This window comes from Parabacteroides sp. AF48-14 (assembly GCF_003477465.1).
GTDB classification, from domain to species: Bacteria; Bacteroidota; Bacteroidia; order Bacteroidales; family Tannerellaceae; genus Parabacteroides; species Parabacteroides acidifaciens.
Map to the genome: position 1 here is coordinate 1 of NZ_QUDI01000005.1, position 57,671 is coordinate 57,671.

Sequence of the window (57,671 nt, forward strand, 5' to 3'; positions counted from 1 at the left end):
AACCAATGCCGGCAATACGATTGTTACCAAGGTAAATGTATACTAATCCATATATAAGAGAGTTTTAGTATTGAATGAGAAAGGGCGTCCGAGAGGATGCCCTTTTTTTTAGTCTCAGTTTCTCATTCGAACGATAGATATGGCTTGAGCCGCTTCCTGTCCATATCTGTAAATTCTTCTATCAGTTGCAGGTTCTCCCATCCGGAGAGTCTGCTTTTTTGTTTGCGGAGCTGTTCGATGGCTTTTGCCTGCCGGTAGTCGAGGTAAGGATGACGGCGGAGGTCTGCGGCGGGCAGGGTGTTGACATTCAGTTTGCGGATGTACAGTGTGTCGGTGAAGAACCAGGGGGCGAGGGCAGTATAGCGCTCTTCGTCGATGCCATACACTTCCGACAATTGGCCGACGGTGTAGAATCCGCCCAACAGTTCCCTGTATTTTACAATCCGGCGGGCGAAGGTGCTGCCGATGCCGGGAACTTTCTTCAGGGTGGTCGTGTCGGCTGCATTCAGTTCGACAAGCGTCCCTTCCGGGAACTTCTCTGTCCGGACGTACGGCTTGTATTCTTTCCGTGTTTTCTTTGTTGGGAAAGGAGCGTTTTCTTTATGGGTATTTTTCTTCCCCTTCGGGTGTAATTCGGATTCCTTTCGGATGGATTCTTTTTCCCTTTCGGAAGTGTCTTTTCCGATGATGATCCGTTTTTCGTCCGATGCCAGTCGGTTTCCTGTCCGATGGGCATCCGTTTCCAAAGCGACAGGCATCGCTTTTTTGCCCGTCCAAAGCAATAAAATCCAAGAGATTGTAATCAGGCAAAGCAGCAAGGTCAATGCCCGCCTTTCGCCTTTGGAGAAATAGAGAAGGTCTCGCCAGTTCATAGTTTGATTTATTTATGGTTTGATGTTTCTTAATTGTTTGATATGGGAGATGCGTCAGGTTCTCGTACTTGATTGCTGTTTGTTCACCGAAGGTCATTTTTCCATAAGTAAAGATTTGGTCAACGGATGAATAAAAAAGCAATGAAGCGATTACCGGTTTTGCCTTTGTTCCCTCCATTGTTGTATCATTTGTTTACCTTCTTCAAGTGTATAGAACGGGCCTTCCTCCGCTTCCCTGATCATTTCGGTCAATTGTTCGGCGGAAAGTGTCCCGCATCCGGTAGCCGGGTCGAATCCATAACGGGAGTTCCTTGCATCTCTTTTCTGTTGCACTTCCTCCCATGACGGGAAGGATTTACATTTAACTTTACAGGAAGTTGCTACTTTCTTTTTTCTAATGGTTTTGATTTCCATAAGGCGATTGTTTATTAAATGAATACTGTCCCACAAAGGTAAGAGTTCCCTGCAGATACGCAAGGAACTTCCCCGAGTATTTAATAAGTAGCAGTTATAATTTTATTTGTCGTCTTTTCTGTATCTTTGAAATACTTTCCCGATAAGAAATTATATCGAGTACTTCAATACGAGTAGCCGTGATGCGGTATAAGATAAAATGGGCCGGTAGCATGATTGAACGGTACATTTTGCTCATTGTAGGTATATGCCTGCATTCCGGATGAACCAAATATCTGTGAGGAAGTAATTGTAGTTCTTCATAGATAAGGCATTCATATTTTAAGGCTTGTAGTTCTCCAAATTGTTCTATTCCGTAGTCGAATATTTGTTTAGTGCTTTCATAGAACAAATCAGAAATGTTTATAGGCCGTACTTTTGGGCTTTCCATTCCTGCATCTTTTGTTTGAACTCTTCTAAAGTATAGAACGGCCCTTCCTCTGCTTTGCGGACACGTGCCATTAATTCTTCCTGCGTCATGTCAAGACCGGGAAGTAGTTTTCTCTTTTTCTTGATGGTTTTGATTTCCATAAGGCGATTGTTTATTAAATGAATACTGTTTCACAAAGGTAAGAGTTCCCTGCAGATACGCAAGGAACTTCCCCGAGTATTTTAAAACAGTTTTATAATCCTGTTGACCAGTCCTAACTCGTTGAGGAAAATCAGGCCGATGGCGACCGGAGCGATGTACTTCATGAAGAAGGCGTAGGTGTTGAAGAAATGGAACGGGACGGTTCCTTCGTTCGTCAACTCGGCTTTCAGGATCTTGCGGTCGACACGTGTTCCGACAAAGATACAGATCAGCATACCACCTAAGGGGAGCATTATTTTTGCCGTCAGGTAATCCAGCGCATCAAAGAAAATCAAGCCGCCGATCGTGAACTCTTTCAGCACGCTGAATGAGAGCGAACTGAGAATCCCTAATGTCAGCACGCCGCCTGAAACGAACCAGGCCGCTTTTTTTCGGGAAATATGATATTCTTCGTGTACATAGGCTGTCGCTACCTCATGAAGCGAGATTGTCGAAGTCAAAGCCGCCAAGGCGAGCAGCACGAAAAAGACAGTGGACCAAATCCAGCCGAAGGGCAATTGTTCGAAAACGTTCGGCAACGTGATGAACACCAGTTCGGGACCTGCCGTCGGGGCAATGCCGAAACTGAATACTGCCGGGAATATCATCACTCCTGCCAATATGGCCACCAGCGTGTCCAGGACTGTGACCTGCAGGGCCGTTGTCTGGAGTTTCGTGTCTTTCTTGAAATAGGACGAGTAAGTAATCAGGCATCCCATTCCGATACTAAGCGAGAAGAAAGCTTGCCCCATTGCGCTGAGCACAACCGATGAGGAGATTTTGCTGAAGTCCGGATTGAACAGGAATGCCAACCCTTTCTCGGCATTCGGCAACGTGACCGAACGGATGCAGAGAGCAATCAGAATCAGGAATAACATGGGCATCATGATTTTGGATGCCCGTTCGATACCTTCTTTTACGCCGGAGATAATGATGATATGTGTCAAGGCGATGAAGGCAATTGTCCAGCCTATCGGCCGTACAATCCCGGATGAGAATTGCTCGAAGTCCAGTTTGAATTCGGCCGCTGTTTTGCCCGTTAGTGAACCGTCCAGTGCCTGCATGATATATTCGAGCGTCCAGCCTGCCACTACCGAGTAGAAGCCCAGGATCAGGAATGCCGCCAGCACACCGTTGTAGCCGATAAGAGACCATTTTGTTCCCGGTGCCATAACCTTGAAGGCGCCGGCTGCGTTTTTGCGGGAATGACGTCCGATGAAAAACTCTGTGATCATCACCGGAAGCCCTAATAAGATAATGCAAATGATGTAGATAAGGAGGAATGCTGCTCCTCCGTTGGAACCGACCATATAAGGAAACCGCCAGATATTACCCAGTCCGACGGCACAGCCTACTGTTGCCAGGATTACACCTATTTTACTACCAAATGTTGCTCTGTTATGATGATGGGACATATAGTTGAATTATGAATTGTGAATTATGAATTATGAATTACGCCGTCTTTGATGTGGATTACGCGGTCCGTGTCGTTTGCCAGTTGTTCGTCGTGCGTGACGATGACGAAGGTCTGGTGCATCTGGTCGCGCAGGTCGAAGAATAGCTTGTGCAATTCCTCTTTGTTGCGGGTGTCCAGGCTACCCGAGGGTTCGTCGGCGAGGATGACGGACGGATTGTTGATCAGGGCGCGGGCTACGGCTACGCGCTGTTTCTCGCCGCCTGACAGCTCGTTCGGTTTATGTGACATCCGGTCGGCCAGGCTCATGAAGTCCAGTATCTCTTTAGCTCTTTTCTCTGCCACAGCCGGCTTTTCGCGGGCGATAAGGGCAGGGATCATCACGTTTTCTAAAGCTGTGAATTCCGGCAGAAGCTGGTGGAACTGGAAGACAAAGCCGATGTTCTTGTTCCGGAAAGCTGCCAGCTTTTCTTCCGAAAGACGTACGGTTTCCGTCCCGTTGATATATAGTTTGCCGCTATCGGGCGCATCCAATGTCCCGACAATCTGCAGCAAGGTTGTTTTGCCTGCTCCGCTCGGGCCGACAATAGCGACAACCTCGCCTTCGCCTATCGTCAGGTCGATGCCTTTCAGTACTTGCAGGGAGCCGAAGCTCTTGGTTATTCCTTCTGTCTTTATCATACCTTTATTAATTGACAATTGATAATTGACAATTGACAATTGGACGGAATGACAAATAATTGTCAATTGTTCATTGTCAATTGTCCATTATCCTCATTCGTTATTTGCCAGTTGGCGGATGACAAATGAGGATAGATAGCAGCCGAATATCGCCGGCATATACGAGACAGTTCCGGTGGTCGTGCGTTTGCACTGTTCGCCTTCGACCTCTACGACAGCATCCGGATTCGCAATCTCTGTGGAGAAAACAACCGGAATCCCCTTGTTCAGGCCCAGTCCGCGTAACCGTTTGCGTACGGCTTTTGCCAGGGCGCAGTTGCAGGTTTTCGATATGTCTGCAATCCGGACTTGCGACGGGTCTGTCTTGGCTCCCGCCCCCATGGAAGAGACGACCGGAATCCCTTTCCTGTGAGCATGATACAGGAGGAATACTTTCGGACTGAGGGAATCGATCGCGTCGACAATGAAATCGTATCGGGTGGCGGAAAGCACCTCTTCCGTCCTTTCGTCACGCAGGAATTCGTTGATAACGGTCAGCTTCAGACGCGGGTTGATATCCAACAAACGACGGGCCATGACTTCGGCTTTCGGCATCCCTAATGTGGAATGCAAGGCCGGAAGTTGCCGGTTGATGTTGCTCTCGTTCACGGTGTCGGCATCGACAATCGTCATGTGTCCGATTCCTGCCCGGCATATCTGTTCGGCAGCATAAGCGCCGACGCCCCCTAATCCGACGACCAATACATGGCTATGTGCAAGCTGTTCCATCCGGTCGGCGCCTAACAAAAGTTCTGTCCGCGTGTTCCAATTGTAACTCATTAGAAAGATTTTGGTTGCAAAAGTAATAAATCAATCAGAAACGTCCGTTCTTTTATATATCTTTGTCACATTTTAATTCAAATACCTATGAAGATACAACTTTATTGGCTGCTCTCTGCAGCCTTGTTATTATTGCCCGGAAAGGCAGACGCCGCTAACAACAAAAAACCGTTCGTTATCCCTGAACTTCAGGAGTGGAGGGGGAGCCAGGGAATGTTTACCCCGGCGGCAACCTCCCGTATTGTCTACACCGGTAAAGACCCGGCTGTAGCCCGTGTTGCCACGCAGTTTGCCGAAGACTACGAGCTGATGTTCGGCCGGCAGATGAAGGTCGTGCAGGGCGGTGCGTCGGCGGGCGACTTCGTCTTCTCCCTCTCTTCCGACAGCCGCTTGGGTGAAGAAGGCTATAACCTGAAGATCACCGATCGTGTCACCGTGACCGCTCCCAAGAGCAAAGGGCTTTACTGGGCTACCCGCACCTTGCTCCAGATGTCCGAACAAGAGGCCGGCCAGGCGTTGCCCAAAGGTACGGCACGCGATTATCCCGACTATGCCATCCGCGGCTTTATGATGGATTGCGGCCGTAAGTTCATCCCGATGAGTATGTTGCGCGATTATGTGAAGATGATGGCTTACTACAAGATGAATACTTTCCAGATCCACCTGAACGATAATGCCTTCAAGCAATACTACAATCACGACTGGAATAAGACCTATTCCGCTTTCCGCCTGGAATGCGAAACCTTCCCCGGCCTGACCGCCCGCGATGGCTTCTATACGAAGAAGGAGTTTATCGCCCTGCAGCAACTGGCCGACAGCTTAGGTGTGGAGATTATTCCGGAGATAGACGTTCCGGCTCATTCCCTTGCCCTGACGCAGTATAAGCCGGAGATTGGTAGTGAAGAGTACGGCATGGACCACCTCGACCTGTTCAAGCCGGAAACATACGAGTTCGTCGACGCCCTCTTCCGCGAATACTTAGAAGGACGCAATCCCGTCTTTGCCGGTAAACGCGTGCATATCGGCACGGACGAATATTCGAATAAGAAGAAAGATGTGGTCGAGAAGTTCCGTGCCTTCACCGACCATTATATCCGCTTTGTTGAAAGCTTCGGCAAGCAGGCCTGTGTCTGGGGAGCTTTGACACATGCAAAAGGCGATACGCCTGTCAAATCCCAAAACGTACTGATGAGCGCCTGGTATAACGGCTATGCCGACCCGAAGGAGATGATCAAGCAAGGCTACGACCTGATCAGTATCCCCGACGGCTATCTGTATATCGTCCCGGCAGCCGGTTATTATTATGATTACCTGAACACCGAAATGTTGTATAAGGAATGGACGCCCGCGCACATCGGGAAAGAGGTGTTCCCCGAAAAACATAAGCAGATCAAAGGCGGTATGTTTGCCGTCTGGAACGACCATGCCGGCAACGGGATCAGCACGAAGGATATCCACTATCGCGTCTTTCCTGCTATGCAAACGTTAGCGGTTAAGATGTGGACCGGAAAAGATTGCACGACTCCTTATGAAGACTTCAACAGCGCCCGCCGGTCAATCAGTGAAGCTCCGGGTGTGAACGTAGCCGGCCGTATCGGTACCGAACCGCGTGCCGTCTATAACCTCGAAACACTGACTCCGGGAATGGCGACAGGGTTGAAGGAGATTGGTTACCATTACACCGTTTCTTTTGACATCAAAGCAGCTCCCGAGGAAAAAGGAACAGAGCTGTTCCGCTCGCCGGACGCAGTCTTTTATCTCTCCGATCCGGCTTCCGGCAAATTGGGCTTTGCCCGTGACGGCTATCTGAATACATTCAACTACCAGTTCTATCCCGAAGAGACTGCAACCGTCACGATCACCGGCGACGAAAAGTCCACCCGCCTTTATATCGACGGCAAGCTGAAGGAGGATCTGAATATCCAAAAGCGTTACTTCAATGCCGGCAAGGACTCGATGAATTACGTCCGTACGCTGGTCTTCCCATTGGAGAAAGCGGGAAGTTTCAAGAGTTCGATCCGTAATGTGGAAGTGCTGAACTATTGCAAGCCGGAGATGTAAGCTCATCGGGTGGCAATTGTGGAATAATATACAGGACGTGTGGAAATTTTCTACACGTCCTGTTTGTTTGTGGGATGGCACTGCGCTTTTCAAGGATATTGGTGCGTCTGGCATGGCATTTGTATGTATTGTGTCGAGATAAAGTTTAGGTATAAGAAGATTTTAGATTTAGGTATTAAAGTTTTTAGGTTATGAAAAAGATTGTTTTAGCGTTAGTCGTTACGGTTGTTGCATGTGTGGTTGTCTTTGCTTCTCAGGATGTGAAATGCAGACAGACAACGGCATTCTCTTCCTTTGAACAGACAACTTCTGACGGATTCAGGAAAATAGATATGCAGAGCCTCCCGCACGCAGTATTGCGGACTATGGGAACCTCAGCCTCCTATGAAGGCTGTACCTTCGAAGGTGCTTATATGAGCGGCAAATCCGGCTGTGAAACGTATAAGATCAAAGTCGAGAACCCAGACCGGACAGAGCGGTTTGTGCTGATGAACGGACGGGGAGAGGTGATAGGCTAAAACCGGATCTCAATAAAAAGGGGTTGTATCAATAGTCATTACAGAACTATTGATACAACCCCTTGACGAATATCGTTGCTTTTACTTAATCTCCCGGTAGATGTTTTCCAGGACAGTGAGTCTTGTCGTCTTGCCGGCTTCGAAGCCTGTCAGGTCGAGACCGCTCAATCGCTTCCAGGCGGTTAGTGTGGCTGCATCGATCGGCTCCTGCAAGCGGGCGTTCCATTCGGGAAGGTAACCGCGGAGGCCCAGGTATTGAACCATGCGGAAGTGGGGATCGGTATAATCCACATCTTTGAAATACATCAGCGTCGCTTTCTGGTTGACCAGGTTGTCCTGGAGGGTGGAAAGATCGATGTTCTGCACCTTCACCTTTTCGTCTATCGACAGGGCGGAAGCGATGCCTGCAGCCTGACCCATTGCCATCCAACAAGGCTCCATGCGCAGGGTGGAGAATCCGATATGCGAACCTGAAACGGGAACGGGCAACAGCAGGTTGTCCACCTCTTTAGGCACCATCACGCCATAAGGAACAGTATAAACGGCCGACGGGTAGCTGATGAAACCGTCCAGATGGATACGTCCCGTCTCTCTTTTCCGTACCGCGTGCGAATCGAGTGCATAGTGGCTGGCTGTTATGCTGCTTTCGTGTATGGGCGGACGGCTGCCGATCGTCACCGGGACGGCATCGTTGGCGGTGAAGAAATACATCCCTTCGAAGCGGCGGCCTTCACGCACGTAGACCTGACGCGGGAAATGCCCGTTGTCTGTATATTCATCCTTTGAAAGTCCCCATTCTTTAGCGGCTTTGCGGAAGTGGGCGGGCAGTTCGGGATCGTTCTGGGCAAACCAGAAGAGCCCTTCCGTATATTCGCGCAGACGCTGTGCAAACTTATCGCGCCATTCCCAGGAAGAGGTCGGCCAGGGCCAGTTTTCTTCCGGCAGGTCGGTGGAGACGAAGACGCCGTGCTGGTTGTTGGCGTCTGTCTTCATGTTCGGGACGTGGACGATATTGGTGATTTTGGCAATGCCCCATTTGTCGCCCGGAAGTTGGGACGGGTTACCGGCTTTGATATGTCGGCGGTTCGCTTCCATCATCTCGTCGGTGACGCGCTGCATGGCTGCATCGGTGTTACGTCCGGTCCAGACGTCTTCCACGATGGAGGCATAGTCTTCCCGGTTGTAACGGGTGGGCTTGGCAAAGGCAATGCGATTCGACGGGTTGTTAGTCAGACAGAGGCGGTAGTTGTAGGACTGGACGGCATTGTCCCGTTGGAACGTGCTGCCGTCGCCTTCCGGTCCGCCCCAATATTTGTAGACGCGTCCGGCACCCGGCTCGCCAAACTCGTCTTGTCCTTCGCGGCCTGTACGGAAGGGCACTCCGGCGGCGGCTCCGAGATCACCTTCGTAGGTGGCATCGAGGAAGACGTCTCCGCTGTATTCTTCCATCTTCCCGGTTTCGCGGTTCAGGATACGAATCCGTTCGATGCGGTTGTCGTGCATGATGATGTTTTCATCTTCCGCATCGAACTGGCGCATGGTAAGGACGGTGATTTTGTCTTTCTGCCCGTCCAGCATCTTTTGGAAGATACGGGCGCCGACAGAGGGTTCGAAGTGGTATCCGTCGCTGCACATCTTCACCTGTTCGGAGTTTGGGCCGTAGGTGTCGACGTAGTATTGCCGGACTCCGTCGACAAACTCCCGGAACAGTCCGGTCGTCGCGTCGCGGGTTGCAATGTCTGTCGCCCCCAGTCCGTTGGCGGGAAGCCCTCCGACATAGCGGGTCCGTTCGAGGATCACAGACTTTTTACCCATACGGGCGGCCGAAATGGCAGCCATGATTCCCCCCGGATTCCCGCCTACGATGACGAGGTCGTAGGAGGATTGGGCAAACAGGCTCGTACAACCTAACAGGAAGGAGAGTAGGATCGCTTTCTTTTTCATAAATCGTTTATTTACTGTTTAATACTTCGTATGCATAACGGGCGTAATGACCTTGCAGGCCGTTGGCATATTGTTCCAATATCGTTTTACCGATATCGTTTTCGTCTCCGCATAAGTAAAGGGCTCTTGCCAGATGCAGTTCCTTTAGTGCACGGTTACGGGTGGAGGTGTCGATATCTCCCGGAACAACACTGCTTTGCGCCTCTTTATAAGACTGTATGGCATGGAAACGGACGCCGGGAGCGGTCAGCATCTTTGCCAATACGGGAACGGCGTCCCGGTTACCGATAGACTCCGTGGCCATAGCAATGGCACGGAAGTGTGAGAAACAGTCTTCCGGGGTCAACTGCCCAGCTTTATTCAAGAGGGTTGGTAAAGCGGATGCCTCTCCTGTTTTTCCAAGCGCCGTGATCAGGCGTCGAGATGGCTGAGGCTCATGCCGAACTGGTGCATACCGGTGTAATGCCAGCCTTGATCCCAGTTCTTGTACTGGCGGATCGCTTCTTCCAGGGCTGGTGCGGCTTTCTTGTCTCCCAGCATGCACAGGATGCTGGCGAGGATTGCTTTTTCGTCCGGCAGGCTTGTCTGGCTGAATTGTTTGTCAATTAGCTTCCGGCAACGTTCCGGGTCGGAGAAGAGAACTTCCAGCCCTTTGTAGTTGTCTGAAACCGATTGGGCGGCCTTTTGCATGTCGGAGTTACTGAAGCCCTTGAACTCCTTGTCGGTCAGGACACGTTCCGGCAGGTTGCCGATCCGGACCAGGTGTTTTTGTATTTTCCTGATGTCTATTTTGCGGAGTGCTTTATTCTCTTTTACACATTGTGCGGACAGGTAACCTACTGCATAGCCCTGGTTTTGCAGGCAGGGTTGCATCCGGATAACCGGCATCGCGTCACGGTGTGCACTGGCTCCCAACCCTGTTGTCAGAATACCTTCCAGTCCTTTGGGCAGAAGGCTGCGAAGCGGGACATCGGCATCGTAGATCATGTGCCGCTTCATAGGCGGGGAGAGAAGGAAGTAAGGATCTACAATCATTCCGTGCGTATCGAAAGAACTTTGGTGGAATGAGATGGTGTCCGGATAACGGCGGTGATTCAGCACGTCGTAGACCGAGATGATATGTTCGCCCACTACTCGCCGGCGTTCGCGTGTCTGCGGAACCTTGACGATATCGTAGTGGCCTTTCATCTTCACTTTGGCTTGGATGAAGGTGCGTGATACGTCCAAGATGTCTGTATCGTCGATAAACAACCAGTCGTTGTTATTGTAGGAGTCGCCCGGATCGCGTTTACCGGCTCCGGCTCCCTGGACAGCAAGTGTCTTTTTGCCGGTGTAGTCGAACGGCGCTCCGGCCGCAATGGCGATATCTGCACTTCCGGTACTGTCGATCAATACTTTTGACCGGATAACGCCCCGGCCGAAAGGAGTTGCCACGACAAGCCCTTTTACCTGATTGTTTTCGACTAATGCGCCGCATCCGAGTACGCCGAACCAGAGTTGCCCGTTTGCTTTCAGGAGCTCTTTCCGGTACCATTCCATTTTCCAGTCGGACACCGCCCGGTTCTTCCAGTCTTTTTGCTGGCGCGGATGGTTTTCCGGTGCCATTTCGTGTACACCGTTATCGATGGTTGCCGTGAAACCTTCCCTGAAGCCGTCCCAGTAACAGCCGATCAGCCCCATTGTCCCCATTCCGCCTAACCCATGCAGATATTCAAGTACCAGTGTACTGACCCCTTGCCGGGCAGCTGAGATACCTGCGGCAGCTCCTGCCGTTCCCCCTCCGAGGACGACAACGTCATATTCTCCCAATACGGGTAATGCTCCGGCAGGCGAGTTGACGGTATTCTTATGAAGAAGGGGGCGGAGAGGCTGGAGGACTTCTCCGATTTGTCCATAGTCGGAGGCGTTTACTTTCTTTTGATATACGATTGTCTGGGCGGGCATGGAAAGAAGTTGGGTCCGGAATCCGATTTCTTCTCCCAAGAGTTCGCCTAAAAATACGGCATTGATAGGACGCATAACGGTTTTCATGCTTTCTCTCGGAAGCTCGGCACAAGGACCTAATATCCAAAGGTTCGAATACTTTTCGGCTTGGAATGCCTCGATCGGGAGTTGCCTGATGCTTCCCGATACTTCGTTACATGCTTTTTGGCAGGTAATAACCTGCTGGGGAATATACCATAGCAAATCTGAGCTGTCTACCTGGTCCGGGTCCCAAGTCTGGGTTCTCACCGTTTGTTCGATCTCCATTAAAGCGGCGTAGGAGTCGTTCTTCAATGGCATCAGGAAGGTGTATCGTGTCACCGGATATTCTTTCCCGCCGGACAGGACCGGCAGCGGCAAGACTTCTGCATGGGTGATGTTTGCCGATTCTTTTTTTCCGTTACCTACGACTGTATAGTTAAATTCGACAGCCCCTTGCCCTGCGTTTTTAACCTGGATATCCGACATTCGGGCAACGGAAGCATTATGGGTCGCGTCGATAATCCCTTTGCAACGGATTGCCTGTCGGCCGGAGCGATTGGCGATGACGACGCCTGCCGGTTTCCCTTTTTCGTCTACCAGCAGGTTGGTAACGTAACTGCTGTACAGGAAATCAACATTGTTATCGATTAGTTCGTTCTCCAGCACTGTCTTGTAATGCAAAGGCCTGAATGATTTGACTTCTTCAAAAAGTTTGCGGGCAAGAGCGGTCTGGGGTGTTTCGTCTTTTTGACGGTCATAAAGGAATGAGCCGCATATATCATCGCCCAAATAAGGCATATAGCCGATCAGATAGACCTTGCAACCGGTTTTAGCTGCTGCGACTGCTGCTGCGACTGCGCGGGAACTTCCTCCGGCCACGACCAAGTCGACATCGGCAATGACAGGAATCTCCCGTTGCGTTTCATGGCAGAATCCGTCATCAGGAACCACTGCCTGCATCGTCGCTTTCGCTTCCGTCACGCTACCTAACGAAGCTAATGCTCCTCCGGCTGCCGTTACTTTTAAAAAATCACGTCGTGTAATCATGGTATTTTCTTTTTATAAAGGTCTTTATGAGAAGCCATAAAGATAAGGATTTTATTTTTTAGGAACTAATATAATTGCATCGGCAAATAATGCACCTTTTGAGCGATGGCCGTCGATTGTGACAGAAGATAACCTGTCACCCTTGTCAAAAGCGTATGCACCTAAGCTCACCCATGAGCCTTTATAGGATTTGGGAGATATTTCCACCTGCTTGATCCCTTCTTTGCATGCTATATCGAAGGCCATGACCTCCGGCATTTCCTGGTCGGCAAGAGCCGTGCAGTAGAAGAAAACTTCGTATGTGCCTGCTTTTTTAATGACGGGCATAAAGGTAAAGGAGCAATTGTTCTTTGAGTTTGCGGACCAGAAGTAACTGTTTTTATAATGGGGGCCGAAGCTCTTTCGCCAACCGCCTGCGCTGCTTACTTTATCAATTTCGCTGTCATCGACCTGTATTTCCGGTGTGGAACCGTCCAGATATGGATTCTCTTTCAATATCCGGCGCAATTTGGTTACATCGACTGTTTGCACATCCGTATTGTCGTCGATGGCTAATGCGGATGCAACGGCTGCCGACTGCCCCAATACCATAAATACCGGCTCCATCCGGATCGAACCGAAAGCAATATGGGTGGAAGATACACATACGGGAACCAGTAGATTGGTGCATTCCTCACGTTTAGGCGTAATGCTTTTATACGAGATGGGATAAGGCGGAAAACCGTGATATTCCACATCTCCTTCATTTTTTACCATGCCGTTTGTAACGATACGCTGGCAGTTGTGCGAGTCCATTCCGTAGCTGCCATCCCGATCGCATCGCCTACTGTTTCCTCTCCCTGGCAGTTCTTTTGCGTCATGATATATTCCCCGTTCAGACGGCGCGCTTCACGCACATACAGCTGGGTCGGGAAGTTGTCATTATCGACAAATTCATCTTTCGCCCATCCGAAGCGGGAGACTTGGTCGCGAAGTTCAAGCGGAACCCGCTCGTCATGTGTGAGGAAATAAAGAAGTCCTTTTGTATAGTCAACATGTTCTTGCCAGATCCTTTCCCGGGTTGCGTAATCACCGTCCGGATAATCATAGTTCATTCCGATCATATCTGTTGACAAGGGTCCCCGGTTGTTTACATCGTATTTATTCTCCGGCATGACTCCCCAGTTAAATAACAGGTAGTTGTCTATATGCAGGTCCATTTTACGGATAGCGCGTGCCAATAACTCATATTTAGCAGGATTGTAATTTTCCGGCTTTTCAAACGGCCGTTGGTTCTCTTTGTTGTCAGTCAGGCATAAACGGAAGTTGTAAGCTTGTATAAGTTTATCTCCGCTGCCCCGTTCTTGCAATGTGTTAGGTTGGATTCCCCAACAAAGGCCACTGTTCGGATCTCCTTCTTTCAGGTAAGGATCCACCCCGTCCGGGAACTGGTGCCAGACAGACATTTGAACGCCATTGAGTGTTTCATCATATTCATCATTTCCTTCGCGTCCCGTAAAGTAAGAAACGCCGGCTTTTGCCATGAGGTCACCTTCATATGAGCAATCGATAAATTGTTTGGCCCGGATTTTAATGCGTGTTTTCTCATCCGGTTGTTGCGAATCTTCCAGTGTAATAGCCTCTATTCTTTTGTTTTGTACGGATGCCCCTGTGATACGGCGATAATATAGCACATCTAAATCCGCATCTTTCACAAAGCGCATCATAGTGGCAGTAGCTACACTGGGAGGGAATGTCCATTGTTCAAACTTGTTGTAATGTTCTCCGATGCGGCGATAGAACAGGCGTGCCAATCCCGTAACGGCATATTTGTTTCCAATATCGGTAGCACCTAATCCACCAGTAGTCATTCCACCCAGATATTTGCCAGGTTCTATCAAGATAACGGATTTTCCCATCTTTTTAGCGGAATAGGCGGCTACAACGCCTGCCGAGGTTCCACCATAAATACAAATGTCAACTTCCTTGATAGAAGATATGTTTTCTTGTTTTTCCGAATGGCAGGAGAACAAGGATATACATAGAATAAGAGAAATAATAGTGTATTTCATATATAGTTAATTCTAAGTTAGAATAGGATAAATGATATAGATGAGGGATAATTACCCCGGATGTAACTTGATATGCATTCCGGGAAAACAGATGTTACATCCGGGGTAAATATAGGAGAGAGATACGAGTTTATTCGTAATTCGGATTTTGTGTCAAACTCGGATTTGTTTGTCTTTCAATATATGGAATCGGCCACAGGTAATCCCTGTTTTTGTCGAATTTGCGAATATCAACGATACGCATCTTAAAGTCAGCCGATTCACCACTTTCGGCAATAGGTATGCTTCATAGAAAGCGGTTCCCCATTCGTCCATGCGCGGCGCTTTGTCCGGATATGACTTTTTCATTCGTCCTAAAAGAGGCTGATTCATTACAACTTCAGCAATTTTCCAGCGACGGATGTCGAACAATCGCAAGCCTTCACCGGCAAACTCATATTTGCGTTCGCGGGCAACAGCATAAAACAGTTCGTTGGGATCGGTTGTCGTAATAGGAGGCATGTTGACAGAAGGACGGCGGCGCACCTTATTGATGGCATCCAATACGGATGCATCGATTTCCCCGGCTTTGATTTTTGCTTCGGCATAGGTCAGCAATACTTCCGGATAGCGGATCAGGATCGTATTCATGTCACAATCGTTCAGTGCATCTTTGTCTTCAATGTTGGCATATTTACGCCAGCAGATACCGGTAAATGTGGCATACGCATGAGTTGCCTCCAAGTTGTCTACCCGTTGGTTTGTCATATAATTCCAACAGAGCAGCTATCGCCGTGAGTCTCAAACTGGAATCCCAGGAATTCTGAACCGGAAACTGCTAATGTGAACTCTAAGCGCGGGTCTCTGTTTTTGTACGGGTGTTTCGGATCGAACAGCGGAGACTTATCTATTTGCTTCCCGTCCGTGCATTCCCATGCGTCGGCCAATTGATACGCCGGTTTCTTGTTCGTATGAGCCAATGCGTTACGGGAACCGAACAGACGGTAGAGCGCATGAACCTGTGTCCCTAACAAATATTGAACGGAGAAAATCACCTCTTTGGATGTTTGTCCCTCATATTTGAATAGTTTGGAGTAATCGTCTTCGATGATATACTCCGTTCCTTCCATCGCCATAACGGCCTGTGATGCTGAAATAGCATCCTGCCAGCGTTCGTTGTATAGTGCGGTTCTTGCTTTTAAAGCTAAGGCAGCACCCTTTGTCGCATGGCCAGAGGTCGGGTTATTGGCCGAAGGGAGGTTTTCAGCAGCTTCCGTATATTCCTTTAAGATGAAATCGACGACTTCGCTTTTCGGATTTCTCGGCTGCTGCCCCGTTTCCAGTGTCAGCACTTCCGTAACCAAAGGTACGTCTCCGTATAGTTCGATTAAATAGGAATAATAAAGTGCGCGGAGGAATTGGGCCTCTGCCTTGATTTGGGCATAGGTCGCAGGAGCTACATTTTCTTCTCCTCTTGACATGTTTTCTAAAAGATAATTACATTTGGCAATACCGGCATAGAAGGATTTCCAATAGTCTCTGGCAAGATCGCTGTTCGCATCCGCAGCGCCTTGTGCGATCGTTTGCATGGCATTAGTGTTACGGTCATATCCTATGTCGGATGCTGCATCCAAAGCCAAAAAGAATGTCATGGTTTCCCAGTTGGTCCATAAGGCGGAATAGCAGGAAGCCAGTGCCATTTGCATTTCAGTCTCAGTCGCCAGGAAAGTCTGGTCCGAAGGAGAGTTCAACGGATTCTTGTCCAGGTAGTCGCTACACGAATTCATGCATAACGCAGAACATACGGCAGTTATATATAATATTACTTTTTTCATTTTCCGAATTAATTTAAAGGTGAACATTAAAACTTAAGATCTATACCGAAGCTGATCGTCTTCAATTGCGGATAATAGCCTCCGTTTCCGACAGGAGCCTCAACATCGAATCCATCCCAGAAACTGTCGATCGTCAACAAGTTATCGCCACTGACATAGAACCTCAGGTAAGAGATCGGTGTTTTTCTTAAGATATTCTTTGATAATGAGTAGCCCAATTGTATGTTTTTCATACGGACATATGCTGCATTCTTCATCCAGAAAGATGAGTTTTGCATATTGTTTGTTTCATTAAATGCCAAACGAGGGAACTTAGCATTCCTGTTTTCCGGGGTCCAATAGTCCTTGTGTTGTTCTTGAACGGTTCCTCCCTCGACAAAAGTCTGGATTCCCTGACCATTGATGTAGCCGTCTGCTTTGCCGACTCCTTGGAACAACATACTCAGATCAAATCCCTTATATTCACCATAAAGAGATAAACCGAACGTGTAACGCGGAATTGTTCCGCCAATGATAACCCGGTCACTTGTGTTGATCACGCCGTCACCATTCTGGTCTTTGTACTTGATATCGCCGGGGCCGAAGTTTCCGTATTGTGTCGCTCCCAGATAGTTCCCGTCTGCATCGTAGTCTTCCGGCTGGATATAGCCGATAGCTTCCAAACCATAAAGTGAATACATTTCATGTCCTTCGCGACTAACGGTCAGTCCGGTTTCGTTTACTCCTTTCATATCCAAAATCTTATTACGGACATCAGAAATATTAAAAGATGCACGATAGTTAAAATCGCCGACGTTGTCAGCGTAGCTCAGAGAGAGTTCCCAACCTCTGTTCTCCATTTTACCGGCATTCTGTGAAGGTGCGTTCATACCGATGATAAGAGGCACGTTCAGTTTCATCAGGATATCGTCGGTTACTTTGTAGAAGTAATCGGCCGTGATATTTAGTTTACCGAATAAGGTCGCGTCAATACCGATATCCGTGGAAGTTGTCGTTTCCCATGTGATCTTTCTGTTTGCCATATTCGTGATAGCAGCGCCGGATGCGATGGTTTTGTCGAATACATATTTTGTATCCAGGCTTACATTGGAAGAGAATGGATACGGATCGATTGCCGAGTTATTCGCATTCATTACATTCTGGTTTCCTAATTGTCCCCATGATCCTCTGAATTTAAGGTTATCTACGACCTCTTTTAGCGGTTCCCAGAAGGCTTCTTCCGATATACGCCATCCTACGGATACGGATGGGAAAACACCCCATTTGTTTCCTTCTGCAAACCGGGAAGAACCGTCGTAACGTATATTGGCTTCGAATAGGTATTTACCTTGATAATCGTAGTTGATACGTCCGAAGATAGAGCGTAAAGACCATTCGAAAGAATTACCGTACGCTTTCTGGTTATCTTCACCACCGGCATCCAATACGGGATAGTCGGGGAATGCATAGTTCTCGCGATACCCTCTGTGCATATCATACCGGTGGTCTTCCTGCTGATAACCGACCATTGCTTTGATACCGTGATCATTGAATTGTTTTTCAAATGTGGCGGAAGCCGTTAACAGATTCCTTAGGTTTCTCTGCGTTTCATCATTTAACGTACTTTTCTGTGGCGCACGGTAATAAGGAGAACCGTCATATTTGTAAGTCTGGACCATCTTTGTGAAGTTGGTAATATGATTTTCCCAATAATTGGCAGCATAGTCGCCTTGGAGTGTCAACCATTCTACCGGTTTGTAAGTTAAGCCCAGATGGACGACAGCGGTCGGCTTTCTCTGTTTCTTCAAGCCTCCGTCATTTGTGAAGGCAATCGGGTTATCGCCATTCCAACCTTCACCCCATTGTCCGGTACTAAGGACACCTGCTTGAATAGCAGGAATACGACTCATCCAATGGAATGCATCATTTCTGGAAGGTTCTTTCTGGTCTACCATCGTAAGGTGTGCATCAATGCGGGCAGAAAGCGTTGAAGATACATCCATGTCCGTATTCATACGGAATGTGTAGCGTTTGTAGTTCGTGTTTTCAATAATACCTTCTTGATCCATGTAGCCAACACTGGCATTTGTACGGATACGTTTCGAACCGCCGCTTAATGTCACGAAGTGGTTCTGCATCAATCCGCTGTTTGTCAAACATTCATCATACCAGTCTGTATCCGGATAACGATCCGGATTTGTCAACATTCCCTGTCGGTATTCCTGGATATATTCATCAGAATACAAGGGGGATTTACCGATATTGGTATAAGCAGTATTTGTCATTAACATATGGTCGATCGCACCTACTTTGTTTGGTAGGTCGATTGCGCTCTGCCAACCAACGTAACCATTATATGAAACTGTAAATTTATCCGCTTCTGCACGTTTTGTGGTAATCAGGATTACACCGTTTGCAGCACGTGAACCGTAGATTGCAGAAGAGGCAGCATCTTTTAGCACGGATATCGATTCGATCAGAGACGGGTCAATATCATTGATTCCCATTTCGACTCCGTCTACCAAAATTAATGCATCATTGTTGTTCAAAGTCGTTTTACCGCGGATACTGATATTTCCACCGTCGGCACCTGGCTGTCCGCTTCGTTGCGTAATAGCAACACCCGGGATGAGGCCCTGCAGGGCCATTGAGGTTTGACCAACCTGACGTTTGGTCATATCTTTAATAGACACTGATGCGACGGAACCGGTCAGGTTGGCCTTTTTCTGTGTACCATAACCTACGACTACAACTTCTTCGATTCCCTGCAGGTCTTCTGCTAATTTGATATCAAATAAGTTTTTGTTGCCTACCTGAATTTCCTGCGTGAGATATCCTATGTAAGATATCTGGAGTACGGAAGATGTTGCGACGTTGAGACTGAAACTTCCTTCTGTATCGGTGATAATACCGTTGGTCGTTCCTTTCTCGATTACATTTGCCCCGATGATAGGTTCACCGTTCACATCCGTTACTTTACCGCTAATATGCTTGGTCTGTCTTTGCTGGGCGGCATATACTTTCCGGGTGATGTTGATATTGCGGTCGCTGATTGTGTAAGTCAGATCAGTATTAGCTAATGCCTGTGAAAGGACTTCATCGATTTGTTTGTTTTTTGCCTGGATGCTGACTTGAACATTCTTAACTTCTTCGTCTACGTAGAAGAACAGAAATTCGCTCTGTTTTTCTATTTGGGAGAACAGATCGATAAGGGACATCCGCTCTGCTTTTACTGATACGGTTGTAGTTTGGGAATAAGATGATTCCACGGCTACCACCTGGAACAGAGCTACGAATAATAAGATAATCGTGATTCTCATAATTGTGAAGAGTTTTTTTAAGCCTTTGGGTAAGAAAGACTTGTAATACGAAACATTTTCCATATTTTTGTACTGATTTAAAGATTGATAATTCGCTTCATCCACAATGTTTGGTCGCGGAGCGGAAGAAGCGGGATATTAAATTTAAAGACTTAAAACCGGTTGTGCTTTCAAGTATGACCGGTTTTTTTAGGTTAACGCTGGTGTTATTCCATAGGCATTATCTTTTTTTAAGTGTTACATATTGGATATAATAGACTCCGTTGCTGTTGCTCCACCGAATAGGCAGACTGCGGGAAATTACTTTCAATATCTGTTCGATACTCTGTTCTTTGCTGAATGTGCCGGAAACTGTTACGGTCGGCTTCTTCAACTCTTCGTTGTCGATTTCGATATCTACCTTGTATGTGTTTTTCAGTTCTTCAATCAGCTCGATAAATGGGATCGATTTATATTTTAGCAGCCCGTCTTTCCAAGAGGTAAAGGTGTCTGTGTCAACATGCTTGATACCAACTTTGTTAGTCGATCGACTGAAAGTCAATTGTTGGTTCGGTGTCATGACGATGTTCTGTTTGGCTCCTTCGAAACGGATGGAACCTTCTACTAAAGTAGCCGTGATATCGTCAGAGTCCGAATCTGCTTTGACATTGAAATGCGTACCTAATACGATGATAGAGGCGCCGTTCATCTCTACTTGGAAAGGTTTCTCCGGATTTTTTGCAACCTCGAAATAAGCTTCCCCTTCCAATTTGACATCACGTTTGTTTTTCCCATATTTATCGGAATAGCTCAAGCGGCTGTTTTTGTTCAAAGTGATGACTGTACCGTCTTCTAATGTGAAGTTGGATTTATGTTCGTCTGTCAGCAGTGTGTAATATTCCGACACATGATTATTAGTATAATAAAAGAGGAATGCGGTGGAGAAAATGAACAGTAAGGTGACGGCTGCAATAAGAGGAACATAACTTTCCCATGACTGTCTTTTTCTGTTGTGCCTGTCCTGAACCTTGATTTGTTGGAGCAGCTTTTCAGCTGAGAAAGCAGGGGTAATGGATTGTTTGAATGCGACATCCGCATCCCAATAATTTTTGAGCCGACGAAATTCTTCCCGATTATTTTCGTTATCGTTCAGCATTCGCTTAACGAAAGGATGTCCTCCGAAGTGCTTTCTCCGCTCAGGACACGTGCAATTATATGGTTTATTTTGTTTTCCATTTTATGTGTTTCTATAAATATAGTCGCATCAACAAAAAAAAACCCTTAGTCGTCTTGGAAAAAATATGTAGGGATGCCGGAGGTATAAGCCGGTTCGGGTTGCTGTTTATGTCCATGTAGGAATGGATGGACTGGCATGTAGAGGTTGTCCCGCGCCATCTGCTATTCATGTTACAGCCGTGAAACAAAAGAAAGATAACTGTAACATAGAAGGAAGACAGTTGTGACATGAAAGGAATACAGTTGTAACATGCAATAGGGGACGGATCAAAAATGTTAAATTGAAGTATCTTCAGCCAATGCTTCCCGTAGTTTCCGGACAGCGTTGGCCAGGTGTGCTTCCAGGGTTTTGACGGAGATGTCGAGGATGTCGGCGGCTTCCTTGTATTTGAGCTTGTCTTCGCGGATGAGCTTGAATGCGACCTTGCATTTTGCGGGCAGGGATTCGATTGCCATATTCAGGCGTTTAATCCCTTCCTGGCTGATGAAGTCTTCTTCGGGAGTCGTTTCGGTAGAGGTGAACAAGTCGATGGATACTTCATCAAGAGATATCTTTTCCATGTTCTGTTTGCGATAGTAGCTGATCGCTTTGTGGCGGGCAATGGTATAAATATAGGAATCGAAGTTTGCTACGCCGGGGAGTTGCTGGCGGCTGTTCCAAAGGGCCAGGAATGTATCGGAGACGATCTCTTCGGATTCTGTCGGCGATGAGACATACAGGCTTACGAACCGCATTAACCGTCCGAAATAGGACATGTAAAGCGATTTAAGAGCCGTTTGCGAGTCAGACAGAGCCATCTCGCAAACCCATTGCATGATATTGTCTCGATTCTCTCCCAAATATGAGTAAGATTAACAATGTTCTATATAAGTAGTCGCGAATGTAGAGAAAAACCCTTAGCCTGGATAACATTATTTTCGGATTAACTGTTTTCAAATGCAAGTAGTCATGATTGTAACAGGTTTGTAACATCTATGTCATTTGTGCGTAATATTTGTTTCAGACCTTTGCAACCAAATAAGATAACAAGCAATTATGGAGACATTCTATCTCTTTCTGATTATTTTCCTCTTTATACTGGCAATATTCGATTTGTCTGTCGGAGTTAGTAATGATGCGGTGAATTTTTTGAATTCAGCAATAGGATCGAAGGCTGCATCGTTTAAAGTTATTATGGTGATTGCTGCTGTCGGCGTATTCGTCGGCGCTTCACTTTCCAACGGCATGATGGATATTGCCAGGCACGGAATTTACCAGCCGCAACATTTCTTCTTCTCGGAGATTATGTGCATTTTGCTGGCTGTCATGTTGACCGATGTGGTGTTATTGGATATTTTTAATTCCTTAGGGATGCCGACGTCGACAACCGTCTCATTGGTTTTCGAGCTATTAGGCGGTACGGTTGCGATTTCATTAGTCAAGATAGCCAATTCGAACGGTATGCTGCAACTGGGCGATTTATTGAATACGGATAAGGCGTTTACGGTGATATTGGGTATTTTCCTTTCCGTGGCAATCGCTTTCTTCTTCGGGACAGTTGTGCAATATATTTCGCGTCTGATTTTTACGTTTAACTATAAGAAGCACGCTAAATATTTCGTGGGCCTGTTTGCCGGTCTGGCTGCCACGTCCATTCTTTATTTTATGCTGATAAAGGGATTGAAGTCGAGCTCTTTTATGGAAGGCGACCTGAAGGATCTGATTTATGGAAATACGGATAAGGTGGTATGGGGAGCTTTCATCTTCTTTACGATCCTGATGCAGGTGTTGTATTGGTTGAAAGTAAATGTATTCAAGGTTGTGATCCTGATGGGTACGTTTGCGCTCGCACTTGCTTTTGCCGGGAATGACCTGGTGAACTTCATCGGTGTTCCCCTGGCCGGTTATTCTTCTTATATGGATCTGATGGCACAGGGTGGGACGACCACGACGAATACATTTCTGATGGAATCTTTGCTCGAACCGGCTAAGACGCCCTGGTATTTCCTGTTTGGTTCCGGTATTGTGATGGTCATCGCGCTTGCAACTTCAAAGAAGGCGCATAATGTGATGAAAACATCCCTCGATCTTTCCCGCCAGTCGGAGGGAAACGAAAACTTCGGGACATCTCCGGTTGCACGTACGCTGGTCCGTACCTGCAACAATATATCCAATACGATTCTGAGCGTTGTCCCTCCACGTATGAAGGACTGGATAGACAGCCGTTTTGACAACAGCGAAATGATTCTTGAGGATAAGGCCAGCTTCGACCTGGTCCGTGCTTCCGTCAATGTGGTGCTTTCCGGTTTGCTGATTGCTGTCGGTACTTCGTTGAAGTTGCCGCTGTCTACGACTTATGTGGCTTTCATGGTGGCGATGGGTAGTTCGTTAGCTGACCGTGCCTGGGGACGTGAGAGTGCTGTCTACCGTATTACCGGTGTGCTTTCCGTGATCGGCGGTTGGTTCATTACGGCGGGAGCGGCTTTCACAATCTGTTTTATCGTTGCTTTGCTGATCCATGTCGGAGGTATTGCGGCTATGGCTGCAATGGTCGGATTGGCTGTTTATATGCTGATTCGCAGTCATCTTACCTATCGCAAAAAGATGAAGAAAGAAGCGATGCAGCAAGAGGTCGATTCTACGATTTCCAAACTGCGTGAGACGACGGATAAGCGCGAGGCTCTTTCCCTGTTCCGCGAACATAGCCGCGAAGAACTCTGCAATGTCCTGAACTTTGCATCGGATGCTTTCAACCGTTCCGTTCATGGCTTTATGGATGAGAACCTGCGTGAGCTTCGTAAGGTGATGGGTGCGGTCGAGGAGAAGAAGAGCTACCTGAAGCAGGTGAAACGTGTCGGAACGCTGGGCGTGACTCAGTTGGAACATGATATTGCGATCGATAAAGGATTGTACTATTATCAGGGAAATGACTTTGCGAGCGAGATCATATTCAGTATCCGCCGTCTGACGGAACCGGGCAAAGAGCATGTCGATAACCATTTCAGTCCGTTGAGCGAGGTGCAGAAAGAGGATTTCGGAAAGATGACCGACAATATTGTGTCTTTCCTCAAACGTGGCGCCGCCATGATTGAAAGCAACGATTACCACCGCCTGGATGACCTCGTTGCCGAATCGACTGAACTGAATGCAGGGCTCACGCTCCTGAAGAAAGAGGAACTGAAGCGTATCCAGGGACAGAGCGGAAGCACGAAAGTGAGCATGGTGTACCTGAATATGGTGCAGGAGGCGCAGAATGTGGTTGCATTTACGACGAATCTGTTGAAGGTTAGCCGCAAGTTCCAGAAAGAATAATGGATGTTATAATGATAACATTTTCTTCTCTTTAATCAAATCGGTTTCGTTCATTTGGAGGGACGGTACGGTACACATTTTGATGTAATCGCCTGTCTGGCAGGTGTAGTCGTAATAGGCTTGCTGTTCGGGCGTGAAGTCCTCCTTTTGAACCAGACCACTTTCCATAGTTAGGAATTCTTCTGTATCCGTGCTGTCGGACTCCTTGATTAGCAGGATACGGCGGGCAACCGGGTTTCGGTTGTAGTCAAGGCCGATATACAGGCCGCGCAGTTGCCGGGGATTCCGGAAGAAGGGGATCTGCAGGTAGACTGTAACTAATGTAAATTGCGGGGACGGGTTTTCGCTGAACATGCAATAGAAATTCTGCGGGTCGCCGATGACGCCCATTCCCCATTGTGCTTCCCCATAGGCGTTCAGCCGCCCGATACGGATATGCTCTTTGTTCTCCGACAGGTTGATGATGAAAGGTTCTACTTTCAGGCAGTCCGACGAGGATGAAAGGCTGTAACTGGTGTAAAGCCCGCATATATTGTCGACCCGGTGAATCGATAGTTGCACCTCTTCTTGTAAATGTTCAAGGAAAGGGTTTGCTTTCCGGGTGTCGTTTACGGCAGGTTCCAGTTTATCTAATCGCTCCAATAAATCCGGGAGGATGGAAAGCAATCTGCGTTTGGAAATATTGTTGACCAGAACGAGTGCATGTTCCAAAGCTTCTTCCTGCGGACAATTTTTCAGCCCCTCAAAATAGGCCGGGAGCACTGTCGTATATAAAGAAGACAGGATACTGGGAGCCATTTCGGCGCAGTCGGCTATCTCTTTCATTTTTACCCCGTTGTTTCGCAAATATTCTATTCGTTGATAGAGTTCCAGGAAGTCGTCCATATTGTTTTTTGTTTACTGTTTTTGTATTGCAAAATAAGTACAGGCATATTGCATTTGCGTTACATGAATATTACATAAATATTGCTTTATAAATCATTGATTTATAGTGGGTATTAATAATAAACATTCATGTTTTCAGTAATATTGTTGTAATATGCCGCCTGTACTTTTGCTGCCGTAAACAAAATGACAGCATGTTATGAACAGACGGTTTTCCGATTTTCTTTTTATCCTTTGGGCAGGCGGTGCCGCTCTTCTTTCTTACTCATTGGTCTATGCCTTGCGCAAACCGTACACGGCAGCAGCTTTTGTGGATGTCGATTTCTTCGGAATGGATTATAAGGTAGTCGTGACGATTTCCCAGATATTGGGGTATGTGATTTCCAAGTTTATGGGGATTAAGCTCATCTCCGAATTGAAACGGGAAGAACGTCTGAAATTTATCTTGATGTCTATTGTCATGGCGGAACTTTCGTTAGTGTTTTTCGGGTTGCTTTCCGCTCCTTATAATATTGCGGCGATGTTCCTGAACGGCCTTTCGTTAGGTTGTATGTGGGGTGTAATCTTCAGCTTTATCGAGGGACGGCGGATGACGGATATCCTGGCAAGCCTCTTAGGTGTCAGCATGGTGATCAGTTCGGGTACGGTCAAGTCGGCGGGGCTTTTCGTGATGAATAACCTGCATGTGAATGAGTTCTGGATGCCTGCATTGATCGGTGCGGTGGCATTGCCGATTCTGGCACTGTTAGGATATGTACTGAACTGTTTGCCGCAGCCTACCGAAGAAGATATTGCGATGAAGTCGGAGCGGGCTACGCTGAACGGGAAACAACGCTGGGAATTGTTCAGGAACTTCATGCCCTTTCTTCTGATGTTGTTTGTTGCCAATATCGCGATTGTGGTGTTGCGCGATATAAAAGAGGATTTCCTTGTGAATATCATAGATGTCTCCAACTATTCTCCTTGGCTTTTTGCCCAGATCGACAGTGTGGTGACGCTCATTATCCTGGGGATATTCGGGTTGATGGTCTTTGTAAAGGACAATCTGAAAGCCTTTCCATTCTCTTTTGTCTGATTATTACGGGGATGATCGTGATGTCTGTCGTCTCTTTCGGGCAGGAGCGGTTCCGGCTGTCTCCCGTTGTCTGGCTCTTTATCCAGAGTCTTTGCCTGTATATTGCTTATCTTACTTTCCAGACGATTTTCTTCGACCGGTTCATTGCCTGTTTCAAGATTCACGGGAATGTGGGATTTTTTATTGTGACGACGGACTTCTTAGGATACACCGGGACGGTGCTTGTGCTCGTACTGAAGGAGTTTTGTAATCCCCATATCGATTGGGCTGTGTTTTACAACCAGTTTGCGGGGTATGTCGGTATTTTCTGCTGCATCACCTTCATCTGTTCCTTTGTATATTTGCACCAGCGTTTCCGGAAGGAAAACGGCTTGACAGTCAAAAGCGACGAGGTGTTTGATGCGACTCCACAGAATGCCATCACTATGGCTTGATGAATGAATAAGTATAATATTGAAATAAGTAAGTTATGAAAAAGATTTCGTGTGTGATTATGGACTGGGCCGGAACGGCTGTCGATTTCGGCTGTTTTGCTCCTCTGAATGCCTTCCTGAAAGTTTTCTCCGAAGAAAAAGGAGTTGATATAACCTACCGCCAGGCGCGTGAGCCGATGGGGCTGTTGAAAATAGACCATATCAAGGCGATCCTGAATATGCCAGAAGTGACAGACAAATTCCGGGCGCGTTATAACCGCGATTGGAACATGGATGACGTGAACGAGATGTACCGGAGTTTTGAAAAGCACCTCTTTGCCTCTCTCCGCAACTTTACGGATCCGATCCCCGGCGTGTTGGAAACGATGGAAGTGTTGCGCGGACAAGGCATCCGGATCGGTTCGACCACTGGCTATACGCAGGCGATGATGGATGTGGTTCGTCCTGACGCTGCCGCCAAAGGATATGTGGTGGATAATCTGGTTACTCCGGATGATGTCCCTGCCGGGCGTCCTGCTCCGTATATGATCTATAAGAATATGATCGACCTGGCTATCCCTTCCGTTGACAATGTGGTGAAAGTGGGCGATACGATTGCCGATATCAAGGAAGGGCTGAATGCAAAAGTCTGGAGTATAGGCATCGTTACCGGCAGCAACGAAATGGGCTTGACAGAAAAGGAATACAATCATCGTTCCGCCGACGAACTGGCAGAATTGAAACGGGAAGTTCGCCAACGGATGCTGAACGCCGGTGCCCATTTCGTCCTCGACAACATCACGGAACTCCCGGCTTGCATCGAAAGAATTAATCGGTAAATCATCATTTAGTTATCACAATAACATCACAAAAACATAATAAAAACATCATGAATACAAAACGAAACTATCTATTGCTTACCCCCGGCCCTTTGAGTACGTCCGAAACGGTTCGTGAAGCCATGTTGCAGGACTGGTGCACGTGGGATAAAGATTATAACGAAGGAATAATCACTCCGATTCGTAAAGGCTTGTTGCTATTGCCGGTCTGGATGAGGATGAATATACAGACGTCTTGTTGCAAGGAAGCGGCACGTATTGTGTGGAAGCGACTATCGGTGCTGCCGTAAAACCGACCGATAAACTGTTGATCCTGGCAAACGGCGCTTATGGGAAACGGATGGCTCAGATTGCCGGATATTATCATATCGACCATGTACTGGTTTCTTTGCACGAAACCGAATTGATCACCGGTGAAGTGGCCCGTCAGGTACTCGAAGCCAATCCGGGCGTCACTCATCTGTCGATGGTGCATAGCGAAACAACCACCGGCTTGCTGAATCCGATCGAGGAGGTGGCAGAGGTGCTGAAAGGCCGTGACATCACCTTTATTGTCGATGCGATGAGCAGCTTCGGCGGTGTGCCTATCGATATGAAAGGGCTGGGCATCGACTTCCTGGTCAGCAGTGCCAACAAATGCATCCAAGGCGTTCCCGGTTTCGGCTTTATCATCGCAAAGAAGGATAAATTGGTCGCAACGAAAGGCAATGCCCGTTCCCTCTCGCTCGATATCTATGCACAATGGGAAGCGATGGAGAAAGGCAGCGGCAAATGGCGCTTCACTTCTCCCACACATGTGGTACACGCGTTCTATCAGGCCATGAAGGAACTGAACGAAGAAGGCGGCATCGCAGCCCGCTCGGAACGTTACAAAAAGAACCACCGCACGTTGGTCGACGGCATGCGCGCCTTAGGCTTCGAGACCTTGCTGCCCGATGCCTCGCAGGGCCCGATCATCACCTCTTTCCGTTATCCTTCGGCCGGCTTTGATTTCGCCTCTTTCTACGAACAGTTGAAGGCAAAAGGGTTCGTTATTTATCCGGGTAAGATTTCCGACGCCGACACTTTCCGTATCGGAAACATCGGCGATCTGTTCCCTGACGATATGAAAGCCCTTTTGCAGGCGATTCAATCGATAAGTTATTAAAATAGTAAATGTATGGTTGTGAGCTAAGGAGAATTTCGTTTCTTTGCAACCGAAAATCAATACACAGTTTCGTGAAATATTTCGTTTGCATTTTACTGTTCTTATTTCAGTTCACAATAGAAAAGGCAGCCGCTGTCTCTGTCCCCGCGCTTGACGCGGGGCCGCAAGATGAGCGGCTTTATCAATTAAAGCCCGATACGGCAGGCTTTGATGCGATCCCGCGTCAGGCGCGGGAACAGGTCGCGGCTTCCGATACCCTTCGGCAGCGCATGCGGGTCGTGCAGTATAAGTTCAATCCGAAAAGCCTGATTCTTCCGGCATCCCTGATTACAGTCGGAGCTGTCGGCACGGCGATAGACGGGATGAACGATTTCCATCTTTTCTCGCGCAAAGATTCCGTGAAGCAAATCCGCATAGATGATTATATGGAATGGGGAATGTTAGGTTGGGTGTTTATCTGCGACCTGATGGGGAAGGAGAAACACAATTGGGTGGACCAGCTTTGCTTGGTTGTCATCGCCGAAGGATTTAATGCCGCCATGACACGGACAGTTAAATATGCGGTCAACGAAATCCGTCCCGATGGCGGACCGCATTCTTTTCCCTCCGGACATACCGCCAATGTTTTTTTAGGTGCACATGTTGCCTGGAAAGAGTTTAAAGACAGCAGTCCGGTGTTGGCTTATTCAGGTTATGGCTTGGCCACGCTTGTCGCCTGTTCCCGCCTGTATAACAACCGTCACTGGGTGGCGGATGTGGTTGCCGGAGCCGGTTTCGGCATCCTTTCCGTCGAGCTTGCCTATCTGACCTATTTCCCGATCCGCAACGCGATTGCCCGCCGGATCAACCTGAAAGCCAGCGACCGCCTGGTTATAGCCCCGACGCTGTCTCCCGAGGGCGGTGGTCTTTATCTTTCCTGGAAATTTTAGGATATCTTATTCCGTTTCGCTGATGCGGATCAGTTCTTCGATGAATGTCCGCTCGTTGCTAAGGCGGGGAATCTTGTGCTGGCCGCCTAATTTCCCTTTCATGCGGAGCCACTCGTAGAACGTGCCCTCGCGTGCAACTATAATTTCCAATGGCTGAAGCGAAATCTCCTTGTAGCGTTTGGCCTCATAGTCGGAGTTGAGCTGTTGCAGCGTCTTGTCTAACAAAGCGGCAAAATCATCTAACGAAGGCGGCATCTTCTCGAATTCGACCATCCATTGATGGCGGCCTTTTGCCTTGTCGAGCATAAAGAGGGGAGCGGCGGTGTATTCTTTCACTTTTGCTCCGGTCAGGCGCGAGACAGTACTGATCGCTTTGTCGGCATTGTCCACCATCAACTCTTCGCCGAAGGCATTGATATAGTTCTTGGTACGTCCCGAAATCACGAACTTGTGCGGATGAAGGGAGGTGAAACGGACGGTGTCACCGATCTGGTATCGCCAAAGACCGCCGGATGTGGTAATCACCATCGCATAGTTCTTGCCGACCTCGACGGCTTCCAACGGAAGGACAGTCGGGTTGTCGCTGCCCACCTCATTGATCGGGATAAATTCATAGAACACGCCGTAGTCGATCATCATCAACAGGCTGTGCTCATCCGGATCGTCCTGCAAGCCGAAGAATCCCTCCGAAGCGTTGTAGGTTTCCATGTAATGCATCCGGTCCGAAGGGATCAGCGCCTTGTATTGGTCGCGATAGGGCTCGAAGCTGATGCCGCCGTGGAAGAATACCTCCATATTCGGCCAGACATCGGTCAGGTATTCCCGTCCGGTCTTTTTCAGCATCGCCTTGATCAGGACCAGCATCCAGGAAGGGACGCCGGAAAGGCTGTTCACATCGGCCCGGCAGGTGCTTTCGACGATCGCCTTGATCTTGCTTTCCCATTCGTCCATAAGGATGATTTTCTTGGCAGGGACGCGGATCAGGTTCACCAACGGATTCAGATTCTGCAACAAGACGGCCGAAAGGTCCCCGCAGTGTGCATTCCGGTTCAGGGGCGACGGACTGTGGCTGCCGCCTAAGATCAGGCCTTTGCTGGCGAAGAAATGGCTGTCGGGAGTGTTTCGTAGATAAACGGAGACGGTGTCGAAGCCGCCTTTATAATGGCACCCTTTCAGGATTTCAGGGGTGACGGGGAGGAATTTGCTTTTATCGTTCGTGGTGCCGCTGCTTTTCGCGTACCACCGGACGACCGAAGGCCAGAGTATATTCCTTTCTCCGTTTATCATACGGGTGACGTATGGTTTTATATCGTCGTAAGTCTGCAAGGGGATGCGCCGGCAAAAGTCGGCATATCCCTGAATGCGTTTATAGTCGTATTTCAAGCCCCACTCAGTGTTGCGGGCGGTAGATAGAAGGGATTGCAACTGGTTACGCTGGATAACGTCGGTTTCCTGCGCGAATCTTGCGATCTCTTTTTGCCGGGGGCGGAAGAGTAGTGATATCGTATTCGTTAGAATATCCATGCTCCTTTTATTTGTATTGCGTACAAATGTAGGCATTCTCTTTCTATTAATATCTTAAGATATGCATATTTTCCTATCTTTGTGCTACATACTTAATCCTGTATAACGATGAGAATAGGAATCCTTTCTTCCGGAGGCGATTGTCCCGGTATAAACGCAACGATTCGCGGTGTCGGCAAGACGGCCATCATGCATTACGGCATGGAAGTGGTCGGCATCCACAGCGGTTTCGTGGGCTTATTGAATAAAGATGTACAGACGTTCGACGAACGCAGCCTCTCCGGTATCCTGAATCTGGGTGGAACAATTTTAGGTACTTCCCGCGAAAAACCTTTCCGTAAACTGTTGGCTTCCGGCGAGAGCGAGAAGCCGCAGGTCATTATGCAGAATTATGAAGAGTTAGGCCTGGATTGCCTGGTCTGCATCGGCGGCAACGGGACACAGAAGACTGCCGGCATGCTTTCCGCCTTGGGGCTGAATGTGATCGGCGTACCGAAAACAATCGATAACGATGTCTGGGGAACGGATATTACGTTCGGCTTCGACACGGCCGTGAATATTGCAACCGAAGCGATCGACCGCCTGCATTCGACCGCCAGTTCCCACAAGCGTGTGATGGTGGTCGAAGTGATGGGCCATCATGCCGGATGGATCGCCCTTTATGCCGGAATGGCGGGAGGCGCCGATGTGATCCTGATTCCCGAATTAGGCTATGACCTGGAGAAGGTAAACGAGACGATCCTGGAACGTGCCCGTAAGGGCAAACCCTATTCGATCGTTGTCGTGGCCGAAGGCGTCGAGACGCCGAACAAAGAGCGTCCTTCCGTTTATGTGACGCGTGCCATTGAGGAGGCAACCGGCATCGAATGTCGTGATACGGTGTTGGGATATATCCAGCGCGGAGGCAATCCTTCGCCGTTCGACCGCAATCTGGCAACCCGCTTGGGCGGACATGCTACGGAATTGATTGCCGAGAGACGCTTCGGGCGCATGGTTTGCATGAAAGGAGATTGTGTCGAGTCAATTGCCCTGTCGGAAGTGGCCGGTAAACTGAAGCTGGTGACTCCGGACCATGATCTGATTGTGCAGGGGCAACGGATGGGAATCTCCTTTGGGAGTTGAAAATTGAAAGTTGAAAGTTAATTTTCGGCGGGGACGGCTTCTTGGGCGGTTTCCGCTTTTGTTTCTTCTGCACTTGCGGTCTCTGCGGATATTTCTTCCTGGCCGTTGTTTTCCATTGCCTCTTCGGGGAGTTCCTCAAATTCGTGCTCGGCCGTGTTCTCGCCGGTCTTCTTTTTCTTCAGTTCCGAGATGAATTGCTGGAAAGTCTTATCCGTACGCAGTTTCTTGATCGCCATCTTGGCGGCTGATTGCTGGGATTCTTTTTTCGAGTATCCGATGCCTACGCCGATCTGTGTGTCGGAAAGGGTTACACCCGTCTGGAATACCGGATTCCCGTCGTTGTCGGTAAACGATTCGATCAGGTCGAACGAGATTTCCAGTTTGTTCTTCTGGCTCCATTCAATCAGGCTCGATTTGAAGTTCACCTCTTTGCGGGCGATTGTATCGATGTCGATATATTTCTTGATCATCACATCCTGGATGAAATGATAGCACACTTTGTAACCCTGATCCAGATAGATGGCTCCGATCAATGCTTCAAGGGCGTTTCCATACATGTGATTGTTGTGGGAGCTTAGTTTGGCTGAGTAAACAACCATTTTGTCGAGTCCTAATTCGACGGCAATGCGGTTCAGTGTCTCGCGTTGTACGATTTTGGAGCGGGTATTGGTCAGGAATCCTTCCCGCTTGTTTTGGAAATGTTTATAAACGATATCAGCTACGATTGCATCCAATACGGCATCACCCAAAAACTCCAACCGTTCGTTATTCAGCCATCTGCCGTCACCGCTCTCAACCGAAGATGACTTGTGGAGGAAGGCCTGTTCATACAAGTGGATGTTTTCAGGGCAAAACCCAAGTATTTTATATAAAGAAGAATAAGGCTCCTTACCGATATTCTTGAGGAGCCTTATTCTTTTGTATAGCTTTGTAAACACGTTACTTCACAAATTTTTTAACAATCGCGCAGGCATTGTGACCGCCGAACCCGAAGGTGTTTGACAGTGCAGCCCGTACTTCTCTTTTTTGAGCTTTATTGAATGTGAAATTCAGTTTATAATCTATTTCCGGATCATCATCGCCATCGACGTGGTTGATCGTAGGAGGAACGATACCGTTCTGTATAGCCATAATGCAAAGCATTACTTCTATAGCTCCGGCAGCGCCTAACAGGTGACCTGTCATTGACTTGGTGGAGCTGATATTCAAGTTATAAGCATGATCTCCGAAGACTTCCTTGATCGCTTTTACTTCTGAAATATCACCTACCGGAGTCGATGTCCCGTGAACATTAATATAATCGATGTCTTCCGGTGTCATTTCCGCATCTTCCAATGCATTGCGCATAACCAACTTGGCACCTAATCCTTCAGGATGGGAAGCAGTCAGATGGTAAGCATCGGCAGACATACCGGTTCCGGCAATTTCGCAATATATTTTAGCTCCACGCGCCAAAGCGTGTTCCATTTCTTCCAATATCAGACAAGCACCGCCTTCACCCATTACAAAACCATCGCGGCTGGCACTGAACGGACGGGAGGCAGTCTCCGGAGAATCGTTGCGTGTGGACAGTGCATTCATCGAATTGAATCCACCTACGCCTGATTCCGAAATTGCGGCTTCCGCGCCACCTGTCACGATGACATTCGCTTTGCCCAAACGGATATAGTTGTATGCGTCACTGATCGCATTGGTAGAAGAGGCACAAGCCGAGACTGTCGCAAAGTTCGGGCCATGAAATCCATAAAGCATGGAGATATGTCCGGCTGCGATATCCGAAATCATCTTCGGAATGAAGAACGGATTGAACTTCGGACCGATCGTGTCTTTGGTCTTTGCATATCCTAATACTTCTTCATCGAATGTCTTGATACCACCGATACCAGAGGCGAAAATAACGCCGATACGGTTCTTGTCTTCCTTGTCCAAGTCCATTGCTGCGTCTTCGATCGCCTGCTTGGCTGCCTGTATTGCGAACAAGCTGTAGCGGTCGCACTTGCGGGCTTCCTTACGATCCATCACTGTCAACGGATCGAAGCCTTTAACTTCGCATGCAAATTGTGTCTTGAATTTGGATGCATCAAACTGAGTAATAGGCCCGGCTCCACTCTTCCCGTTGATAATACCTTCCCATGTTTCCGGGAGGGTATTACCAAGTGGAGTAATAGCTCCAAGACCTGTTACCACAACTCTTTTTAATTCCATACCTTTAATTAAAAGGATTGATTACTTCGCATTAGCTTCGATGTAAGCAATGGCGTCGCCTACAGTTGTAATCTTTTCTGCTTGATCATCGGGAATAGAAATACCGAATTCTTTTTCGAATTCCATAATCAGTTCTACAGTGTCAAGAGAGTCTGCTCCTAAATCGTTAGTAAAGCTTGCTTCGTTTGTAACTTCTGTTTCTTCAACACTTAATTTGTCAACGATGATAGCTTTTACTCTTTCAGCAACTTCAGACATAACTTTTTCAATTTAGATTAATAAATACGAATATACTTTTTAAATTTGCAGTGCAAAGAAAAGAATTTTTTATGTTACAAAACAAATTTAATGAGCTAAAAATGCGGAAAACTGCACATTTTTTCTTTTCTTGTGCACTAAAACAGGTAAAAACATGAAGAACATAGCCATTTTTGCTTCCGGTTCGGGTACAAACGCGGAAAATATAGCCCGATATTTCTCTAAAAGTGAAACTATTAAAGTGGCGGTTGTTTTGTCTAACAACCGGAATGTCGGCGTCCATGGGCGCGTAAACAAATTGGGAATCCCCTCTTTTGTTTTTTCGCGCGACGAGTTTGCCGAAGGGAGCGCCGTTTTGGCTAAACTGGCGGAGTACGATACGGACCTGATCGTCCTTGCCGGCTTTATGAATAAAATCTCCGACACCCTGTTGAATGCCTATCCGGGCAAGATTATCAACATCCATCCGGCCCTCCTGCCCAAATACGGCGGAAAAGGGATGTACGGGATGCATGTGCACGAGGCGGTAGTCGCCGCCGGCGAGAAGGAAACAGGCATCACCATACATTATATAGACGAACATTACGACGAAGGGACGACCATTTTCCAGGCAAAATGCCCCGTCCTTCCTTCCGACACCCCGGAAGAGGTCGCAACGAAGGTGCACGCCCTCGAATATGCCCATTATCCGCGCGTCATAGAAGATCTGTTGAGATAGAGGGGCGCATGGAAAATTCGCATCCGCAATATTGCTGGTTGTAGAAGCCGTTTTCGGCTAAGAGGATGCGTCGGCGTTCGCTTAGCCCGCCTTTGCGCCAGTTCTTTTCCCAAAATTCGACATCGGCAAATTCGGCCGCTGCTGCATGGCCGGCCTCTGCGATTTGTTCGAGGCTTTTCCAGCGCGAAGAGGCCAAGGTGGTGGCAAAGGTGTCGAAACCTCTTTCGTGCGCCATGCGTGCCGTCGCCCGTAGCCGCATCCTGAAGCACTGCCGGCAGCGTCCTCCCCGTTCCGGCTCATTCTCCAGGCCGCGGATCTCCTGCAACCAGCTCTCGTGGTCGTAATCTCCGTCGATGATTTCCAGCCCTAAGGATCGGGCGTAGCGGGTGCATTCGGATTTCCGGATATTGTATTCTTCCAGCGGGTAAATGTTCGGATTGAAATAGAATAACACCGGACGTATCCCGTTTTCCAGCAACCACTCTATAATGGCTGCCGAACAGGGCGCACAGCAGGTATGAAGTAATAAATGCATATCGGGACTGGGTTTGTTACGGGGTACGAATATAAGCAATTTTATTGGATTTTGGGAGTTGTGTCGCAAAATCGCCTAATGTATCCTGAACCGTAAATGCTGATTTATCGGTGCGTTTGCTCGTATTTACCGGACACAGACGGGCGCAGATTACGCAGAGGAACGCAGACTTATTTTCTTTTAAAACAATAAATGATCTGCGTTCGTCTGCGTTATCTGCGAAATCTGCGTCCGGTAATACAAACGTAGCGTCTTACCGATAAATCATCATTTATAAAGTCATAATCCTGCAAACTCTTTGCTGAATAAGAAAACTTTACTACTTTTGTTTATCCAAAAAACAGAAAACAAAAATATACAATCACTTATGGCAGATATAAAAGAGTATGTAAAGGCGGCAGAAGAGAAGATGACGTTTGCAATCGAGTATCTCGACGAGCAGTTGTCTCATATCCGTGCCGGTAAGGCAAATCCGAAGATTTTGGATTGCGTGAGAGTTATGTATTACGGTGCTCCTGTTCCTCTGACAAATGTAGCTACCGTAACGATTCCGGATGCAAGGACGATCATGATCACTCCTTGGGAGAAGAAGATCATCAAAGACATTGAAAAAGGAATCATGGATTCTGATGTCGGCATCACGCCTGAAAACAATGGCGAAGTGATTCGTTTAGGTATTCCTCCTCTGACGGAAGAACGTCGTCGCCAGCTGGCTAAACAGTCCAAGCAGGAAGCCGAAGCTGCCAAGATCAGCGTCCGTAACGCCCGTCGCGATGCAATCGAACAGCTGAAGAAGAGCATCAAGACCGATGGTACTCCCGAAGATGTGGAAAAAGATGCAGAAGCGGAAGTGCAGAAGATCCATGACAAATATATCAAGAAAGTAGATGAACTCTACGCAGCTAAAGAAAAAGAAATAATGACCGTATAGTAATAGCATGAGAGGATTGGTTGTTAAGAATACCGGTAGCTGGTATACCGTTCGCACCGATGACGGCCGCGATGTTGAAAGTAAGATCAAGGGGAATTTCCGTCTCAAAGATATTCGAACAACCAATCCTGTCGCGGTCGGAGACCGGGTCGATATCGACATTAATCCGGAAGGGACCGCTTTCATTACCGAGATCGAGGACCGGAAGAATTACATCATCCGCCGTGCCTCCAACCTTTCCAAGCAGTCGCATATCATTGCCGCCAATGTGGATCAGGCCATGCTGATCGTGACTGTCAACTATCCGATTACCACCACTGTCTTCATCGACCGCTTTCTGGCGACCGCCGAAGCTTACCGTGTCCCTGTAAAACTGGTGTTCAACAAGATAGACCGCTATAATGCCGAGGATATGGAGTTGCTGGCTGCGCTGACCAATCTTTATACGACGATCGGTTATCCCTGCTCCAATCTCTGTGCCCGTTCGGAAGAAGGACTGGATGCGCTGAAAGCCGATCTGCAAGGCAAGATAACCCTTCTGTCCGGCCATTCCGGCGTAGGGAAATCAACGATTATCAACAAATTAGTGCCGGGCGTCAACCTTCGTACCGGCGATATTTCCGAATATCATAACAAGGGAATGCATACGACGACTTTCTCCGAAATGATCCCGTTGCCCGATGGTGGTTATCTGATCGACACGCCGGGTATTAAAGGCTTTGGGACGATCGAGATGGAAGGTGCTGAAATCGCCCATTACTTTCCCGAGATATTCAAGTTCTCCGCCGACTGTAAATTCAATAACTGTTCCCACCGCCACGAACCGGGTTGTGCCGTGTTGCGTGCCGTGGAAGACCATTATATCAGCGAATCGCGCTACAAGAGTTACCTGAGCATCCTGGATGATAAACAGGAAAGCAAATACAGGGAAGAATATTGATCGGCTTTATACCGCCGGCAAGCTCATACCTGTGATCTTCCTATACAAGTCGAGGGCGTAAACGTCCGTCATACCTGAAATATAATCGAGTACGCATTGCACTTTGCCGTAGACGGTGGGTGCGTTCGTGTTGTATTGTTCCGGGATGCGCTGCAACAGGAGTTTACTGTAGGCGTGGTCCTGGTTCATGACGGCTTCCGTCAGGGTGTCGATCAGGTGGCTGAAGATGTGGTAACCGGCCAGTTCGATGTCTAACACTTCTTTGGCGCGGTATATCTTTTTATAGGCGGTGTCCGAACAGGTCTGATAGGCTTTCTTCGCCTGGTCGCAGATGTTGTCGATAAGTGGCGTGTTATAGGTCCCGTTTAGGATATCCTCTTCGTTTTCCAGGAAGATACGGGAACACTCGTCAACCAGCAGTCCGATGATGCAGGAGCGTAGATAGGCGATTTGCTCATTTGTATCGTCCACCATCTTCATGACGCGGGTGATATGATCGAGCCGCTCGCTTTCGAAGAAGTTCAGGAGCAGGTTGATGGCCTCTTCCGTTGTCAGGATATGCAGTTTGCAGGCATCCTCGATGTCCATGATCTGGTAGCAGATATCGTCGGCCGCTTCCACCAGGTAGACAAGCGGGTAGCGGACGAATTTGTCGGCGTCTTCCGGGTTCCGGCAAATGCCCAACTCGGCGGCAATGCGCAGATAAGCGTCTTCCTCCGACTGGAAGAAACCGAACTTGCCTTTCTTTCCGGCATAAACAGAAGAATAGGGATATTTGATGATGGAAGCAAGCGTGCTGTAGGTAAGGGCGAAACCACCCTTGCGGCGTCCGATGAACTGGTGGGTGAGCAGGCGCATGGCATTGGCGTTGCCTTCGAAGTGGAGGAAGTCGTCGTAACGCCCGTCCTCTTCAAGTATCTGTTCCTTTAATTTCCGTCCGTTTCCCTCGGAGAAGTAAGCCGAGATCGCCCGTTCGCCGGAGTGTCCGAACGGCGGATTACCCATATCGTGCGCCAGGCAGGCGGCGGAAACGATGGAGCCTATTTCCGGGAAGTTGACGCTTCCATCGGGGTATTTCTGCATCAGTCCTTTGGCTACATTGTTGCCTAAAGAACGTCCTACGCAGGACACCTCGAGACTATGTGTCAGACGGTTGTGCACGAAGATACTGCCCGGTAGCGGGAAGACTTGCGTCTTGTTCTGCAAGCGGCGGAAAGGGGAGGAGAAGATCAGGCGGTCGTAATCCCGCTGAAAGTCGGTACGTTCGTGTTTGCGTTCGTGATATTCCTCCATGCCGAAGCGTTTGCCGGAGAGTAATTGGTTCCAGTTCATCTTGTTTTGTTGCTTAATAGATTAATTCCCCTTTTCCCTGGCGGATGATTTCGAAGTCGTCGGTCGTGCAGTCCACAACGGTCGAGGCTTCTGTCCCTCCGTAACCGCCGTCGATCACGACATCCACCTGGTTCTCATATTTCTCTTCGATCAGTTCCGGGTCGGTACTGTATTCGATGATGTCGTCTTCATCGTGCACGGACATGGTCAGGATCGGATTGCCCAGTTCTCCCACTAACGTACGGATGATGTTGTTGTCCGGCACACGGATTCCGACTTCTTTCCTGTTCTTGTAAATCTTCGGCAGCTCGCTACTGGTAGGCAGGATGAAGGTGAAAGCGCCCGGCAGGTTTTTCTTCATCAGCTTGAACGCTGCATTGCTCACCTTGGCATATTCGCTGAGGTTGGACAGGTCGTAACAGATAATGGAGAGGTTGCTTTTCTGCGGATTGACGCCTTTCATCTGGCAGATCTTTTCGACTGCACGTACATTCAACGCATCACAACCGATGGCATAGACCGTATCGGTCGGATAAATCACAAGACCGCCGTCGCGCAGGATGCCGACTACCTTGTCTATTTCCCTGAGGTTGGGGTTTTCGGGATATATTTTTACAAGCATGGCTTTATAATTGAAAATTGACAATTGACAATTGACAATGGACAATTTGATTTGTTGACAGCAATGTATTGTGCTTTAATTGTCAATTGTCCATTGTTAATTGTCAATTTATTTACGGTTTACCCGTAAATAATGTGTCCGTTTTCGTCGGTATATTCTTCTAAACCTTTGCTGTATTGGTTCATGGCGCGAAGGCTCATGCCCATGCTCGAGAAGCCACCGTCGTGGTAGAGGTTCTGCATCGTTACCTTGCGGGTGAGGTCGGAGAACATCATGACGCAATAGTCCGCACATTCGTCGGCCGTGGCATTACCCAACGGACTCATCTTTTCGGCAAAGTCCAGCAGGTGATCCATGCCCTTCACACCGCTACCGGCTGTTGTCAGCGTCGGAGACTGTGAGATGGTGTTGATACGTACGTTCTTTTCACGGCCGTAGATGTAACCGAAGCTGCGGGCGATAGATTCTAACAGGCTCTTTGCATCCGCCATGTCGTTGTATCCGAAGAAGGTACGCTGAGCGGCCACATAAGAGAGGGCGATCACCGAACCGTATTCGGCAATGGCATCCTGCTTCTTGGCCACCTGCAACATCTTGTGGAAAGAGAGGGCGGAGATATCCAGTGTCTTTTCCAGCATTCCGTAGTCCAGGTCGTCGTACGTCCGTTTCTTGCGCACGTTCGGGCTCATACCGATGGAATGTAAAACGAAATCTACTTTACCTCCTAATATTTCTACTGATTTAGAGAATACAGTTTCCAGATCTTCTACGCTCGTAGCATCTGCCGGAATAACTTCGGCGTGCAACTTTTCAGCCAAGGCGTCCACCTGTCCCATGCGGACAGCGATAGGCGTGTTACTCAGCGTGATTGTCGCTCCTTCTTCTACGGCTCTTTCAGCCACCTTCCAGGCGATGGACATGTCATTCAGTGCTCCGAATATGATGCCTCGCTTGCCTTTCAATAAATTATGACTCATACCTTTTATTTATATATTACGGCACAAAAGTACGCAAAATGTGCAAGATACACAAAGGTTTGCCTTATTTCGACGGCTTGAGAAAGCGCGTTTCCAAATAATTCTTTATATTTGTCTACTCGTACAGTCGTCTCTAATACAACATTATCCATATATTAAATAATTATTTAGACCATGAAAAGACGTGATTTTATCGGGAAAGGTGCTTCCCTCTTTGCTTCCTGTTGTTTGTTACAGAAGTTGCCGTTGTCGGCGATGCCGGTTGTGAATGAATCGATGAAGAAAAACCGTAACCGGGTCGGCATACAGCTGTACAGTGTCAAAGACGACCTTGCCAAAGACTTTACCGGCAGCTTGCAGAAACTGTCGGACATCGGCTTCTCCTCTGTCGAAACATACGGTTTTGACGGCAATCTGTTCTTAGGGAAAAGGTTGAAAGAGGTCTCTTCTATCCTGGACGGGATGGGAATGACCCTGTCCGGAACTCATACTGGGTCGGCTATCCTTTCTGCTGATACGGGAGCCAAAGAATGGGACTCCTGGAAGAAATGTTGTGACGAGCTGAAGGCCGCCGGAGCAAAACGTGCCATCCAGTCCTGGTTGCCGGCAACAAAAACGACGGACGATCTGAAGCGACTGGCCGACCATTACAACCGGGTAGGGGAAGTCTGCAAGAAGTCGGGCATCAAGTTCGGACACCATAACCATTCCGCCGAGATGAAGACGGTCGAGGGAAATGTTATCTTCGATTACCTGATCCAGAACACCGATCCTTCCCTTGTCTTCTTTCAGTTCGACCTCGGACATGCTTTGGAGGCAGGCGCCGATTGTGTCGCTTATCTGAAGAAATATCCGGGCCGTTTTACCTGCTGGCACGCGACTGACCATAAGATAAACTCCGGTAGTCGCGAGTTGGGAAAGGGCGATGTCGATTTCGACGCCTTGTTTGCGCTGGCAAAGCAATCGGGCCTCGAAGAACTGGTGGTTGAACAAGAGTCCGGTGACGATCGCTTTGCCTGCTGTAAAGTCGACTTTGATTTCCTCCGTAAATATCCCTGGGCGAAAATCAAATAACTATTCTCTGTAATACACCCTCTTTACACGGGGCGATATCGAGGTCAGTATCTCATACGGTATAGTCTTCAGCTTGTCAGACAGTTCGCTGACCGGAAGTTCCTCGCCGAAAATGATAACGGTGTCGCCTTCGTTCGCATCGATGTCGGTGACATCTATCATGCAGGCATCCATACAGATATTGCCGATAATCGGGCAACGCTGCCCGTTGATCGAAACCTCACCGCCTCCGTTGCTGAAATGGCGGTCCAGGCCGTCGGCATATCCGATCGGGATGATGGCTATGCGGGAATCGCGTTTCACGTAACTCATCCGGCTATAGCCGATCGAGTCGCCCGCCGGAACGTTCTGTATCTGCAGGATGGTTGTTTTTAGCGTGCTGACATTGCGCAACCCTTTCTGGCCGGACGCACTGACACCGTACAGGCCGATGCCGAGGCGCACCATATCCATCTGATAATCGGTAAAGCGTTCGATGCCGGCCGAGTTCAGGATGTGTTTGATTACCTTGTATTCCAAGCCCGCTTCAAGCTCGCCAGCCGCCTTGGTGAATGTCTCTAACTGTTTCTTAGTGAAATCGTCGAATACATAAGAATCGCTGCCCACCAGATGCGAGAATACCGAGCGGGCTACAACACCGCTCTGTTTCTTCAGGCGTTCACATATCTCGGGCACGTCTTCCGGCTGGAATCCCAGACGGTGCATGCCGGTGTCGATCTTGATATGAATCGGGTAGGAGGTAATGCCCCTGCGCTCCGTCTCCTTTATCATTGCGTCGAGCAGGCGGAAACTATACACCTCCGGTTCGAGCTGGTTCTCGAACAGGACATTGAAACTGCTGAATTCCGGGTTCATCACGATCAGGGGGATAGAAATCCCCTCTTTGCGCAACTCCGCTCCTTCGTCGGCAACGGCAACAGCCAGATAGTCGCAACGATGCTCCTGCAACGTCTTGGCCAACTCATAGGAGCCGGCTCCATATCCGAGGCTTTCACCATGCAGACCATTTTAGTTTCCGGTTTCAGCTTCGAACGGTAATAGTTGAAGTTGTGGACGATGGCGTCCAGGTTGACTTCCAGAATCGTCTCGTGCACCTTCTTCTCCAACAGTTCGGAGATACGTTCGAAATGGAACTGGCGAGAGCCTTTTATCAGGATCAGTTCGTTCTTGAACTTCTTGAACGACGCGGATTGGATAAAGTCCTCCGTCGAGAGGTAGAATTCCTTTTCTATATCGAACACGTTCCCGTATTCTTTCAGGTCGCGTCCGATGCCGATGATACGGTCGATCTTCTTCCGGCCTACCAAGTCCGCTACCTTCTTATAAAGGGATTTGGGCAATGTGCCCGACTGCAGGATGTCCGAAAGGATCAGCGTGCATTTCATATCTTTGCCTACGCGCCGGCTCTGCTGGAAATCGAGCGCGATGTCCAGTGAGTTGATGTCCGAATTGTAAGTGTCGTTTATCAACAGGCAGTTGTTGATGCCCTGCTTTACATCCAACCGCATGGCGACCGGTTCCAGTTGCTTGAACTTCTCGGCGTCGTTTACACTGGTCGGTTTCAGATACAACATCACGGCCATGCAATGGATCACATTCTCGATGGAAGCATCATCCGTAAACGGGATCGTATAAGTACGGTCGAAGCCTAAGAGGGTGCAGCGGATAATCGTTTCCGACTCCTTCTTCTTGATCGATTCGATGTATAACGGGGCTTCCGAGTCTTTCCGGCTCCAGGTGATTGCCTTATGGGACAAGCAAGCCGATTCGATACAGTTGGCGATGAAGGCGTCGTCTCCATCATAGATAATAGCTTCGCAATCGTTGAACAGCATGAGTTTCTCCAGGCATTTCTGTGTGGAAGAGATGAAGTTCTCCTGATGCGCCTCCCCGATATTCGTGATCACACCGATGGTCGGCGCAATGATCGGTTGCAGGCGTTCCATCTCGTCCGGCTGCGAGATACCCGCCTCGAAAATACCTAACGTGTTTTTGTCGTTCATCTGCCATACGGACAGCGGCACACCCAACTGTGAGTTATAGCTGCGGGGTGAACGGACAATGTTGAACTCGTTATGCAACAGCTGGTAAAGGAACTCTTTTACAATCGTCTTGCCGTTGCTTCCGGTAATGCCGATCACCGGGATGTTGAAACGTTTCCGATGGTGGATGGCCAGCTTCTGGAGAGCTTTCATCGAGTCTTTTACAACCAGGAAGTTGGCCTCGGGCATCGACTCGAATTCCGGCAATACCTCGTTGACAACAAAGTTGCGTACGCGCAGTTTGTATAATCCTTGTATATAATTGTGCCCGTCGTTGCTTTTAGTCTGGAGGGCAAAGAAAAGACTTTGTTCCGGGAATGAAAGGCGACGGCTATCGGTAAGCAAGATGCTGATGCGGTCGTCATGTAACTTCTTGGCGTCAGCTCCGATGATTCCGGCGATTTCTATTATTGAGTATTCCATTCTTCTATCTCTATAATTAGGTTTAGAACTTCTTTTTAATCACTGCTATCTCATTTGTCATATCAAAGTAAGGGAATTTCTCGTTAAGTCGTTCCATCTTTAACAAAGTTTGCGAGATGAAGTGCTTATAGGCTTCGCTTTCCGGCTGGAAAGGCTTATGATTAATGGCCTTTTGTATATCCTTCCATTCTTTAAGGATTGCCTGTGTCTCGCGGGAGAGCATCGTTTCCGTGAACCGTTCCCAGATATATTCGACCGCCTGCAGAGAGGGATGCAGCATATCGTCCGCATAGAAACGGTAATCCCGCAATTCGTCCATCATGATCTCGTAGGCAGGGAAGTAGGCGGTCTGTTCCGGAAAGTCCTTTTGCAGTTGTTCGACAGCTAACAACAGGGTCGCTTTGCTCAACTGGTTTCCGTGCGCCCCGTCCTTCCAGTGGCGGATCGGGCTGACGGTAAACAGTATTTTCAGCTCCGGATTCTGTTCCCATAGCGAGAGAAGGAGGCTTTTCCATTCCGCCGTAATCTCGTCGACCGACAGCATTTGGCGATCGAACATTTTCTCCGGCAGTTTGTGGCAGTTGGAAACGATTTTCCCTGTGCTTCTCAGCCTGTACACCCAAGCTGTGCCGAGCGTGATGATCATCCGCCGTGCTTTCCTGATTATTTCGGCTGAACTGAACAGTCTCCCGTTGATGTTTTCCAGGCATTCCGTTTCCGACGGGGAAGAAAAGCGGCTGTGGTGGCTGAAGCTATGGTAAACGCCTTCGTGCCGGAAAAGATCGTCGCCCGTAAAACGTTCCGGATGTAACAGCATACGGATTGCTTCGGCTATGGAGGAAGGGTTGTAGAGCGTACCGAACGGATTCAGGTCCGTCTTGAATTTGTTCTCCTCCAACTTCTTCCCGATATTCTCGGCAAAACAGGAACCTAACAAAACCGTTTGTTCCGTATAGGAAAATGCAAACGGAGCTTTGGGGATGGATATACGGGTATAAAGGTCCATATTGCGATTCGTTTTTTATGGTCTGCAATATTACAAATTTATTTTCAGAAATTGGCTTCTTGGTCCAGAAGCCAATATTGCCTCTTTTACCCCCTTTCTCGCGCTATCCCTTCAAAAACAACAAATTTGCACTTCGAGCACTACTTGAATGAAAGGGGTGTAAGTGATTATAAATAAGAAATATATGGGCGAAGACGGGAGAACGCGAAAAAGCCCGTTTTTTAGGGGTAAAAACGACCTGTTTTTAACTTGTAACTGATTGGGAATAAAAAAGATAGGAGGCAAAAGCAAAATGACGAAAAAAAACGTACGTATTTGTAGTCAAAATACAATCGTTAACATTCACGAGATGCTATACATTATATAACACATAAGTTTTATTACTAATTAAATTATTAAATTATGAACAAAAAGTTTTCTACGCTTTTGACCGGCGCTCTGCTGGTCGGTTCAGTTGCTGCGAATGCTGCTGCTACCGGTATCACTGTAGATGTCGCAACTAAGATTGAGCAGTTGACGAATGGTTCTCGTTATTATGTACTGTCTACTGCCCAAGTTCAGAATTCTGGTGCTGCTACGACTGTTCTTTCTATGGCTAATGGTAAGGTAAGCAGTGCTCAATCAGACAACACTGCTGTCAACAAGGAACTTTGGAGCATTAAAGTTAATGCTGTTGCCGGTGCTAACCGTTTTGTCTTCACAAACAAGGCGGAAGGTATGACTCTTTCTTTTGATCCTGCAAATGCGATTGATATTTCTGCGGGTAATGTTGATCTTCCTACTACTGGTGACAAAGCATTTCAGATGACCGATGTTGAAACTGAATGGAGCTGGGTTACAACTAAGGATGCAACTGCTGAACTTGCAGATGTTGTGGGACTTGCAGCTTATTTCCACAAGGACTCTGTTATGAAATTGTATCAACTGACAACTGGCGGTGAGGTATTTGCTGTAAAATATGCTAATACTGCTACTGGTGCTGGTCTTGTTTCTGGTGCTTCAGAAGTTAAGGTTCAGGCAGTTCAACCAGGAACTCAGATTCTTACAGCTAAAGATTTGAACGTATTAGGTGAAGGTGCTAACAAGTACTTCACAATTGATGCAGGTCAGACCTTGAAAGGCAATCCTTTTGCTGGTGCTAAGTGGCAGGCACAAACAATTGCGACAGGTGGTTCAACTAATACTAATGCCGCAAACTTTGTTTATGGTACATCGACAACCGGTATGGTTGCTACAACTACAGATTATGTTGTATTGAACAAAATCGGTTCTGACAATAAGCCTTCTTTTACATTTGCCAATGTTGATACTGCGTTTTATGATGGTGTTGCCATTAATAAAGACACTTGGTATAAATTGACTACATCAGCAGGTAAAGTAACAAGTGCAGCTGGCGTAGTTTCAACATTAGACTCTTTGGCTAAAAAGGGCGGTCTTGCTCAGGAAGCATTCGAGTTCCAATTTACACGTGACTTATTTAAAGATAGCGTAATTGTAGCTGTTAATGCTAATGGGTTAAAGGAATATAAAGATGATATGGCTAAACCGGCAGATGAAGTATTCGGTAGATTGACTCATTGGGCTACTACACAAAAGGATGAAACAAAGAAAAACTATACCACTTTATCTTATGCCTTGTTGGATAACGCAAATGTCTTGACTCTTTATACAGCAAGTAAACCCGAAAATCTTCCGTTCTACGTATCCGGCGCACTTGTTGAAAGCACCGCTACCTCTGTCAACGACGGTCTGTACTACATCAAGAACAAAGCTGGTCAGTTCCTGGCTGCTCCTATCTATAACACTACAAACGGAACAACTTCTGCAGCTAAATGGGTAACTGTAAACGGTGGTTTGCAGGAAGTGGCTCATATGCCGGCTTACCAGTGGGTTGTTTTGAAAGATAAGATCTATTCTGAAACAGCTAAAAAGACTTCTACGGTTACAATTACAAACCGTGAGTTTACAGCAACTGAAGCTTCTGCTGTTCAGTTGAACCAGAAAGACGAAGCAAGCTGCCTGTATGTTGGTGCTGCTTTCTTAGACGTACTTAAAACTACAGACTCTCTGAAATTCGTCCAGATCGAAGACCTGGCTATCCTGTCAGATACTTTGTTAGGTTATAAGAACTTCGAGGCAGACTCTCTGTTGGTAAACCGTTATACATTCAACTATCTGCACGACTATGCAGACAGCAAGTATATCGTTAAATCTGCAAAAGACTCTTTGGCTCAGGCTACGGATGGAACTCAGCCGTTTGTAATTGAAGCAGAAGAAGACATCTATGATTATGGTTATGAAGTAACTCCTGCTATCGCAGAACGTATCGCTGGCTTGAAACAATTACGCAGACAGGCTTACCAGGTATATCTTCCGACAGCAAAGGGCAAACTTTACCTGTCAAAGAATGCTGAAAACAAGTATATGTTTACAGTTCCGGATTACGGCACTCCTTCTACTTTCTTGTTCAAGGAAGAAAACGATCTGACAAACAACAAACATTATCATGCATTGGTAGCTGTTGAACAGGATGAAGATTGGGGTACGCTTGCAAGTGAATCATACACTAAAGTCGGTGTTATCGACGCTTCCGCTATCCTGGAAGACCAGAAAATGAGCGAACAGAGAACATCTGCTTTCAACATCGGTAAATACGATGCTCCTCTGTACCGTCGTTTCAACTCTATGAAGTTGGAAGGCAACGCAGGTGATGCTGCCGATACATTGCGTTTCGTAGAAAAGTATCGTAAAGAATACCTGCAGGTTGAAGCTAACGAAAACTTCAAGGTTAAGGGTATCGACTTCTTAGGTATCTATACTCCGGACTTCACGAAAGACGGTAAATCGTTCATCGTTGACACTGCATTCGTAAACCGTTGGAGCGGTAACATCAAACCTCAGTATTTGATCTCTATCGATCGCGACGATGCTCCGGGTAAAGACGCTGAACCGTGTCCGTTGGAACACAATCATGGTTATGACAAAGATGGCAAACCGTTAGACAAATGGTCTTGTTCACATGCAACTCCGGCAACAGCTGCCTTCCATTATGGTAAATACCTGGTTAACTTCGCAGATTCTGTAGATCATGCTGCTAAGAGTGCTGATTACGGTTGGAAGGGTTATACACGTGCCGGTTTCGTGAAAGCCGTTCACATGGGTGATAGCCTGTATATCCTGGCTGGTCAGTTTGCTGATGTAACTCCTGCTACTTTCGACACTGCTGCAATCCACAAAGCTGTTAAGGACAAGAAATATGCTGAAGAGTATATTGTAGACCTGCAAGGTGACGAACATAAACTTGTAACATGGTCAATGCGTTTTGTTGATCCTGAAAATGCTGCAAACGAAGCAGAAGAAGACCGTGCATTCTTGATGGAATCTCAGGGAGAAGAACGCGATATCGCTCCGACTACAGGTGAATGGCTGAAGATGCAGAACGGTTGTATCGTATTGTCCGGTACTGCTGGTGCTCCGTCTACATTCGACCAGATTACAGGTGAAGACGATGCTTTGATCTTCAATATCGAAAAGGGTAACAAAGATGATATGGCTACTGACAACGAACAAATTGCTACTTCTGAAGTAACAGTTATCGCTCAACAGGGTGCTGTAAGAATCGCTAACGCTGAAGGCAAGAAGGTTGTTATCACGAACATCTTGGGCCAGACAATCGCTAACACAGTCATCACTTCAAGCGACGCTGTAATCGCTGCACCTGCCGGTGTAGTAGTTGTAGCTATCGAAGGCGAAGAAGCTGTAAAAGCAATCGTAAAATAAGAATGAAATTATAATCAAATAATTCTAAAACAGGCCGCGCGGGTTTGTACAGACGGACGGCTGTCCGTCTCGATCAACACCAATTACCCTGTGACAGGCGAACAAGCGGTCAAGTTTAATATTAATAATACTAAAGTATATTGAATTTAAAAAGTTCAATGTAGCCGGTAACCCTGTGAAGGACGAAAGCATACAAAAGATTAGCCCCGGGAGATGGTAACACTTCCGGGGCTTTGTCGTTTTGTGTGGGTGAGGTTCCGGTCTGTATAATTAAGCTATTGAACCTTCTGCAAACAGGAATTATACAATAACCCCTTTTTCTGGCGTTTTTCTATTTCATCTGAAATCTTGATCGATTTTGAACTGACTTTTTTCACTGTTTTAGCTTGTTCAACTGACAATAGATAAAACGAGGTGCGCAGTCCGTCTCGGAAGGCATACAATTTGATTGCCGGAAAGCAGAAACAGTGACAATGTGATAAACCTTAACTCCCGGAGAATCGAATATTTGAAAACAAAACGGACGGCGTTCCAAATATCTCAAGGAAATTTAGGGGCTTTTTTGCCATGAAAACGGTCCTCTTTTCGATTACGACCGTCCAAATCGCCATTACGACCGTGCTAATCTTCGCGAGGTGCCGAGTGCACTACACATTAGCACGGTCATAATGGCAAAGAGGACGGTCGTAATTGATGGAAACGCTCAAAAAAGGCGGAAAAGTCCCTTTTTGAGACCGAAAAAGCAGATTAACATTTGTTTGGTTTCGGATATATTTTGAGTCTAAAAAATGCGTTTTATACAATAAGCCCCCCTCGGTGGAAATACACAGGCATGAAAACGGAGGCGAATGGTTTGTGCGGAAGAAGGGACGGACTGTGTTTAAAGGTCAAAAGAAAATGACGCTGATAATGACAAATTTATAGCTATTCGTTTGGATGTGAGCCTGTAAATTCATAGCTTTACGATTCTAAACAATATCGCCATGAGAAGAACAATTTATCTATTTGTATTTACGTGCCTGCTGTTGCTTCCTTTAGTATCCAATGCACAGCTTAAATCGGGTATTGTAGTTGGTGGAGGTGATAGCTGGATGCACAAGTCGAAAATTAATTCACCTTTATTATCAGGAGAAAGAGATTTGAATTGGGATCACCGTTTCAGTTTTAATGCTGGATATCAGTTCCAATATGAATTTAAAAATCATTTTTTGATTGATGCAGCTTTGTTGTATCAAGCGAGAAGAGTGAATATCGCTTACCAGGAACAAGGAATGGACCCTAATATAGATTACGGCAAACAGCAACTTGGCGGAGCTATTTACGATAAAACAAAATTATTTAACGGATTATCGCTGAATGCTGTCGTGGGCTATAAGTTATGGAAAGGACTAAAAGCCGGAATCGGGGTGGAACCGACGATCTATTTCAATACGACAAGCGAAAATAATATGACAGATGATAAATTTGATATTCCTCTTGTTGTAAAAGTAGGCTATGATTTCAACTGGTTTCAAGTCGATCTGTCTTATAAGAACGGATTCAAACGGCTTTACTGGAATCCTGTAGTTGGCAATACAGATACAAGAGACTTGCAGGTGTCGATCTTTGTTCCGATTTTTAAATGATCATTGATACAACTTGCCTCGGTTTTGAAACAAAAATCATATAGTTATCCTGATAATCACTGTTTAAAAAAACAATAAGCGGCAAAGAAATCAACCTGATCTTTTTGCCGCTTATTCTTTCGTTTAGAAGTTCACATTCAACTGCATCACGAACGTCCGGGGAGGTGAGACCAGCATCGGGCGGGTGGTGTATTCTTTGTTGAACAGGTTGTTGACCATGAACTGGACGGAGGTCTCTTTTGTGATCTTCACGCCGGCACGGAGGTCAACCACGCAGTAAGGCGTGTTGTGATCCATCCAATAGGAGGTGAGCGTTTCTCCGCCCGAGTTGCCATACAAGACGTAGCGTATGTAATCCATCAGTTCCGGCTGCGATTTTTCGCGTTCGTCCACCATCAGGTAGTCGACGGCCAGCGTCTTGCTCTTCCAGGCGATGTTGGTGCCTAAGCTCAGGCGCTTCCACTGGAAGTCGAGGACGGCTTTTACGGTGTGTTTCTGGCGGTACTTCAGGTATTTGGACGTGTTGGATTTCTCTTTCATGCGCATCGGGTCGTCGAGGAGCGCTTCTTCTGCGTTCTTGCGCTTGTAGTCGACGTCTTCCGGTTCGATAAAGACATATCCCAAATTGTAGGTCAGCGTGGTGTTCGGGTTGAACGTGTAGACGCCGTTCGTGCTGATCTCCGCTCCGTAGATACGGGCTTTCGAGACGTTGTAGAACTGGGCGCCGAATCCCGGCATCTGGCCTTGGGAGACCATGTTGAGGAAGTCACGCGTGCCGTTGACATATTCGAAGGTCGAGTTGTTGAAGATACCGAAACGGAACTCGATCATGTCGGTGTACTGGGTGTAGAAGCCCGCCACGTCGAAGAAACCCATCAGGTTGCCGAACTTATAACCCTGCTTGAATCCTAACTCGGCGTTAACCCCTTTTTCCGCTTTTACCTGGTTGTTCGGGTAGACGCCGACACCGCCGATGTCTTTGCGGGCGTATTTCTCTGTCAGAGAGGGATAGCGGTAGCCTTGTCCGAAGCTGGCGCGGATAAAGCTGTAGTCGGCAAGCTGGTAGTTCAGCCCGGCACGGAAGATCGGCTTGACCGGGATGTGGGTGCCGAAGAGTTTCGTGTCGGCTTCGCGCAGGTAGTCGTCCACACGGTAATATTCCGCACGCATACCGGCCGACACGCCCAGGCGGTCGAAGAAGCGCTGGTCGTACTGGACGAACAGGGCGGCGTTGTCGCTGTCGTGCGTGCCGGTCATGTTGGAGACGCTTTTCATGTGCTCGTAGGTGGCGCCTGCCGTCAGCTGTGTGCCGCTGTCCCATTTCTTGTTGAACTGGTAGTCGACATAATAGGTGTAGTTCTTATCGATATCGGTCAGTTTGTCTGTTTTGTTTCCGAGCGCGCCCGAGAGCCAGGGGATCAGATCCGACTGGTCCGTGGGAAGGCCGTTTTTCATCACCCACGCTAACAGGTCGCAATAGTCGCCGGTCGTCGCGGTCGGGAAAATGCCGTTCAGGATATTGGTCGCCCCGTTGACGATCCCGCCTAAGTCTCCTTGCAGGATCGGCTGGATGACCGGGAAGAAGGTGCTGTAGTCGCCGTTCTGGATGTTCTGCACCAGGCCGGTGATCGAGTTGACATCGGTGCCCATATTGCCGAGGATGTCGAGGATGGACTTCTGGTTGCTGGTTCCCTGTCCGATATTGTCGCCCCGGTAATAGAAGCGGGCTTTGATCTTGTGAGACGTGTTGTTGTTCGGATTCGTAAAGTTGAAGAACGGGTCGAGATAGAAGGTGTTCGCTTCGCGTCCCATATTGGCGATGGCGGAGGGCTGGTAAGCCTCTTTCGGCGAACGCCAGAGGAAGAAGTCGGCATAGTTGTCGGCCATATAGTTGGTGTTGAAACCGTAGTTCAGCAGTTTGCCGTCCGGCATCGGCTGGTGGTACGTCAGGTTGCCGCCTACACGGAAGCGTTTGTTATAGCCCTGTTCGCGGAATCCTTCGTCGGTGAAAAGGTTCAAGCCTGCCGAGACGTCGAAATCGCCGATGCGCCGTGCGTGCGACACGTCGAACCCTTCATACAGCGGGTTGCGGATGCCGGAAAGTACGCTTTTGCGCAGGAACGGCTCGACGTCGTATTTCCCGTCCCGCCAGAAAGCTTTGTCGCTCCACTGGTAGTCTTCATTCGCCGGGTCGCCATACACGCCGACGTAGGCGCGGAGGCTGGTGGTCGGTGTCAGATTGGGCCGTTTGGTCCGGATGTTGATCACGCCGTTCAGCGCTGACGAACCGTACAGCACGGAGGAAGCGCCTTTCATCACTTCCACCTGTTCGATGTTTTCCAGCGGGACGATGTTCCAGTTGATCACGCCGCTTCCCGGCATCAGGGCGTTCATCCCGTCGATCAGGACGAGGCTTCGCGAGCCGACGCCGTAGGTCCAGCCGTTACCGCCGCGGATGGAGGGCTGCCGGTCGTTGATGTCCACGCCCGGCATCGTGTTGAGTGTCGAGCTCAGGTCGGTCGGCGCCTGCCGGGCGATGTCGCCCGCTTTCAGGAGGTCCATCGAGACGGTCACGTCGCTCAGTTTCTGTTCGAAACGTCCGGCGCTGACCACCACGTCGCCTAACAGGTTCGACTGGATGTGCATGCGGATGTCCTTTACTTTCACGTCGCCGCGGTTGAGTACTAACGGCACCAGTTCGTTTTCGTATCCGATGTAACTGAACAGCAGGTCCACGCCTCCTTCCGGAAGTGCGATCTCATAGGCTCCGTCGGGGTCCGAGATCGTGCCGTTCGTGTCTCCATTGATCTTCTTGTATGTGATGTTGACGCCGGCCAGCGGTTCGTTGTTGTCGGCGTCATAGACATGTCCTTTCAATGTCTGTCCGAAGGCCGCCCCGGTGAAGAGCAGCAATGAAAAAATCAGGCTATATAGCTTTCTCATGATGAATTGCTTTTTTAATAATTAGGTTTGTCCTTATATAAGTAAATACCGATTTCGATAGGAATTGTGTTCAGTTCCTGGATCAGCTGGTCCAGTATCGCGCCGACGGTTTTGCCTTGTAGGAGCAGGCCGGCGAGACCGGCAAACTGGGGCGGTATCATGTCGCCGATCAGATCCATGACAGGCGCATCTAACGTCTCGGCAGGGATAAGCATTTTGACAATGGGCAGCAGGGTGAGCAGCTTCTGCAGTTCCGTTTTGTTGAGTAGCAGGATGATGTCGCCTTGTGCCGGGTTGCTGCTCGGGCGAATCTCCATTTTGATGCCGGTCGTCGACCAGCCGATGATCTTTTGGTAAGCCGCCATGATGGCGTTTTCCATTGCGCTCTGGTCGGAGTCGGCTTTCGTCTGTTTGTTCATCATCACCTGGCGGATGATCATGTCGATTTGCAAAGTGACGTAGAGGGAATTGTTTTCCGCGTAACAGGTCGCTAAGTTGGCGGGCGAGGCGGTCCAGTCGCTTGCGGGATGCTTGACATACGTGCCGATCAGGTCTCCTATCGCGACGGAGTCGGGCAGGGGCGCGTAGTTAGCGATGATGTTGCCGTCCGGGCGGAAGGTGATATCGTCGAGGACGGAACTGATCAGGTTGCCGACGAGTTGGCCGCCGATCATATTGTAGAGCATTCCGAGCATCGTTTGCATGCCGCCGTTGTCCACATTATAATAGGAGGCATTGTTGTGGGCGATATACCAGGTCCCGTTTGCCGTCAGCTGGTTGGCGGGAATGGTGATGTCCGACAGTTCGAGTGTCATCTTTCTTTTCTGTACGCTTCCCTGATAATGAAAGGCGGTGCCGGTTGCGGCGGTTGCGCTTCCGCTAAATGTATAGCCGTCTGCGGCGGGTGAAAGAGGTACGTTTTCGAGTTTCGTCTCTCCGTCGTGCGGTAGTACATATTTAAGAATGAGATCCGCTGTTTTTCCGTCTCCCGTCTTGAATTCGACGTCTTTCCCGATAAAAATATTCCCGTTGTAGCTTAAAACTAATGAGTCGCCGTTTGCCGGGGCACTTAGTTTATTGGAATAAATCCCGCTCAGGCCTGCCGGGGAGAGACCTTTGTCGTTATCGTCATCATCGCAGGATATCAACAGGATAGCCATCGCTATGGCACAAATAAAACGTAGTGATAATTTTCTGTTCATAGAGTATTCTTTTTATCGAATTATAGGATGGTACAAAGAACAGGCTTATGTTCGAACCAAACAATCTCCATATTTGGGAATGTATGTTCTATTTTTAAGAATGTTGGGTGAGGTAAGTATATTTTGTTACTTTTGATACGACAAAAAGATGTGATATGAAGATAGACGTTGACTTGCCTAAATTTGACATTCCGAAAGATTATATTGTGGGTGATGGTATCACGGGTGATATCCTGAATATGTACGGGCTTTTCCCTTGTAAGATAAAGGCCGGGGTGTTTGCTTTTTGTACGCAGGGGACGATCCGGCTGACGATTAACCTGAGCGAATATACAGTCCGTGCCAATGATTTTGTCACATTGCTTCCGAATACTTTTATCCAGATCCATGAGGTGTCGGACGATGCCCGGGTCTGTTTCGTCGCCTTTTCCTCCCGCTTTCTGGAAGGGATCAACTTTATCCGGACGATCTCCAATCTGATTGTGACGATTATCGAGAACCCGGCGGTGCCCTTGTCTGAGAATGCGGCGGCTATCTATAAAGACTTTTTCGCCCTGTTAGTGCGTGCCGACAATGATCCGGATTCGATCTTGTTTGCCGATAGCCTGAAGCCTATCCTCGATCTTATCTTCCAGGGAATCATCAATATGTACAAGAAGATCAGTACCTGGCGCGAACCGGTATTGAGCCGCGACAAGGAGATTGCCCGCGAATTTGTGCAACTTGTCTGGCAGTATTATACGAAGGAACGCAGCGCCTCTTTCTACGCCAGTAAGCTGCGGATCACGTTGCCTCATTTCTGTTCCGTGATCAAGAAGACAACCGGAATGACAGCTTTGGATATCATCGCCAGTGTCGTGATCCTGGATGCCAAAGCCCAGCTGAAATCCACCAACCAGCCGATCAAGGAAATATCGATCGGACTGGGCTACAGCAATGTAGCGTTCTTCGACAAATATTTCCGCCGCTATGTCGGCATGTCTCCGTTAGAATACCGGAACAGCTAAAAGGACAGTATTGGCAAATATTAAAATCTGAATGACGAATCGTAAAGATGGATGTTGATTGGTAATGAGATAAATACGTTCTTTGTCCATTATGTTAATGAGTATGTTATTAGGCTTCCTCGCCTTTTTAGTCCGTTGGCTGTTTAAACGGAAGGCAGGAGCTAAAAAAGAACAGCGCGATGAAAATACTACTGGTTACAAGGGGGTCGCAAGGTGATGTGCTTCCCTATTTAGGTGTTGCCCGTGAATTGGTGAACCGGGGTCATGAAGTGACGGTTAACCTGCCCCACCTTTTCGAGAATATAATCAAGGGATATGGTCTGAACTATGTCTTGCATCCGTTTGACGACATAACCGGGATGATGGCCGGTGTCGAACAGCAGTCGCAGAGTGTGAAGACTGTCTTGAAGTGGACTCGCGATACGATCGGTGCACAGTTCGAGCAGCTGATCCCTCTGTTGCAGGAACACGATATAATGGTGGCGACAAACTCCGAATTTTCGGCGACCAGTGTGGCCGAATACTGCCATAAACCGCTTATCCGTACGGCATACGGGCCGTTCCTGCCAGGAAACAAGATTCCGCCCGCCGTCTTTCCTTTTCCTAAGCCGCATCCGATTTTCCAGCCGCGTCTGCTGTGGTTCCTGATGAACCGGATGTCGAACTTTACCGCGCGCGACACGGTGAACCTGAACCGCGAGAAATACGGGCTTCCTCCGATCCGGAACTTCGGGCATAACGCGGCGTTGGCGGCGGACAATTATATGATATACAGTCAGTACCTCGGCCAGTCGGATCCGGAATGGAGCAAACGGTTCCGCTGGAAGGTCGGCGGATACTGCTTCAACGATACGTTTGAATATGACGAGGCGGCCTATCAGGAAATGATGTCTTTTGTGAAAGCGAAAGATACGCCTGTCCTGTTTTTCACCTTGGGCAGTTGCAGCGCGAAAGACCGGAACCGTTTCTGCGAGATGTTGCTGAAGGTTTGCAAACGGCATGATTTCCGGCTTATCGTCGGTTCGGGCTGGGCTAAGACCGGGGCTTCGATGCAGACAGACGAGCATCTTTACCTGATGCAGCATCCTGTGCCTCACTATCTGATTTTCCCGCATTGCGACGGCGTGATCCATCATGGCGGTTGCGGAACGACACATAGTGTTGCGCGTGCAGGCCGTCCGCAATTAGTCACTCCGCTGATTGTCGACCAGCATTACTGGGCTTATCGCACCCTTCAGCTCGGCCTCGGCCCGGAACGGGTCAAGATTGCCAAAGTGTCGGAAAAGGAACTGGACCGCAAGATATACGATTTGGTCTCCAACCCGGACTATAAGAAAAACGCCGCCGCTTTAGGCGAACAGATCCGGAGCGAACGGGGCATTGAGAATATGTGCGACTATATAGAACGTTTTGGTCATGAGTAAGAATGCAATCGTAATCGGGGCGACATCTGGCATCGGTCGCAGTGTGGCCGAATGCTTAGCTGCCCACGGCTACCGGGTCGGGATCACGGGCCGCAGAATCGAACTGCTGCAAGAGATGGAACAGGCTGCACCCGACAGTTTCGTCGCCATGCAGATGGATGTGATGCAGTTGGAGCAGTCTGTCGAACAGCTAAAGGAACTGATAGCCCGCTTAGGTGACCTGGATTTGCTGATGATAAATTCAGGCATCGGCGATCTGGACCGGGAACTGGATTTCGCCATCGAGCGGAGGACAATCGAAACGAATGTCCTGGGAATGGCTAATCTTGCCGTGTATGGAACCCACTATTTTATTAACAGGAAAGCAGGGCATCTGGTCCTGATGTCTTCCGTCGCCAGTATCCGGGGAAGTAAGATCGCTCCGGCTTATAATGCTTCGAAAGCCTTTATCTCCAATTATGCGGAAGGGCTGCGGCAGAAGGTGAACGGGTTGCCGATCACCGTCACCGATATCCGTCCGGGTTTTGTCGATACGGCGCTCGGACAAACCTATCCGATTCATTTCTGGCTGTCGACTCCCGATGAGGCTGCCGCCGATATCTATAAAGCAATCTGTAAAAAGAAGAAAATCGCCTATATTTCCGGGCGTTGGAAATGGGCGGCCTACATGATGCGCC

At 48.2% G+C, this 57,671-nt stretch carries 41 protein-coding genes and 5 pseudogenes (1 of these 46 running past the window's edge); 17 read left to right on the top strand and 29 right to left on the bottom strand.

From position 1 onward, the window contains the following. Positions 1–122: 122 nt before the first annotated feature. From DW083_RS03445 to DW083_RS03465, 6 genes are all read right to left on the bottom strand, one after another. A complete protein-coding gene (locus tag DW083_RS03445; protein WP_122331437.1) occupies positions 123–872 on the bottom strand; it encodes a helix-hairpin-helix domain-containing protein in 750 nt (249 codons plus the stop codon). Positions 873–1,022: 150 nt separating this feature from the next. Beyond that, positions 1,023–1,286 (bottom strand): hypothetical protein, encoded by a 264-nt coding sequence (locus tag DW083_RS03450; protein ID WP_122331438.1) that lies wholly within the window; start codon positions 1,284–1,286, stop codon positions 1,023–1,025. Between the two features lie 402 nt (positions 1,287–1,688). After that, on the bottom strand, positions 1,689–1,856 hold the full coding sequence (locus tag DW083_RS22070) for a hypothetical protein (protein ID WP_158582081.1): 168 nt from the start codon (positions 1,854–1,856) through the stop codon (positions 1,689–1,691). Positions 1,857–1,937: 81 nt separating this feature from the next. Continuing rightward, positions 1,938–3,311 carry a sodium-dependent transporter gene (locus DW083_RS03455; protein WP_122331439.1) on the bottom strand — a complete coding sequence of 458 codons (1,374 nt, stop codon included), beginning with the start codon at positions 3,309–3,311 and terminating at the stop codon, positions 1,938–1,940. Positions 3,312–3,334: 23 nt separating this feature from the next. Beyond that, entirely contained in the window at positions 3,335–3,991 is a 657-nt protein-coding gene (locus DW083_RS03460; protein WP_115498371.1) for an ABC transporter ATP-binding protein, read from the bottom strand. Positions 3,992–4,084: 93 nt separating this feature from the next. Further along, the gene (locus tag DW083_RS03465; RefSeq protein ID WP_122331440.1) at positions 4,085–4,810 is read right to left on the bottom strand and encodes a ThiF family adenylyltransferase; all 726 of its coding nucleotides are present in this window, start codon (positions 4,808–4,810) and stop codon (positions 4,085–4,087) included. Positions 4,811–4,897: 87 nt separating this feature from the next. On the opposite strand from DW083_RS03465, the gene DW083_RS03470 reads away from it, so the two are divergent. Together DW083_RS03470 and DW083_RS03475 are read left to right on the top strand one after the other, a co-directional pair. Then, positions 4,898–6,871, top strand: coding sequence for a family 20 glycosylhydrolase (locus DW083_RS03470; RefSeq protein WP_122331441.1), 1,974 nt, complete (start codon positions 4,898–4,900; stop codon positions 6,869–6,871). A gap of 191 nt (positions 6,872–7,062) precedes the next feature. Beyond that, complete coding sequence (locus DW083_RS03475; protein ID WP_122331442.1) at positions 7,063–7,389, top strand: hypothetical protein; 327 nt, start codon at positions 7,063–7,065, stop codon at positions 7,387–7,389. Positions 7,390–7,470: 81 nt separating this feature from the next. On the opposite strand, the gene DW083_RS03480 is transcribed toward DW083_RS03475, so the two are convergent. From DW083_RS03480 to DW083_RS03515, 10 genes and pseudogenes are all read right to left on the bottom strand, one after another. Next, positions 7,471–9,333: an FAD-dependent oxidoreductase gene (locus DW083_RS03480; RefSeq protein ID WP_122331443.1), complete on the bottom strand. Its 1,863-nt coding sequence runs from the start codon at positions 9,331–9,333 to the stop codon at positions 7,471–7,473. A 7-nt stretch (positions 9,334–9,340) separates the two neighbouring features. Continuing rightward, entirely contained in the window at positions 9,341–9,697 is a 357-nt protein-coding gene (locus tag DW083_RS22515) for a hypothetical protein (RefSeq protein WP_233551738.1), read from the bottom strand. Positions 9,698–9,744: 47 nt separating this feature from the next. Then, the gene (locus DW083_RS03485) at positions 9,745–12,345 is read right to left on the bottom strand and encodes an FAD-dependent oxidoreductase (protein WP_233551739.1); all 2,601 of its coding nucleotides are present in this window, start codon (positions 12,343–12,345) and stop codon (positions 9,745–9,747) included. Positions 12,346–12,396: 51 nt separating this feature from the next. Further along, positions 12,397–14,396, bottom strand: a pseudogene (locus DW083_RS03490) (FAD-dependent oxidoreductase). A gap of 130 nt (positions 14,397–14,526) precedes the next feature. Continuing rightward, positions 14,527–14,640, bottom strand: a complete 114-nt coding sequence (locus DW083_RS23535; RefSeq protein WP_370038652.1) for a RagB/SusD family nutrient uptake outer membrane protein — start codon at positions 14,638–14,640, stop codon at positions 14,527–14,529. Positions 14,641–14,678: 38 nt separating this feature from the next. Beyond that, a pseudogene (locus DW083_RS03495) lies at positions 14,679–15,143 on the bottom strand (RagB/SusD family nutrient uptake outer membrane protein); the annotation flags it as partial. After that, complete coding sequence (locus DW083_RS03500; RefSeq protein ID WP_158582082.1) at positions 15,140–16,210, bottom strand: RagB/SusD family nutrient uptake outer membrane protein; 1,071 nt, start codon at positions 16,208–16,210, stop codon at positions 15,140–15,142. The pseudogene DW083_RS03495 and the gene DW083_RS03500, both read right to left, overlap by 4 nt. Positions 16,211–16,236: 26 nt before the next feature. Beyond that, positions 16,237–19,509, bottom strand: a complete 3,273-nt coding sequence (locus DW083_RS03505) for a TonB-dependent receptor (RefSeq protein ID WP_158582083.1) — start codon at positions 19,507–19,509, stop codon at positions 16,237–16,239. 220 nt (positions 19,510–19,729) lie between these two features. Continuing rightward, positions 19,730–20,644, bottom strand: a complete 915-nt coding sequence (locus DW083_RS03510) for a FecR family protein (protein WP_233551742.1) — start codon at positions 20,642–20,644, stop codon at positions 19,730–19,732. Between the two features lie 356 nt (positions 20,645–21,000). Beyond that, entirely contained in the window at positions 21,001–21,540 is a 540-nt protein-coding gene (locus tag DW083_RS03515) for an RNA polymerase sigma-70 factor (protein ID WP_199659137.1), read from the bottom strand. Positions 21,541–21,760: 220 nt separating this feature from the next. On the opposite strand from DW083_RS03515, the gene DW083_RS03520 reads away from it, so the two are divergent. Next, on the top strand, positions 21,761–24,016 hold the full coding sequence (locus DW083_RS03520; RefSeq protein WP_122331448.1) for an inorganic phosphate transporter: 2,256 nt from the start codon (positions 21,761–21,763) through the stop codon (positions 24,014–24,016). A gap of 6 nt (positions 24,017–24,022) precedes the next feature. Here DW083_RS03520 and DW083_RS03525 read toward each other — a convergent pair whose 3' ends face one another. Next, entirely contained in the window at positions 24,023–24,901 is an 879-nt protein-coding gene (locus tag DW083_RS03525; RefSeq protein WP_122331449.1) for a hypothetical protein, read from the bottom strand. Positions 24,902–25,232: 331 nt separating this feature from the next. Between DW083_RS03525 and DW083_RS03530 the strand changes: the two are divergent. The 4 genes and pseudogenes from DW083_RS03530 (at position 25,233) to DW083_RS03545 (ending at position 29,304) form a co-directional block, all read left to right on the top strand. After that, positions 25,233–26,410: pseudogene (locus DW083_RS03530) on the top strand (DUF5690 family protein). A 35-nt stretch (positions 26,411–26,445) separates the two neighbouring features. Continuing rightward, positions 26,446–27,228, top strand: a complete 783-nt coding sequence (gene phnX / locus DW083_RS03535; RefSeq protein WP_115498261.1) for a phosphonoacetaldehyde hydrolase — start codon at positions 26,446–26,448, stop codon at positions 27,226–27,228. A 50-nt stretch (positions 27,229–27,278) separates the two neighbouring features. Then, positions 27,279–28,375 (top strand): annotated as a pseudogene (gene phnW, locus DW083_RS03540) (2-aminoethylphosphonate--pyruvate transaminase). Between the two features lie 215 nt (positions 28,376–28,590). Continuing rightward, the gene (locus DW083_RS03545; RefSeq protein WP_233551750.1) at positions 28,591–29,304 is read left to right on the top strand and encodes a phosphatase PAP2 family protein; all 714 of its coding nucleotides are present in this window, start codon (positions 28,591–28,593) and stop codon (positions 29,302–29,304) included. A 6-nt stretch (positions 29,305–29,310) separates the two neighbouring features. On the opposite strand, the gene DW083_RS03550 is transcribed toward DW083_RS03545, so the two are convergent. Then, on the bottom strand, positions 29,311–30,828 hold the full coding sequence (locus tag DW083_RS03550) for a GH3 auxin-responsive promoter family protein (RefSeq protein ID WP_122331522.1): 1,518 nt from the start codon (positions 30,826–30,828) through the stop codon (positions 29,311–29,313). A 108-nt stretch (positions 30,829–30,936) separates the two neighbouring features. Here DW083_RS03550 and DW083_RS03555 point away from each other — a divergent pair, with 108 nt between their 5' ends. Further along, a complete protein-coding gene (locus DW083_RS03555) occupies positions 30,937–31,950 on the top strand; it encodes an ATP-dependent 6-phosphofructokinase (RefSeq protein ID WP_122331451.1) in 1,014 nt (337 codons plus the stop codon). A 17-nt stretch (positions 31,951–31,967) separates the two neighbouring features. Here the strand turns inward: DW083_RS03555 and rnc are convergent, their stop codons facing one another. Genes rnc through DW083_RS03570 form a run of 3 tightly spaced genes read right to left on the bottom strand, consistent with a single transcriptional unit; the run spans position 31,968 to position 34,413 of the window. Next, entirely contained in the window at positions 31,968–32,888 is a 921-nt protein-coding gene (rnc, locus tag DW083_RS03560; RefSeq protein ID WP_122331452.1) for a ribonuclease III, read from the bottom strand. A gap of 1 nt (position 32,889) precedes the next feature. Next, positions 32,890–34,155 (bottom strand): beta-ketoacyl-ACP synthase II, encoded by a 1,266-nt coding sequence (gene fabF / locus DW083_RS03565; RefSeq protein ID WP_122331453.1) that lies wholly within the window; start codon positions 34,153–34,155, stop codon positions 32,890–32,892. 21 nt (positions 34,156–34,176) lie between these two features. Beyond that, a complete protein-coding gene (locus DW083_RS03570; protein ID WP_005639879.1) occupies positions 34,177–34,413 on the bottom strand; it encodes an acyl carrier protein in 237 nt (78 codons plus the stop codon). A 154-nt stretch (positions 34,414–34,567) separates the two neighbouring features. Here DW083_RS03570 and purN point away from each other — a divergent pair, with 154 nt between their 5' ends. Beyond that, positions 34,568–35,131: a phosphoribosylglycinamide formyltransferase gene (purN, locus tag DW083_RS03575; protein WP_122331454.1), complete on the top strand. Its 564-nt coding sequence runs from the start codon at positions 34,568–34,570 to the stop codon at positions 35,129–35,131. Here the strand turns inward: purN and DW083_RS03580 are convergent. Beyond that, complete coding sequence (locus tag DW083_RS03580) at positions 35,109–35,666, bottom strand: epoxyqueuosine reductase QueH (protein ID WP_122331455.1); 558 nt, start codon at positions 35,664–35,666, stop codon at positions 35,109–35,111. The two genes, purN and DW083_RS03580, sit on opposite strands and share 23 nt — an antisense overlap. A gap of 367 nt (positions 35,667–36,033) precedes the next feature. Between DW083_RS03580 and frr the strand changes: the two genes are divergently transcribed. Beyond that, positions 36,034–36,597, top strand: a complete 564-nt coding sequence (gene frr, locus DW083_RS03585; RefSeq protein ID WP_115500352.1) for a ribosome recycling factor — start codon at positions 36,034–36,036, stop codon at positions 36,595–36,597. Positions 36,598–36,604: 7 nt separating this feature from the next. Continuing rightward, positions 36,605–37,537, top strand: a complete 933-nt coding sequence (rsgA, locus tag DW083_RS03590) for a ribosome small subunit-dependent GTPase A (RefSeq protein WP_122331456.1) — start codon at positions 36,605–36,607, stop codon at positions 37,535–37,537. A 6-nt stretch (positions 37,538–37,543) separates the two neighbouring features. On the opposite strand, the gene dgt is transcribed toward rsgA, so the two are convergent. From dgt to DW083_RS03605, 3 genes are all read right to left on the bottom strand, one after another. Further along, entirely contained in the window at positions 37,544–38,869 is a 1,326-nt protein-coding gene (gene dgt / locus DW083_RS03595; RefSeq protein WP_122331457.1) for a dGTP triphosphohydrolase, read from the bottom strand. Positions 38,870–38,882: 13 nt separating this feature from the next. Further along, positions 38,883–39,491, bottom strand: a complete 609-nt coding sequence (locus tag DW083_RS03600; RefSeq protein ID WP_115500349.1) for an L-threonylcarbamoyladenylate synthase — start codon at positions 39,489–39,491, stop codon at positions 38,883–38,885. Between the two features lie 119 nt (positions 39,492–39,610). Beyond that, positions 39,611–40,468: an enoyl-ACP reductase gene (locus tag DW083_RS03605; protein WP_122331458.1), complete on the bottom strand. Its 858-nt coding sequence runs from the start codon at positions 40,466–40,468 to the stop codon at positions 39,611–39,613. Between the two features lie 174 nt (positions 40,469–40,642). Between DW083_RS03605 and DW083_RS03610 the strand changes: the two genes are divergently transcribed. After that, the gene (locus DW083_RS03610; RefSeq protein WP_122331459.1) at positions 40,643–41,542 is read left to right on the top strand and encodes a sugar phosphate isomerase/epimerase; all 900 of its coding nucleotides are present in this window, start codon (positions 40,643–40,645) and stop codon (positions 41,540–41,542) included. Here the strand turns inward: DW083_RS03610 and DW083_RS03615 are convergent. Then, positions 41,543–44,007, bottom strand: a pseudogene (locus DW083_RS03615) (bifunctional UDP-N-acetylmuramoyl-tripeptide:D-alanyl-D-alanine ligase/alanine racemase). It lies immediately after the preceding gene. A 22-nt stretch (positions 44,008–44,029) separates the two neighbouring features. After that, positions 44,030–45,013, bottom strand: coding sequence for a GSCFA domain-containing protein (locus tag DW083_RS03620; protein ID WP_122331460.1), 984 nt, complete (start codon positions 45,011–45,013; stop codon positions 44,030–44,032). A gap of 402 nt (positions 45,014–45,415) precedes the next feature. Here DW083_RS03620 and DW083_RS03625 point away from each other — a divergent pair, with 402 nt between their 5' ends. Together DW083_RS03625 and DW083_RS03630 are read left to right on the top strand one after the other, a co-directional pair. Further along, complete coding sequence (locus DW083_RS03625) at positions 45,416–48,793, top strand: DUF6383 domain-containing protein (protein ID WP_122331461.1); 3,378 nt, start codon at positions 45,416–45,418, stop codon at positions 48,791–48,793. A gap of 983 nt (positions 48,794–49,776) precedes the next feature. After that, entirely contained in the window at positions 49,777–50,418 is a 642-nt protein-coding gene (locus DW083_RS03630; protein ID WP_233551743.1) for an outer membrane beta-barrel protein, read from the top strand. 123 nt (positions 50,419–50,541) lie between these two features. On the opposite strand, the gene DW083_RS03635 is transcribed toward DW083_RS03630, so the two are convergent. Next, the gene (locus tag DW083_RS03635; RefSeq protein WP_122331462.1) at positions 50,542–53,361 is read right to left on the bottom strand and encodes a TonB-dependent receptor; all 2,820 of its coding nucleotides are present in this window, start codon (positions 53,359–53,361) and stop codon (positions 50,542–50,544) included. Positions 53,362–53,375: 14 nt separating this feature from the next. After that, entirely contained in the window at positions 53,376–54,563 is a 1,188-nt protein-coding gene (locus DW083_RS03640) for a DUF4925 domain-containing protein (RefSeq protein ID WP_122331463.1), read from the bottom strand. A 155-nt stretch (positions 54,564–54,718) separates the two neighbouring features. Here DW083_RS03640 and DW083_RS03645 point away from each other — a divergent pair, with 155 nt between their 5' ends. The 3 genes from DW083_RS03645 to DW083_RS03655 all read left to right on the top strand — a co-directional run. After that, entirely contained in the window at positions 54,719–55,570 is an 852-nt protein-coding gene (locus DW083_RS03645) for an AraC family transcriptional regulator (protein ID WP_122331464.1), read from the top strand. Positions 55,571–55,749: 179 nt separating this feature from the next. Next, positions 55,750–56,994: a glycosyltransferase gene (locus DW083_RS03650; RefSeq protein ID WP_122331465.1), complete on the top strand. Its 1,245-nt coding sequence runs from the start codon at positions 55,750–55,752 to the stop codon at positions 56,992–56,994. After that, on the top strand, positions 56,987–57,671 hold the 5' portion of the coding sequence (locus tag DW083_RS03655; protein ID WP_122331466.1) for an SDR family NAD(P)-dependent oxidoreductase. The gene runs 47 nt beyond the window's last position; only the first 685 of its 732 coding nucleotides appear in the window; it begins with the start codon at positions 56,987–56,989; its stop codon lies off the right edge, out of view. Before DW083_RS03650 ends, DW083_RS03655 begins: the two co-directional genes overlap by 8 nt.

Bases quoted from the DNA above. Each gene is read 5' to 3' on its own strand.
- DW083_RS03445 (WP_122331437.1), bottom strand. From the start codon at position 872: ATGAACTGGCGAGACCTTCTCTATTTCTCCAAAGGCGAAAGGCGGGCA.
- DW083_RS03450 (WP_122331438.1), bottom strand. From the start codon at position 1,286: ATGGAAATCAAAACCATTAGAAAAAAGAAAGTAGCAACTTCCTGTAAA.
- DW083_RS22070 (WP_158582081.1), bottom strand. From the start codon at position 1,856: ATGGAAATCAAAACCATCAAGAAAAAGAGAAAACTACTTCCCGGTCTT.
- DW083_RS03455 (WP_122331439.1), bottom strand. From the start codon at position 3,311: ATGTCCCATCATCATAACAGAGCAACATTTGGTAGTAAAATAGGTGTA.
- DW083_RS03460 (WP_115498371.1), bottom strand. From the start codon at position 3,991: ATGATAAAGACAGAAGGAATAACCAAGAGCTTCGGCTCCCTGCAAGTA.
- DW083_RS03465 (WP_122331440.1), bottom strand. From the start codon at position 4,810: ATGAGTTACAATTGGAACACGCGGACAGAACTTTTGTTAGGCGCCGAC.
- DW083_RS03470 (WP_122331441.1), top strand. From the start codon at position 4,898: ATGAAGATACAACTTTATTGGCTGCTCTCTGCAGCCTTGTTATTATTG.
- DW083_RS03475 (WP_122331442.1), top strand. From the start codon at position 7,063: ATGAAAAAGATTGTTTTAGCGTTAGTCGTTACGGTTGTTGCATGTGTG.
- DW083_RS03480 (WP_122331443.1), bottom strand. From the start codon at position 9,333: ATGAAAAAGAAAGCGATCCTACTCTCCTTCCTGTTAGGTTGTACGAGC.
- DW083_RS03485 (WP_233551739.1), bottom strand. From the start codon at position 12,345: ATGATTACACGACGTGATTTTTTAAAAGTAACGGCAGCCGGAGGAGCA.
- DW083_RS23535 (WP_370038652.1), bottom strand. From the start codon at position 14,640: ATGCGTATCGTTGATATTCGCAAATTCGACAAAAACAGGGATTACCTG.
- DW083_RS03500 (WP_158582082.1), bottom strand. From the start codon at position 16,210: ATGAAAAAAGTAATATTATATATAACTGCCGTATGTTCTGCGTTATGC.
- DW083_RS03505 (WP_158582083.1), bottom strand. From the start codon at position 19,509: ATGAGAATCACGATTATCTTATTATTCGTAGCTCTGTTCCAGGTGGTA.
- DW083_RS03510 (WP_233551742.1), bottom strand. From the start codon at position 20,644: ATGCTGAACGATAACGAAAATAATCGGGAAGAATTTCGTCGGCTCAAA.
- DW083_RS03515 (WP_199659137.1), bottom strand. From the start codon at position 21,540: ATGCAATGGGTTTGCGAGATGGCTCTGTCTGACTCGCAAACGGCTCTT.
- DW083_RS03520 (WP_122331448.1), top strand. From the start codon at position 21,761: ATGGAGACATTCTATCTCTTTCTGATTATTTTCCTCTTTATACTGGCA.
- DW083_RS03525 (WP_122331449.1), bottom strand. From the start codon at position 24,901: ATGGACGACTTCCTGGAACTCTATCAACGAATAGAATATTTGCGAAAC.
- phnX (WP_115498261.1), top strand. From the start codon at position 26,446: ATGAAAAAGATTTCGTGTGTGATTATGGACTGGGCCGGAACGGCTGTC.
- DW083_RS03550 (WP_122331522.1), bottom strand. From the start codon at position 30,828: ATGGATATTCTAACGAATACGATATCACTACTCTTCCGCCCCCGGCAA.
- DW083_RS03555 (WP_122331451.1), top strand. From the start codon at position 30,937: ATGAGAATAGGAATCCTTTCTTCCGGAGGCGATTGTCCCGGTATAAAC.
- fabF (WP_122331453.1), bottom strand. From the start codon at position 34,155: ATGGAATTAAAAAGAGTTGTGGTAACAGGTCTTGGAGCTATTACTCCA.
- DW083_RS03570 (WP_005639879.1), bottom strand. From the start codon at position 34,413: ATGTCTGAAGTTGCTGAAAGAGTAAAAGCTATCATCGTTGACAAATTA.
- purN (WP_122331454.1), top strand. From the start codon at position 34,568: ATGAAGAACATAGCCATTTTTGCTTCCGGTTCGGGTACAAACGCGGAA.
- DW083_RS03580 (WP_122331455.1), bottom strand. From the start codon at position 35,666: ATGCATTTATTACTTCATACCTGCTGTGCGCCCTGTTCGGCAGCCATT.
- frr (WP_115500352.1), top strand. From the start codon at position 36,034: ATGGCAGATATAAAAGAGTATGTAAAGGCGGCAGAAGAGAAGATGACG.
- rsgA (WP_122331456.1), top strand. From the start codon at position 36,605: ATGAGAGGATTGGTTGTTAAGAATACCGGTAGCTGGTATACCGTTCGC.
- dgt (WP_122331457.1), bottom strand. From the start codon at position 38,869: ATGAACTGGAACCAATTACTCTCCGGCAAACGCTTCGGCATGGAGGAA.
- DW083_RS03600 (WP_115500349.1), bottom strand. From the start codon at position 39,491: ATGCTTGTAAAAATATATCCCGAAAACCCCAACCTCAGGGAAATAGAC.
- DW083_RS03605 (WP_122331458.1), bottom strand. From the start codon at position 40,468: ATGAGTCATAATTTATTGAAAGGCAAGCGAGGCATCATATTCGGAGCA.
- DW083_RS03610 (WP_122331459.1), top strand. From the start codon at position 40,643: ATGAAAAGACGTGATTTTATCGGGAAAGGTGCTTCCCTCTTTGCTTCC.
- DW083_RS03620 (WP_122331460.1), bottom strand. From the start codon at position 45,013: ATGGACCTTTATACCCGTATATCCATCCCCAAAGCTCCGTTTGCATTT.
- DW083_RS03625 (WP_122331461.1), top strand. From the start codon at position 45,416: ATGAACAAAAAGTTTTCTACGCTTTTGACCGGCGCTCTGCTGGTCGGT.
- DW083_RS03630 (WP_233551743.1), top strand. From the start codon at position 49,777: ATGAGAAGAACAATTTATCTATTTGTATTTACGTGCCTGCTGTTGCTT.
- DW083_RS03635 (WP_122331462.1), bottom strand. From the start codon at position 53,361: ATGAGAAAGCTATATAGCCTGATTTTTTCATTGCTGCTCTTCACCGGG.
- DW083_RS03640 (WP_122331463.1), bottom strand. From the start codon at position 54,563: ATGAACAGAAAATTATCACTACGTTTTATTTGTGCCATAGCGATGGCT.
- DW083_RS03645 (WP_122331464.1), top strand. From the start codon at position 54,719: ATGAAGATAGACGTTGACTTGCCTAAATTTGACATTCCGAAAGATTAT.
- DW083_RS03650 (WP_122331465.1), top strand. From the start codon at position 55,750: ATGAAAATACTACTGGTTACAAGGGGGTCGCAAGGTGATGTGCTTCCC.